At 61.6% G+C, this 54,240-nt stretch carries 60 protein-coding genes and 4 pseudogenes (2 of these 64 cut by a window edge); 27 read left to right on the forward strand and 37 right to left on the reverse strand.

The window, feature by feature from the left end; all coding sequences use genetic code 11:
• A protein-coding gene (locus FHX09_RS12155; protein WP_183721336.1) for a DUF2336 domain-containing protein crosses the window boundary here: on the forward strand, positions 1 to 354 show its final stretch. 663 nt of this gene lie to the left of the window's left edge; the window shows 354 of its 1,017 coding nt (coding positions 664-1,017); its start codon lies beyond the left edge, outside the window; it ends in the stop codon at positions 352 to 354.
• Positions 355 to 360: 6 nt separating this feature from the next.
• On the opposite strand, the gene FHX09_RS12160 is transcribed toward FHX09_RS12155, so the two are convergent.
• The 4 genes from FHX09_RS12160 to FHX09_RS12175 all read right to left on the reverse strand — a co-directional run bounded on the left by FHX09_RS12160 (position 361) and on the right by FHX09_RS12175 (position 3,691).
• Positions 361 to 717 (reverse strand): DUF1491 family protein, encoded by a 357-nt coding sequence (locus tag FHX09_RS12160; RefSeq protein ID WP_007801167.1) that lies wholly within the window; start codon positions 715 to 717, stop codon positions 361 to 363.
• The gene (locus FHX09_RS12165) at positions 714 to 1,178 is read right to left on the reverse strand and encodes a hypothetical protein (RefSeq protein WP_184450028.1); all 465 of its coding nucleotides are present in this window, start codon (positions 1,176 to 1,178) and stop codon (positions 714 to 716) included. Before FHX09_RS12165 ends, FHX09_RS12160 begins: the two co-directional genes overlap by 4 nt.
• A 76-nt stretch (positions 1,179 to 1,254) precedes the next feature.
• Complete coding sequence (locus FHX09_RS12170; protein WP_132592078.1) at positions 1,255 to 2,187, reverse strand: peptidoglycan-binding domain-containing protein; 933 nt, start codon at positions 2,185 to 2,187, stop codon at positions 1,255 to 1,257.
• The gene (locus tag FHX09_RS12175; RefSeq protein WP_132592080.1) at positions 2,159 to 3,691 is read right to left on the reverse strand and encodes a HAMP domain-containing sensor histidine kinase; all 1,533 of its coding nucleotides are present in this window, start codon (positions 3,689 to 3,691) and stop codon (positions 2,159 to 2,161) included. Before FHX09_RS12175 ends, FHX09_RS12170 begins: the two co-directional genes overlap by 29 nt.
• A gap of 462 nt (positions 3,692 to 4,153) precedes the next feature.
• Between FHX09_RS12175 and FHX09_RS12180 the strand changes: the two genes are divergently transcribed.
• The gene (locus FHX09_RS12180) at positions 4,154 to 4,642 is read left to right on the forward strand and encodes a DUF5330 domain-containing protein (RefSeq protein WP_132592082.1); all 489 of its coding nucleotides are present in this window, start codon (positions 4,154 to 4,156) and stop codon (positions 4,640 to 4,642) included.
• Positions 4,643 to 4,845: 203 nt separating this feature from the next.
• Complete coding sequence (locus FHX09_RS12185; protein WP_132592084.1) at positions 4,846 to 5,268, forward strand: SufE family protein; 423 nt, start codon at positions 4,846 to 4,848, stop codon at positions 5,266 to 5,268.
• A 16-nt stretch (positions 5,269 to 5,284) separates the two neighbouring features.
• Here the strand turns inward: FHX09_RS12185 and FHX09_RS12190 are convergent, their stop codons facing one another.
• From FHX09_RS12190 to FHX09_RS12230, 9 genes are all read right to left on the reverse strand, one after another.
• Positions 5,285 to 5,797, reverse strand: a complete 513-nt coding sequence (locus FHX09_RS12190) for a DUF6456 domain-containing protein (RefSeq protein WP_132592086.1) — start codon at positions 5,795 to 5,797, stop codon at positions 5,285 to 5,287.
• Positions 5,798 to 6,199: 402 nt separating this feature from the next.
• Positions 6,200 to 6,631: a MucR family transcriptional regulator gene (locus FHX09_RS12195; protein WP_007801148.1), complete on the reverse strand. Its 432-nt coding sequence runs from the start codon at positions 6,629 to 6,631 to the stop codon at positions 6,200 to 6,202.
• A 440-nt stretch (positions 6,632 to 7,071) separates the two neighbouring features.
• Entirely contained in the window at positions 7,072 to 7,404 is a 333-nt protein-coding gene (mnhG, locus tag FHX09_RS12200; protein WP_183721327.1) for a monovalent cation/H(+) antiporter subunit G, read from the reverse strand.
• The gene (locus tag FHX09_RS12205) at positions 7,401 to 7,778 is read right to left on the reverse strand and encodes a cation:proton antiporter (protein WP_007801144.1); all 378 of its coding nucleotides are present in this window, start codon (positions 7,776 to 7,778) and stop codon (positions 7,401 to 7,403) included. The genes mnhG and FHX09_RS12205 overlap by 4 nt, the downstream gene beginning before the upstream one ends.
• Positions 7,775 to 8,248, reverse strand: coding sequence for a Na+/H+ antiporter subunit E (locus FHX09_RS12210; protein WP_132592090.1), 474 nt, complete (start codon positions 8,246 to 8,248; stop codon positions 7,775 to 7,777). The genes FHX09_RS12205 and FHX09_RS12210 overlap by 4 nt, the downstream gene beginning before the upstream one ends.
• Positions 8,245 to 9,801: a Na+/H+ antiporter subunit D gene (locus FHX09_RS12215; protein ID WP_132592092.1), complete on the reverse strand. Its 1,557-nt coding sequence runs from the start codon at positions 9,799 to 9,801 to the stop codon at positions 8,245 to 8,247. Before FHX09_RS12215 ends, FHX09_RS12210 begins: the two co-directional genes overlap by 4 nt.
• Positions 9,802 to 10,179: a Na+/H+ antiporter subunit C gene (locus FHX09_RS12220; RefSeq protein ID WP_007791881.1), complete on the reverse strand. Its 378-nt coding sequence runs from the start codon at positions 10,177 to 10,179 to the stop codon at positions 9,802 to 9,804.
• Complete coding sequence (locus FHX09_RS12225) at positions 10,179 to 10,598, reverse strand: Na+/H+ antiporter subunit B (RefSeq protein WP_007791885.1); 420 nt, start codon at positions 10,596 to 10,598, stop codon at positions 10,179 to 10,181. Before FHX09_RS12225 ends, FHX09_RS12220 begins: the two co-directional genes overlap by 1 nt.
• Positions 10,595 to 12,973, reverse strand: a complete 2,379-nt coding sequence (locus tag FHX09_RS12230; protein ID WP_132592094.1) for a putative monovalent cation/H+ antiporter subunit A — start codon at positions 12,971 to 12,973, stop codon at positions 10,595 to 10,597. The genes FHX09_RS12225 and FHX09_RS12230 overlap by 4 nt, the downstream gene beginning before the upstream one ends.
• 351 nt (positions 12,974 to 13,324) lie before the next feature.
• On the opposite strand from FHX09_RS12230, the gene msrB reads away from it, so the two are divergent.
• Positions 13,325 to 13,735 (forward strand): peptide-methionine (R)-S-oxide reductase MsrB, encoded by a 411-nt coding sequence (gene msrB / locus FHX09_RS12235; protein ID WP_132592096.1) that lies wholly within the window; start codon positions 13,325 to 13,327, stop codon positions 13,733 to 13,735.
• A gap of 20 nt (positions 13,736 to 13,755) precedes the next feature.
• Here msrB and FHX09_RS12240 read toward each other — a convergent pair whose 3' ends face one another.
• The 5 genes from FHX09_RS12240 to FHX09_RS12260 all read right to left on the reverse strand — a co-directional run bounded on the left by FHX09_RS12240 (position 13,756) and on the right by FHX09_RS12260 (position 16,541).
• Complete coding sequence (locus FHX09_RS12240; RefSeq protein WP_007791895.1) at positions 13,756 to 14,256, reverse strand: hypothetical protein; 501 nt, start codon at positions 14,254 to 14,256, stop codon at positions 13,756 to 13,758.
• Positions 14,253 to 14,759, reverse strand: coding sequence for a GNAT family N-acetyltransferase (locus FHX09_RS12245; protein WP_007791898.1), 507 nt, complete (start codon positions 14,757 to 14,759; stop codon positions 14,253 to 14,255). Before FHX09_RS12245 ends, FHX09_RS12240 begins: the two co-directional genes overlap by 4 nt.
• 157 nt (positions 14,760 to 14,916) lie before the next feature.
• Entirely contained in the window at positions 14,917 to 15,585 is a 669-nt protein-coding gene (locus tag FHX09_RS12250) for a hemolysin III family protein (protein WP_132592100.1), read from the reverse strand.
• A gap of 185 nt (positions 15,586 to 15,770) precedes the next feature.
• Positions 15,771 to 16,088 carry a TraR/DksA family transcriptional regulator gene (locus FHX09_RS12255; RefSeq protein ID WP_007791904.1) on the reverse strand — a complete coding sequence of 106 codons (318 nt, stop codon included), beginning with the start codon at positions 16,086 to 16,088 and terminating at the stop codon, positions 15,771 to 15,773.
• A gap of 36 nt (positions 16,089 to 16,124) precedes the next feature.
• Positions 16,125 to 16,541 carry a universal stress protein gene (locus FHX09_RS12260; RefSeq protein ID WP_132592102.1) on the reverse strand — a complete coding sequence of 139 codons (417 nt, stop codon included), beginning with the start codon at positions 16,539 to 16,541 and terminating at the stop codon, positions 16,125 to 16,127.
• A 292-nt stretch (positions 16,542 to 16,833) separates the two neighbouring features.
• Here FHX09_RS12260 and FHX09_RS12265 point away from each other — a divergent pair, with 292 nt between their 5' ends.
• The 3 genes from FHX09_RS12265 to FHX09_RS12275 all read left to right on the forward strand — a co-directional run bounded on the left by FHX09_RS12265 (position 16,834) and on the right by FHX09_RS12275 (position 20,246).
• The gene (locus FHX09_RS12265; protein ID WP_132592104.1) at positions 16,834 to 17,694 is read left to right on the forward strand and encodes a VOC family protein; all 861 of its coding nucleotides are present in this window, start codon (positions 16,834 to 16,836) and stop codon (positions 17,692 to 17,694) included.
• Between the two features lie 73 nt (positions 17,695 to 17,767).
• Entirely contained in the window at positions 17,768 to 18,934 is a 1,167-nt protein-coding gene (locus FHX09_RS12270; protein WP_183721318.1) for an AI-2E family transporter, read from the forward strand.
• A 19-nt stretch (positions 18,935 to 18,953) separates the two neighbouring features.
• Positions 18,954 to 20,246 (forward strand): FAD-dependent oxidoreductase, encoded by a 1,293-nt coding sequence (locus FHX09_RS12275; protein ID WP_132592108.1) that lies wholly within the window; start codon positions 18,954 to 18,956, stop codon positions 20,244 to 20,246.
• 1 nt (position 20,247) lies between these two features.
• Here the strand turns inward: FHX09_RS12275 and FHX09_RS12280 are convergent, their stop codons facing one another.
• Together FHX09_RS12280 and FHX09_RS12285 are read right to left on the reverse strand one after the other, a co-directional pair.
• Positions 20,248 to 21,054: a polysaccharide deacetylase family protein gene (locus tag FHX09_RS12280; RefSeq protein WP_132592110.1), complete on the reverse strand. Its 807-nt coding sequence runs from the start codon at positions 21,052 to 21,054 to the stop codon at positions 20,248 to 20,250.
• A 185-nt stretch (positions 21,055 to 21,239) separates the two neighbouring features.
• A complete protein-coding gene (locus FHX09_RS12285; protein WP_007791921.1) occupies positions 21,240 to 21,629 on the reverse strand; it encodes a DUF930 domain-containing protein in 390 nt (129 codons plus the stop codon).
• 236 nt (positions 21,630 to 21,865) lie between these two features.
• Here FHX09_RS12285 and FHX09_RS12290 point away from each other — a divergent pair, with 236 nt between their 5' ends.
• From FHX09_RS12290 to FHX09_RS12300, 3 genes are all read left to right on the forward strand, one after another.
• Positions 21,866 to 23,974 (forward strand): S9 family peptidase, encoded by a 2,109-nt coding sequence (locus FHX09_RS12290; protein ID WP_184450031.1) that lies wholly within the window; start codon positions 21,866 to 21,868, stop codon positions 23,972 to 23,974.
• Between the two features lie 218 nt (positions 23,975 to 24,192).
• Positions 24,193 to 24,714, forward strand: coding sequence for a DUF1697 domain-containing protein (locus FHX09_RS12295; protein ID WP_132592114.1), 522 nt, complete (start codon positions 24,193 to 24,195; stop codon positions 24,712 to 24,714).
• 97 nt (positions 24,715 to 24,811) lie between these two features.
• Positions 24,812 to 25,765: a homocysteine S-methyltransferase family protein gene (locus FHX09_RS12300; RefSeq protein ID WP_184450033.1), complete on the forward strand. Its 954-nt coding sequence runs from the start codon at positions 24,812 to 24,814 to the stop codon at positions 25,763 to 25,765.
• A gap of 3 nt (positions 25,766 to 25,768) precedes the next feature.
• Here FHX09_RS12300 and FHX09_RS12305 read toward each other — a convergent pair whose 3' ends face one another.
• The gene (locus tag FHX09_RS12305) at positions 25,769 to 27,220 is read right to left on the reverse strand and encodes a DHA2 family efflux MFS transporter permease subunit (protein WP_132592118.1); all 1,452 of its coding nucleotides are present in this window, start codon (positions 27,218 to 27,220) and stop codon (positions 25,769 to 25,771) included.
• 165 nt (positions 27,221 to 27,385) lie between these two features.
• The gene (locus tag FHX09_RS12310) at positions 27,386 to 27,532 is read right to left on the reverse strand and encodes a hypothetical protein (protein ID WP_184450035.1); all 147 of its coding nucleotides are present in this window, start codon (positions 27,530 to 27,532) and stop codon (positions 27,386 to 27,388) included.
• Positions 27,533 to 27,622: 90 nt separating this feature from the next.
• Between FHX09_RS12310 and FHX09_RS12315 the strand changes: the two genes are divergently transcribed.
• The 3 genes from FHX09_RS12315 to FHX09_RS12325 all read left to right on the forward strand — a co-directional run bounded on the left by FHX09_RS12315 (position 27,623) and on the right by FHX09_RS12325 (position 32,180).
• Positions 27,623 to 29,131, forward strand: a complete 1,509-nt coding sequence (locus FHX09_RS12315) for a protein adenylyltransferase SelO (RefSeq protein ID WP_184450049.1) — start codon at positions 27,623 to 27,625, stop codon at positions 29,129 to 29,131.
• 133 nt (positions 29,132 to 29,264) lie between these two features.
• Positions 29,265 to 31,604 carry a glucose/quinate/shikimate family membrane-bound PQQ-dependent dehydrogenase gene (locus tag FHX09_RS12320; protein ID WP_184450037.1) on the forward strand — a complete coding sequence of 780 codons (2,340 nt, stop codon included), beginning with the start codon at positions 29,265 to 29,267 and terminating at the stop codon, positions 31,602 to 31,604.
• Between the two features lie 117 nt (positions 31,605 to 31,721).
• On the forward strand, positions 31,722 to 32,180 hold the full coding sequence (locus tag FHX09_RS12325) for a hypothetical protein (protein WP_132592124.1): 459 nt from the start codon (positions 31,722 to 31,724) through the stop codon (positions 32,178 to 32,180).
• Between the two features lie 72 nt (positions 32,181 to 32,252).
• Here the strand turns inward: FHX09_RS12325 and bla are convergent, their stop codons facing one another.
• The 3 genes from bla to dmeR all read right to left on the reverse strand — a co-directional run bounded on the left by bla (position 32,253) and on the right by dmeR (position 34,499).
• Positions 32,253 to 33,143, reverse strand: coding sequence for a class A beta-lactamase (gene bla / locus FHX09_RS12330; RefSeq protein ID WP_184450038.1), 891 nt, complete (start codon positions 33,141 to 33,143; stop codon positions 32,253 to 32,255).
• A 66-nt stretch (positions 33,144 to 33,209) separates the two neighbouring features.
• Positions 33,210 to 34,202, reverse strand: a complete 993-nt coding sequence (gene dmeF / locus FHX09_RS12335; RefSeq protein ID WP_132592128.1) for a CDF family Co(II)/Ni(II) efflux transporter DmeF — start codon at positions 34,200 to 34,202, stop codon at positions 33,210 to 33,212.
• Positions 34,203 to 34,226: 24 nt separating this feature from the next.
• A complete protein-coding gene (dmeR, locus tag FHX09_RS12340) occupies positions 34,227 to 34,499 on the reverse strand; it encodes a Ni(II)/Co(II)-sensing transcriptional repressor DmeR (RefSeq protein WP_184450041.1) in 273 nt (90 codons plus the stop codon).
• Positions 34,500 to 34,851: 352 nt separating this feature from the next.
• Between dmeR and FHX09_RS12345 the strand changes: the two genes are divergently transcribed.
• Entirely contained in the window at positions 34,852 to 35,346 is a 495-nt protein-coding gene (locus tag FHX09_RS12345; RefSeq protein WP_132592130.1) for a GNAT family N-acetyltransferase, read from the forward strand.
• 40 nt (positions 35,347 to 35,386) lie between these two features.
• Positions 35,387 to 35,965, forward strand: a complete 579-nt coding sequence (locus FHX09_RS12350; protein ID WP_007791956.1) for a type 1 glutamine amidotransferase family protein — start codon at positions 35,387 to 35,389, stop codon at positions 35,963 to 35,965.
• A gap of 19 nt (positions 35,966 to 35,984) precedes the next feature.
• Here FHX09_RS12350 and FHX09_RS12355 read toward each other — a convergent pair whose 3' ends face one another.
• The 4 genes from FHX09_RS12355 to FHX09_RS12370 form a co-directional block, all read right to left on the reverse strand.
• The gene (locus FHX09_RS12355; protein ID WP_007791959.1) at positions 35,985 to 36,950 is read right to left on the reverse strand and encodes a hypothetical protein; all 966 of its coding nucleotides are present in this window, start codon (positions 36,948 to 36,950) and stop codon (positions 35,985 to 35,987) included.
• A gap of 132 nt (positions 36,951 to 37,082) precedes the next feature.
• Positions 37,083 to 38,000 (reverse strand): cytochrome c, encoded by a 918-nt coding sequence (locus FHX09_RS12360; protein ID WP_184450043.1) that lies wholly within the window; start codon positions 37,998 to 38,000, stop codon positions 37,083 to 37,085.
• 97 nt (positions 38,001 to 38,097) lie between these two features.
• Positions 38,098 to 38,547 carry a cytochrome c gene (locus FHX09_RS12365; RefSeq protein ID WP_132592136.1) on the reverse strand — a complete coding sequence of 150 codons (450 nt, stop codon included), beginning with the start codon at positions 38,545 to 38,547 and terminating at the stop codon, positions 38,098 to 38,100.
• 147 nt (positions 38,548 to 38,694) lie between these two features.
• A complete protein-coding gene (locus FHX09_RS12370) occupies positions 38,695 to 39,333 on the reverse strand; it encodes a LysE family translocator (protein WP_132592138.1) in 639 nt (212 codons plus the stop codon).
• Positions 39,334 to 39,460: 127 nt separating this feature from the next.
• On the opposite strand from FHX09_RS12370, the gene FHX09_RS12375 reads away from it, so the two are divergent.
• Positions 39,461 to 40,162 (forward strand): YafY family protein, encoded by a 702-nt coding sequence (locus FHX09_RS12375; RefSeq protein ID WP_132592140.1) that lies wholly within the window; start codon positions 39,461 to 39,463, stop codon positions 40,160 to 40,162.
• Positions 40,163 to 40,222: 60 nt separating this feature from the next.
• Here the strand turns inward: FHX09_RS12375 and FHX09_RS12380 are convergent, their stop codons facing one another.
• A complete protein-coding gene (locus tag FHX09_RS12380) occupies positions 40,223 to 41,002 on the reverse strand; it encodes an SDR family oxidoreductase (RefSeq protein WP_132592142.1) in 780 nt (259 codons plus the stop codon).
• A 169-nt stretch (positions 41,003 to 41,171) separates the two neighbouring features.
• Here FHX09_RS12380 and FHX09_RS12385 point away from each other — a divergent pair, with 169 nt between their 5' ends.
• Positions 41,172 to 42,080, forward strand: coding sequence for an AraC family transcriptional regulator (locus FHX09_RS12385; protein WP_132592144.1), 909 nt, complete (start codon positions 41,172 to 41,174; stop codon positions 42,078 to 42,080).
• Positions 42,081 to 42,109: 29 nt separating this feature from the next.
• Here FHX09_RS12385 and FHX09_RS29795 read toward each other — a convergent pair.
• The 4 genes and pseudogenes from FHX09_RS29795 to FHX09_RS12400 all read right to left on the reverse strand — a co-directional run bounded on the left by FHX09_RS29795 (position 42,110) and on the right by FHX09_RS12400 (position 44,880).
• A pseudogene (locus FHX09_RS29795) lies at positions 42,110 to 42,422 on the reverse strand (hypothetical protein).
• A 31-nt stretch (positions 42,423 to 42,453) separates the two neighbouring features.
• Positions 42,454 to 43,248, reverse strand: a complete 795-nt coding sequence (gene xth / locus FHX09_RS12390) for an exodeoxyribonuclease III (RefSeq protein ID WP_132592186.1) — start codon at positions 43,246 to 43,248, stop codon at positions 42,454 to 42,456.
• 329 nt (positions 43,249 to 43,577) lie between these two features.
• Positions 43,578 to 44,171: pseudogene (locus FHX09_RS12395) on the reverse strand (metallophosphoesterase); the annotation flags it as partial.
• A 106-nt stretch (positions 44,172 to 44,277) separates the two neighbouring features.
• Positions 44,278 to 44,880, reverse strand: coding sequence for a superoxide dismutase (locus FHX09_RS12400; RefSeq protein WP_132592146.1), 603 nt, complete (start codon positions 44,878 to 44,880; stop codon positions 44,278 to 44,280).
• A gap of 200 nt (positions 44,881 to 45,080) precedes the next feature.
• On the opposite strand from FHX09_RS12400, the gene FHX09_RS12405 reads away from it, so the two are divergent.
• From FHX09_RS12405 to FHX09_RS12420, 6 genes are all read left to right on the forward strand, one after another.
• Positions 45,081 to 45,410: a hypothetical protein gene (locus tag FHX09_RS12405; protein WP_007791840.1), complete on the forward strand. Its 330-nt coding sequence runs from the start codon at positions 45,081 to 45,083 to the stop codon at positions 45,408 to 45,410.
• A gap of 110 nt (positions 45,411 to 45,520) precedes the next feature.
• On the forward strand, positions 45,521 to 46,141 hold the full coding sequence (locus FHX09_RS29800) for a hypothetical protein (RefSeq protein WP_245505507.1): 621 nt from the start codon (positions 45,521 to 45,523) through the stop codon (positions 46,139 to 46,141).
• A 30-nt stretch (positions 46,142 to 46,171) separates the two neighbouring features.
• Entirely contained in the window at positions 46,172 to 46,300 is a 129-nt protein-coding gene (locus FHX09_RS30325) for a hypothetical protein (RefSeq protein ID WP_281040979.1), read from the forward strand.
• Between the two features lie 77 nt (positions 46,301 to 46,377).
• Positions 46,378 to 46,926 (forward strand): hypothetical protein, encoded by a 549-nt coding sequence (locus FHX09_RS29805; protein WP_246699422.1) that lies wholly within the window; start codon positions 46,378 to 46,380, stop codon positions 46,924 to 46,926.
• 104 nt (positions 46,927 to 47,030) lie between these two features.
• Complete coding sequence (locus tag FHX09_RS12415; RefSeq protein WP_132592148.1) at positions 47,031 to 48,332, forward strand: hypothetical protein; 1,302 nt, start codon at positions 47,031 to 47,033, stop codon at positions 48,330 to 48,332.
• Positions 48,329 to 49,129 (forward strand): ATP-dependent Clp protease proteolytic subunit, encoded by an 801-nt coding sequence (locus FHX09_RS12420; protein ID WP_132592150.1) that lies wholly within the window; start codon positions 48,329 to 48,331, stop codon positions 49,127 to 49,129. The genes FHX09_RS12415 and FHX09_RS12420 overlap by 4 nt, the downstream gene beginning before the upstream one ends.
• A 10-nt stretch (positions 49,130 to 49,139) precedes the next feature.
• On the opposite strand, the pseudogene FHX09_RS12425 reads toward FHX09_RS12420, so the two are convergent.
• Positions 49,140 to 49,442: pseudogene (locus tag FHX09_RS12425) on the reverse strand (HIT family protein); the annotation flags it as partial.
• Positions 49,443 to 49,598: 156 nt separating this feature from the next.
• Here FHX09_RS12425 and FHX09_RS12430 point away from each other — a divergent pair.
• A complete protein-coding gene (locus tag FHX09_RS12430; protein ID WP_184450045.1) occupies positions 49,599 to 50,042 on the forward strand; it encodes an SRPBCC family protein in 444 nt (147 codons plus the stop codon).
• Positions 50,043 to 50,229: 187 nt separating this feature from the next.
• Here the strand turns inward: FHX09_RS12430 and FHX09_RS12435 are convergent, their stop codons facing one another.
• Complete coding sequence (locus FHX09_RS12435) at positions 50,230 to 50,574, reverse strand: nuclear transport factor 2 family protein (RefSeq protein WP_132592154.1); 345 nt, start codon at positions 50,572 to 50,574, stop codon at positions 50,230 to 50,232.
• 96 nt (positions 50,575 to 50,670) lie between these two features.
• On the opposite strand from FHX09_RS12435, the pseudogene FHX09_RS12440 reads away from it, so the two are divergent.
• Positions 50,671 to 50,980: pseudogene (locus FHX09_RS12440) on the forward strand (YbhB/YbcL family Raf kinase inhibitor-like protein); the annotation flags it as partial.
• Positions 50,977 to 52,206, forward strand: a complete 1,230-nt coding sequence (locus FHX09_RS12445) for a multidrug efflux MFS transporter (RefSeq protein ID WP_132592156.1) — start codon at positions 50,977 to 50,979, stop codon at positions 52,204 to 52,206. The pseudogene FHX09_RS12440 and the gene FHX09_RS12445, both read left to right, overlap by 4 nt.
• 179 nt (positions 52,207 to 52,385) lie before the next feature.
• On the opposite strand, the gene FHX09_RS12450 is transcribed toward FHX09_RS12445, so the two are convergent.
• The gene (locus FHX09_RS12450; protein ID WP_132592158.1) at positions 52,386 to 53,273 is read right to left on the reverse strand and encodes a branched-chain amino acid aminotransferase; all 888 of its coding nucleotides are present in this window, start codon (positions 53,271 to 53,273) and stop codon (positions 52,386 to 52,388) included.
• Between the two features lie 249 nt (positions 53,274 to 53,522).
• Here FHX09_RS12450 and FHX09_RS12455 point away from each other — a divergent pair, with 249 nt between their 5' ends.
• A protein-coding gene (locus FHX09_RS12455; RefSeq protein WP_132592160.1) for a zinc-dependent alcohol dehydrogenase family protein crosses the window boundary here: on the forward strand, positions 53,523 to 54,240 show its 5' portion. Its footprint extends 323 nt past the window's final position; the window shows 718 of its 1,041 coding nt (coding positions 1-718); it begins with the start codon at positions 53,523 to 53,525; its stop codon lies beyond the right edge, outside the window.

A 54,240-nucleotide genomic window follows, 5' to 3' on the forward strand; every position in this document is an offset into this window, starting at 1 on the left:
TTTGCGAAGGCACTTGCCGACGGGCTTTCCGCAAGCCGCTGGCTTGCCGAGCGGATCATGCTCGATATCTCCGGGCAGCAGCTGGCAACCACTCTGATCAGTGTAGGCATGGATTTCCTCGACGCCGTCTTCGTGCTCGAAAAGCTCTATCCTCACCTCGCGGAACCGCAGCACGGCGTTACGCGCGCATGGATGGTCCTGGACGGGCTCGATCCGGAAGAGTGCAATGCCCGCGTCGAAGCCTGGCGCCGCGCGGACAATTACACCTATCTGCCCGAGGAAACCGAGACAGTTCACTCTGCCCACGAGGTGCCGCCCGCGCGAGACCGGCGCATCATCGGCCGCACGCGCTGATCCTGCCTACAGCGGGTTTTCGCGCTCATTGGCAAGCGGAACGATACCGCCGAGATCATCGGCTTCCAGCTCGACAATCCAGAGGTCAGGGTCAAACTTCCGTTCACGCTCAAGCAGTTCCCTGACCTTGACAGGCTCTTCCCGCGTCAGACGCCGCTCGAACAGGCGCTCGCCGCTCGTCTCCCCGTCGAACAGGCTTTGCGGCGCAGGGCCGTAGAGCGTCTCCAGACCATCGCGGAAATGCTGGCGGATGAAAACGGCGCCCGCCTCGTCGGCGCCTTTCGCCTCAACGGCGGCAAAGTCACCCTTGGCGAAAACCCGACGCAGCAGGGCGGAAACGAAGATGTCGGTGCGCAATCTCATCGGCGAGCTATAGCAGACAAACCGGCGGCGGCAATATTGCGGCTGCCCGGTGAATCGACGGGAAGACCCGCCCCATCGCCCTTCTTGGGAGAAGGACTGCCAAATTCCCTGGGTCGCGACCTTCCGACAACTCGAACCTCAACAGTCTGTCGCCCCGTCTCAAATTGATCTTCGGCTTCTCCGGGGAGCACGCAATCGCGTGGAGAACAGTACGCCTTGAGCCGGCTATCCCCACCGCGATGCGCGCGAAAAATCGCCACCTTGATACCGGGATGCCATTTGTCGACCAGGTCGCACTCGCGATCCGTTTGGCAGGTGACTTCGGCGGAGAACGGTTCGGCACCGTCGAGGACCACAGCGTAACGCACTTTGATCTCAACAGCTCTCATATCTTCCGTTGAAACGGAGTCCTGTGAACAAAGGGCGACGACAAGCGCTTGAAGATAAACAGCAATATGCACCTGAACCGCTCCAGGCGACTGACGTTGTTCACCGCCTGATATTCGCGTTATAATTGTGTCGCCATTGCGGCAACCTTCAGAGCGCGCCGATTTCCTTGAGCTTCTTCAGAACGGCCTCGCTGGGCTCGCCGTTCTCGGGAAGGTTGTAGTGCTTCTGGAAATGACGGATGGCGGTGCGGGTCTGTTCGCCCGGCACGCCGTCGACCCCGACGTTGGCGTAGGCCATGTTGCTGAGACCCTTCTGGATCTTCAGGACGAGATCAACGGTCGACAACTCCGCGGACGGTGCGGCTTTCTTTACCGGTGTCGGCGCGGTCTTGACGGTCTTTTCGGCGCTGCGGATGGCGGCCGCGACCGGATCCTCGGCGGATGCCTTCGAGGTCACATCCTCGGGCGGTTTTTCCAGCGGTACGGCCGAGGGGCCGATTGAGTCCGTCCTGAGCGCTGCCAGCACATCGGGCGTCGCCTCGCCTGTTTGCGGCATGCCCACCGTCTCTTCGAAGAAGAGGATCGCCGCACTGGTGCGCGGACCGATCACTCCATCCGGCGTGCCGTTATAGAGGCCGCGCCGCACCAGCTCGGTCTGGATGTCCATGACAATCTGGCTCGGCCGCTGACCACCGGGTGCGGCCGGTGGCGTCGCATTCGTTTGCGTGGCGTCGGCCTCGTCCTGCCGTTCGATTTTGAAGGTCGTGACGTTGCCGCTGTGCTCCTCGGTGGCCGGGCGGCCGCCAAGTACGTTCGGGAAAAGCGCGTCGCGCGTGCGCAAGAACGGGTGCGGATGCGCGCCCGGCTGATACCAGAGCGCGTTGGCGGCAACGAAGCTGAAGATGACAAGGAAGGCCGCGGTGCCGCCGGCGACCGACGGGTTGCGGCCGATCACGCCGCCGAGCGCGCTTGCGCCCTGCAGCCCCAATCCGCCGACGACGGTTGCGCCGGTGAGAAGCAGGCTCGGCCTCTTCTGCCGACCCCTTCTTCCCTTAGGCGATTTTCGCTTGCTCGCGGCCATCGAAAAGCCCCTCTTCCAAAACGCCGACGAACGCCGGCGCTGCCTTCAGTCGCGGCGGGAACTCGACAAGATCGTTGCGGGCAGTACCCGCAGCCGGAATGCCAGAGCCATCCGCTGCAATGGAAATCGTAATGATTGTGCCGGTGCCCGGCGTGCTGGCGATTGCGAAGTCGCCGCCATGCAGCGCCACCAGGCCCTTCACCAAAGACAGACCAAGACCCGTGCCTTCGAATCGGCGGCTATAGTCGTTCTGGATCTGGACAAAAGGTTGACCGAGCATTTCCAGCTTGTCGGCCGGAATGCCGATGCCGGTATCGCTGACGCACAGGTTCAGAACGCCGTCGCGCATCGAAGCATCGATCGAGATCGCGCCGCCCGCATCCGTGAACTTCACGGCATTGCCGACCAGATTGATAAGGATCTGCTGGATTGCGCGCTGATCCGCAACGACCTCGTCGAGACCGCGCTGAATGCGGCTCGTCAGCGTTACACCCTTGGTTTTCGCCTGCAGCGCCAACATCGCCTCGCAGGAGCGGACGACGGCGGCGATGTCGAAGGGTTCGAGGCAGAGCTCGTAGCGCCCGGCTTCTATCTTGCTCATGTCGAGCATGGTGTTGACGACCGAGAGCAGGTGCGCGCCGGACTCCCTGACAAGGCCGACATATTCCCGCTGACGTTCATTCTCGAACTTACCGAAATACTCACCGAGCAGGATGTCGGAGAAGCCGAGGATGGCATTGAGTGGCGTGCGCAGTTCGTGGCTGACGGCAGCGAGGAACCGCGACTTTGCGTCGTTGGCCGAGCGGGCGTCGGCGGCACGGCTCTGCGCTTCCTGCCGCAACTGCTGCTCCAGCGAGACATCGCGTAGCTGGGCGATCACATTGAAGAGGACGCCGTCGCTGTCCTGCCGCGCTGTCATGTCCATGCGCAGGTAGGCAAACTGCCTGTTGTCGCGGGAGACCGAAGGGCGTTCCAGCCGCAGGTCGACGGCGGCAGTCGCCTCACCCTGGCGAAGCTGGTCGAGTGCCTGCAGGAAGAGAATCCGGTCGGAGACGTGTATCTGATCGACAAAGCCCTTGCCGGTCGGATCACGCATCCAGGCGAGATACTCCCGCTTGTCGCGGCCGCCAACGGCGGTGACGTTGCCCAGCGGGTCGAGAAAGAAGGCGAGACCGGCAGTAGCCTCCATGAAGAAGTCTTCGGCAACAGGCGTGGCAACCGCAGCCGTTGCCGTGCTCTGGCGCGAAAGGGCAATGCTACCCACAGCAGAGAACAGGAAGGCCGCGCAAACAGTCGCGACACCCACAGGCAGCGCGATGGCGGGACTGGTGACCAAGGAGAGCCCAATGGGGGCTGCAACGAGAGCCGCCGACGACAGCAGCGCCAGCCGGCGCAGGATCATCAGTTCGCGCTGGCGCACGGCTGTACCCCCTCCAGTCCCGGAGAGCCAGCATTCCACTGCCCGGTCCACGAAGGCTGCCGCCCGCTCTGCGATCTTACTCATTACACGCACGCAATACCCGCCCGAAAAAGGCTCTTTACCAAGGCGGACAATAGGCCTTCGGCGCTTAAGGAAAGGATAAGGGAAAAGCCGCCTCCACACCCAAAAAGAGCGAAATGTCCCGTTTTTGGGCATCTGGAAGCGGCTTTGATTTTTACGGTTAACGGGCGGTAAGCGACGGATTTCGCTTACATTTCGGGCGGCTGTTAACCTTTGTGGCAGCTTCGCCGCAAGGTTTGCCTGCAATTACAGGAGGTGGCCCGTCACATGCTTAACGACGGTCACTACAATTTGACTGAAATGTGGTGCGAATTCCGTTCATTAAAATTCGAGCTAAATTTGCCGCAAATGCCGACGAGTTTCGAAAACTGGTATTCGCAACTCTGCTCTAAGGTCGAAGCACACCGGAAGACCGGACCGATTCGGCAGCAAGACCGCACGGGAAAAACAGGATGGGCAACGACGATGTGGTTTCTGATCAAAGGATCATTCTGGTTCGGGCTTGTGCTCGTGCTCTTGTCGTTCTTCAGCGGCGAAGGCCCGACCAGTTCGCAACCGAAATTGCAGTTTTCCGACGCCTTTGTCGCGGCGACAGGCGCCTATGACTATGTGACCGGCATGTGCGGCGAAAAGCCGGAGGTCTGCGTCAAGGGTGCCGAGACCATGGCGGCGCTCGGCCACCGGGCCCGCGAAGGCGCCCGTGTCGCCTACGAACTCCTGGACAGCCGCTTTGGCGACGTCAACGCCGCCAAGCCCGTTGGCGCAACGAATGCGCCGATCGCTCCTGTCGCAGCCCTTGCGCCGTCCCATACGGAAGCGCAGGTGCAGGAACGGACGGCAGCGCTGAACCAGCCGATGCCCTATCGCCCACCGGTTGACGACGGCGACGAAGCCATCGCCGACACCGTGACGACGGGCACCATTCCCCTGCCAACGCCGCGCCCCGCCACCTGAGAATTCCGCGGGATTTCCCGCAACCAAGCTTGCACCGGCGTCCGCATGACGCGGAAAGTCCCGTGCCTGACGTGCCTGCCCTGTTTATTTTCAGCTTCTGCTGCGCCGCGGGGATGCCCATCCTTCGCGGCATTTCTTTTTAATGGTTCAAATCTGGCCGCGTTTCACCTATATGAAATCATGAGAACGAAAGGCCACAATACATGACGTCCCTGACGCAGATCCTCGATGACTTTTCCTTCCTCGACGATTGGGAAGATCGCTATCGCTATGTGATCGAGCTCGGAAAGGCGCTTCCGGACCTTCCCGACGACAAGAAGACGTCGGCCAACAAAGTGATGGGCTGCGCCAGCCAGGTCTGGCTCGTGACGCATACCGAGGGGGATCCGGACAATCCCGTCATGACCTTCCAAGGCGATTCCGACGCGCATATCGTCCGCGGACTGGTGGCGATCGTGCTCGCAACCTATTCCGGCAAGACGGCATCCGAGATCGCCGTGCTCGACGCCTTCGACATATTTTCGAAGATCGGCCTCGTCGAACACCTGTCGTCGCAGCGCGCCAACGGTCTGCGCTCGATGGTCAACCGCATCCGCGAGGAAGCGCGCGTGCGCGCGGTGGCCTGAGCGGCCACCCTGCCCATCACGAATACAGTTCGGGCCGATAGCCCTCCGCACCCCAATGTTCGACGCGCCGCCGGCGCGCGGGCATGGGTGGATTGTAACGCCGCGATAGCGCCATCAGCGCCGTCCGCAACATCAGCTTGGCGGAACGCACCGGCCACTGGCGCTCACGCTCCACGGTCTCCAGCCCCTTCATGAAGCAGCAGACATCAAGCGCCACGCCGGCAAGCTCGGGGCCCATTACGTCCAGCGCGCGATTGACCGCGACCCGCGCAGCGATGGCGCTGTCGGTGAGATCAGGCATGCCACCGCGCGCTCCTCTAGCACGGCTTGCATGACGCGGCTCCCAAGAGGCGGTGATCCGCAGCTGTAGCTGGCCGCGCGTGAAATCGGCAAACAGCCTTTCCCCAGCGGCAAGCGCATCCTCCGGGAGAAACGGCCCGACACTCTCCTTCAGTCGCGCAAGGCTTGAAAGTGGCGATTCCTCCCGGTTGATCCGCAGCGACTGCCGTCCGCCGTCCAGCCCAGCCACGACATGGCCGATTGCGCCGTGCTGTTCGATGAAGGCTTCCTCCCGGAGTGACGCGGCGCGCCTGAGATAGGAGCGCGCGGGGGGGTAAAGGCAAACCCGCCCGCCCGGCTGACCAGCCCGGCAGAGGCAGCCTCGACCAGCAGAGTTTCAGAAAAGATGTGAGGCGAGCCATCGCCGAGGTGCAGCGACCGGGCCGAACCCTCGGCTGCCTGTTCCCGCGCCTCGCCGCGCCAGGAACCTCAGAAGTTTCACCATGGCCTTGTTCACATCACTCATTCCCGAGCACTCCGTTCGATCGAAACACAGAATTGACCGTCCGCTCGACGCCACATGCGTTCACCCCCCAAAAACACAAAAGCCGGGCTTCCGCCCGGCTCTACAGGATTAAATCCTTGGCAACAATCAGACGCGTCCGCGCTTGCGACGCTGGCCAAGCCCCATTTCTTTTGCGAGGCGCGAACGCGCTTCAGCATAGGCCGGCGCTACCATCGGGTAGTCGACAGGGAGTTCCCATTTCTCGCGGTATTCTTCGGGCGAAAGGCTGTGATGGGTCATCAAATGACGCTTCAGCGACTTGAAGTTGCCACCGCATTCCAGGCAGGTAATCTGCTCATCCTGGACGGATTTGCGCACCGACACAGCCGGCTTCTGCTTCTCGACGACCGCTGTTGCAGTCTGCGGCGTCGACGTGTTGCTGAGTGCCGAATGCACGTCCGAGATCAGGTTGGCGAGATCACCAACTGGCACAACGTGGTTGCTGACATAGGCGGCGACAATATCTGCGGTAAGCTCCACCAGCAATTCCGGCCCGCTACCGGCTGCAGTATCCGTCATATTACGTTTCTCCTGTTTCAATGCTCCAAAGGTCTCGACCCCTTAAGACAAGACCGTTATCGTAGAGCAACAGCAAAAAACTCAGGCTACGGCTACCTGTTTCGAAAAACTGAAATCCACCCCTAGATTCCTGAGGCCGAAACCCGTTCTTATACTGCCTGATTTCAAACTAGTACGCTATCACGCAGTCGACTTCCTCAATTAAACACTGAAATGCAAAGCCAACGAGGAAATAAGCAACGTGATTCTAATTCAATATCAGAACTCTACTTAGATCATCAAATATCACCGTTTTGCGAAAACGCCAATTATTATTTCGTATATATCTACCGAAAAATGCCTCTTCGCAAGAATTGTTCATCGTGAACCCATACACTAACCATTAAGAAATCTGCAAATGGGTGCAAAAATCAACTTAAAATACTGAATCGGAAGCGCTCTCATCTTTTGGCGAGGTCGTCGCGCACGGATTGAGAGCCGAGGCGGTATCCTGTCTGATGCGCGGCCTTGGCAAGGAGGTGCGCCGCTACCGGTGCCGTCAACAGGAAAAAGACGAAGCCAGCAACTGCGCGCGCAAAGACTGCGACCTCGCCCGATGCGATTCCGGCAGCAAAGAGCAGCATGCCCGAACCCACCGTCCCCGCCTTGGAAGCGGCGTGCATCCGCGTGTAGAGATCCGGCAACCGCACCACGCCGACAGCGGCGACGAGCGCAAACAGCGAGCCGGCCAATAAAAGGAAAGCGACGACGAGCGCTGCCGCGTAGTCCATCATTTCTTGCCCTTCCTGCCGTTCTTACCGCTGCGTTTGGCCGCCACTTTGGGCTTTTTCGAGGCACCCCCCGGTTTTTCGCTGTGCCGTTCCGCAACAGTGGCTCGTGACATCACGAAACGCGCGAAGGCGACAGTCGCCAGGAAGCCGACCAGGCCCAGCGCAATGGCAATGTCGATGTAGAGACTGAAGCCTGTTTTAACCGCCAGCACGGCAATGAAGCCGATCGCCGTGCCTGACAGCGTATCGAGCGCCAGTATCCTGTCGGGCAGCGTCGGCCCTGCGGCGACCCGCCAGCCTGCTAGAAGAAAGGCAACGCCGAGGATCACGAGAGCAACCGCGGCGGCCGTGGAAATGATGGCAAGCGGCGCGATCATCGAAATGCCTCTATGATCCGGCGCTCGAAACCGTCGGTGATATCGCGTTTGGTCGCCTCGGGATCGGCGCAATCCAGCGCGTGCACGTAAAGCGTCTTGCGGTCATCGGAAACATCGACCGACAGCGTACCCGGGGTCAGGGTGATCATGTTGGCGAGAAGGGCGATCTCGAAATCGCGGTCGACAGTCAAGGGAAAGGCGAATATGCCGGGTTGCAGCCGCATGTTGGGCGTCAGCACCGTGACGGCGACCCGCCAGGCGGAAATCGCCAATTCCTTCAGAAATAGCAGGGCGAGATGCAGGATTGCCCATGACCGGCGAAGATATCCCCTGCTGCCATAGGGTTCGCGCACAATGGACAAGCACAGGGCGCCGATCGCAAAGCCGAAGGCGAGGTTGTGCGCCGACGCGTTGCCGGTAACGGTGGCCCAGGCGACGGCGAGCAGGACGTTCAGCAGCAAGGCGATCATGGCATCCCTCCATCCGGGAAGACCGACTGCAGATAAGATGTCGGATCGATGAGGCCGGTCGCTGCCGCTTGCGCCATCTCCAGTAATTGTTCTGGGAGAATGCCGAAACCGACGACAAGAGCTGTCAGGATGAACAGCGGCAATCCCGCCTGCCAGCCAATGGAGGCTGCCGTCTGTGGTGCCGCCGCCGGCCGCCAATAGGCAAGCAGGAAGACGCGCCCGAAGACGACGGTCAGCAGGAAGCCGCCGATTAGGATCGCGGCGGCCAGCCACCAGGCGCCGACGTCGATCGATGCCCGGACCAGGATCACCTTCGGCCAGAAGCCGGAAAAGGGCGGCAATCCGCAGGCGGCGATGAGGAGAACGAAGGAGATCGCCGCAAAGCCGCTGTTCCTACGATAGAGGCCGCCGAGCCCGGCTAGCGAGAAACTGCCGGCAACGGCAGCCGCCTGTCCGGCCAGGAGATAGAGCGCCGTCATCAGCACCATGGAATGCAGGGCATAGACGATCGCGCCCGAGAGGCCACCTGGCGTGCCGAGTGCAATGCCGACCAGCATGTTGCCGATGCCCGATATCACGACGTAGCCGAGCAGTTTGCGGATATCGTCCTGCGCCAGCGCGCCGAGCGCGCCGACGATGATGGTCGCAGCCCCCGCCGCGGCGATCACCAGGCTCAATTGCTCGCGCTCGACCGGCAGTAGCATCACCATGATGCGGATCAGAGCGTAGACGCCGACCTTGGTCAGCAGACCGGCAAACAGCGCCGACACGACGATGCGCGGCGTATGATAGGAGGCCGGCAGCCAGAAATTGACGGGAAAGGCAGCCGCCTTCATGGCGAAGGCGAGCAGCACAAGGGCCGACAGGGTCATCAGCGGCGCCGTGTCGCGGACAGTTTCCACCTTGCCTGCGATATCAGCCATGTTGAGCGTACCGAAGACGGCGTAGACGATGCCGACCGAGATCAGGAACAGGGTCGTGCCGATCAGATTCAGCACCGCATATTTCATCGCTCCATCGATCTGCCCGCGCTCCGAGCCGAGGATCAGCATGCCAAAGGACGAAATGAGAAGCACCTCGAACCAGACATAGAGGTTGAAGACGTCGCCCGTCAGGAACGCCCCCGAAACGCCTGCCATTAGAAGCAGCAGGAAGGGAAAGAAACCGTATCGCCGGCCGCTTTCGGTTACGTCCTTCAGTGCATAGAGGCCGCCGGCAAGCGCCGCGATGGCTGCCGTCAAAGCCATCAGCGCGCCGAAGAGATCGACGGTGAAGGCGATGCCGAAGGGCGGAAGCCAGCGCCCCATGACCATGGTCAACGGGCCATGCGCGACCACCTTTAGCAACAGCGCGGCATCCAGCAAGACCAGAACGGCAAGGCCGGGAACGGTGACCTGCGCCTGCAGCCGCATCGAACTGCGCATCATAAGCAGCGCGGCGCCGAGCGTAATGCAGAGCGCGACAGGTGCGATGACGAGCCAGTTTGCCAGCGGCACGGGCGCCGTCACCATCGCAGCGGAAAGATCGGTGATCGTATTTGCCGGAGCCGCCATCTAGTACCCCATCGGCGGCAGTGGCGGATCGACGGGCTCGGCGACACGCATCTCGTCGGTGTTGTCGGTACCGATATCCTGATAGGCGCGATAGGTCAGCACCAGCAGGAAGGCGAAGAAGGAAAATGAGATAACAATTGCCGTCAGGATCAGCGCCTGCGGCAGCGGATTGGCGGCGCCGGCGGGGAGCGCTGCGAGATCTGACGGGATGATCGGCGGCACTTCGCGCGTCAACCGTCCGGCCGCAAACAGCAACAGGTTCACCGCGTTGCCGAGGACGGCGATGCCGAGCATAATGCGGATCGAGAACTTCGACAGCATCAGATAGACCGCGGCGGCGAAGAACAGGCCGACGAGGATCGCAAACAGCGGTTCCATCACTCGACCTCCCTTTCTTCCAGCGCCAGCGCGATCGACGTGATGGCGCCGACGACCACCAGGTAGACCCCGACATCGAAGAGCATGACGGTCGAGAGCGGCACCTCGACACCTGCTATCTCAGGATAGACCCACAGCCCGGTCATGAATGGCACGCCAAAAATGATCGACAGCAGTCCGGCGCAGCACGACATCAACAGTCCGGCGCCTGATATCGACATCGGATGGAAGACGATGGCACGACGCACAGCGCCGACGCCGCGGGCAATACCAAAGATCGCCAGCGCCGAGGCCGCAATCAGCCCGCCGATGAAACCGCCACCCGGCTCGTTGTGGCCGCGCAGCAGGACGAAGATGGAAAAGAGCAGCATCAGTGCCGTCAGCACGGGGGCGATCGTGCGGAAGATCAGCGTGTTCATGGGCGCTCGACTCCGAGATCCTCAGGTGCATCCGGATCGTTTTCCGCAAGCTTTCGCTCGGTCTGCGCGCGGATGCGAATGAGGGCGAGGATCGCAAGGCCGGTGATGGCGACGACCGCGATCTCGCCCAGCGTATCGGTACCGCGGAAATCGACGATGATGACGTTCACAACGTTGGCGCCGTGCGCGATCGTCTTCGAGTAGGCGTTGAAGAACTCCGTCAGTGCGTTGTTGAACGGCGCCTGCATAGCTTTCATCAGAAGCAGCGCGACGCCGCAGCCGCAAGCGATCGCGATGCTGCCGTCGAATATCTTCTGGCCGAGTGGCCGCCGGTCGGTCGGCGACAGTTGAAGGCGGGTCATGACCAGCGCCAGGATGACGACCGACAGGGTCTCCACCATGAACTGCGTGAAAGAAAGGTCGGGCGCACCGAAGAGCAGGAATATAATGGCGACGGAGAAGCCCTGGATGCCGAGCGAGACGATCGCCGTCAGCCGGTCGCGCGCAACGACAACGCTCAACAGGCCGAGAGCGGCGAGTAGGAAAATGGCCCATTCGTGGATCTGGACCTGCTGCGGCCAGACAGGGAGCGCCGGCATTTCGCCGTAGAGCCAGAGCGGAACGAGCAGGATCGCGGCGACGCAGAGGAAGGTGCAGGTGATGTAGAGTTCAAGCCGTCCCGGTTGGATGAGACGCGTCACGCGGACTGACAACCGGATGAGACCGGCGATAAGGTAGTCGAAACCACAATCCGGTCCCGGACCAAGCTTACGCAGTACCACTGCCATGCTCAGACGCGCTTGATCTATCCGCCAATAGACAAGAATGCCGAGTACGATCGTAAGCGCAGACAGAAGCAGCGGCACGCCGACGTGCGGGATCAATGTAATCTCGATCACGCTGGATGATCCACGGATAGCGGACGCCGCCGGAGACGAGATGTAGTGGTGAGCAACTGCAGAGAACACCGCACCGATCAGGCCCAATAGCGCCAGCACGACGGGACCGGCCCATAGCAATGGTGGTGCCTCATGCGGGTGCTTGGGCGTTGCGAGGACTTGCCCGAGAAACGGCTTCAACGCCACCGCGAAGCCGACCGCGAACATCAGCGCATTGCCTGCTACTGCAACCAGTGTAAAGGCGATCGATCGTCGGTCCCCATGCGCCAGCGCGGCATAGATTTCCTCCTTGGCGAGAAAGCCAAAGAATGGTGGCAGACCGCCCATGGAAATCGCCGCGGCAAGGGCGGCAGCAAAGGTCAGCGGCATCGCCTTCCTCAGGCCGCCCAGCCGGGTGATGTCGCGCATGCCGGTCTCATGGTCGATGATGCCAGCGACCATGAACAGCGCTCCCTTAAAGAGCGAATGGGCCACGAGGTAGAGCGCCGCGGCCTCGATCGCATAGGGCGAACCGAAGCCGGTCAGCAACACGAGAAGGCCAAGCGAAGAAACGGTGGTATAGGCGAGTTGCAGCTTGAGGTCGGTCTGGCGGATCGCAAGCAGCGTACCGACGATCAACGTCACGCCACCAAAGAGCGGCAGCAAGGTCTCCCATGCCGATGTCCCGCCCATGACAGGATTGAGCCTCATCAGGAGATAGACGCCCGCCTTCACCATCGTCGCCGAGTGCAGGTAAGCAGAAACCGGCGTCGGCGCCTCCATCGCGTTCGGCAGCCAGAAGTGAAACGGAAACTGCGCCGACTTGGTGAACGCGCCACCGAGAACGAGAATCAGGATCGCCAGATAATATGGATTGGCGCGCAGCAGATCGCCTGACTGCAGCAGCGTCGACAGCTGCGTGGCGTTTGTCGTGCTCCAGATCAGCAATAGGCCCGCCAACAGCAGAAGGCCGCCGCCGCCGGTGACGACGAGCGCCTGCAAGGCGGCGCGACGGGCAGCCGAGCGCTCATGATCAAATCCGATCAGCAGGAAGGACGTGATCGACGTCAGTTCCCAGAAAACGAAGAGCATCAGCAGACTGTCTGACACGACGAGGCCGAGCATCGCCCCCATGAACAGGAAGATGAACGAGAAGAAACGCCCCTGATCCAGGTGACCCTTCAGGTATCCGCCGGAATAAAGCACGATCAGCGTGCCGATCCCGGTAATCAGCAGCGCGAAAGTCAGCGAAAGACCGTCGAGCAGCCAGGCGAAGCGGAGGTCAAAGCTCGGCACCCAGGCATATCCGCCGGCAATCACCTCGCCGCCGGATATTGCCGGCAGCAGGCTGGCGAAGTGCGCAAAGGCCAGCAGCGGCGCAAGCGCCAGTAGCCAGGCGGCCTTTGCGCCAAGGGCGCGAACGAGAAAGGGAGCAACAACGGCACCGAGCAGTGGCAGACACAAGGCCGCAAATGTCAAAGCCGTGACACCGGCCATGTCCTCTCCTCTGCTCGCAACGCTGCATAAGGCCGGCGAACGCCGGAAGCATCGTCAGGTGTAAGAGAAGAGAAGCCTCGCCTCAAGCCTTCTCCGTTCGCAATCGGCGGTTGGGTGCAGGATACTCACAGGGAACGGGACACGTCTAGGCCGGCGTCCATTGAACATCGGCAACCAGGTGCTCCGTGCGTGCCGACCTTCGCCGTCCCCATAAAAATGCGATCGGCACTGCAGTTTCCGCCATCCCAGAGCTCGGTCGCCGTGACAAACATCTCTTGATCCAACCAGCTTCCCGCACCACATTGCTGTCAAAAATCAAAGCCGTACCCCCCGGCGCGAAAGGAACAGGCCATGGCCGATACGACAATCGCCAAATTTCACAAGACCGATGCGGAATGGAAGGAACAGCTGACGCCCGAGCAATACCGGATCACCCGGCAGCACGGTACCGAGCGTGCCTTCACCGGCCCCTATTGGGATTCTTTCGAGACCGGGCTCTATCGCTGCGTCGGCTGCAATTCGCCGCTATTCCGCTCGGATACGAAGTTCGATGCAGGCTGCGGCTGGCCGAGCTATTTCGAAGCGGTCTCGCCCGACGCGGTGACCGAACACCGCGATACGACCTACGGCATGGTCCGCACGGAAATCCGCTGCGGCGCCTGCGATGCACATCTGGGCCACGTCTTTCCCGACGGCCCGCCGCCGACCGGCCTGCGCTACTGCATCAACGGCCACGCGATGGTGTTCGAGCCCGGGAACTAACGTTCCGGCGCGAAGGCCGGTTAGAAGCGTTCGACGACCGCACGGACGCTTTCATCCAGTGACAAGCGGGACGTGTCCAGTATCGCGCATTTCTTCGCCACGGCCTCGCGGCGGAGGAAGGATGCCCAGATCATCATTTCGGCGTTGGCAAGCTCTGGCTGCCGACGCTCGATCGCCAGGCGATGCGTTCGTGTTTCGTCGTCGCAATCGGCCAGCAGCGGCAAATACGCAATGCCTGCTGCGGCTGCCGCCTCCTCCAGAAATGCAAGGCGCATCTGGCCTTCGAGCAGTTGATTGCGGCCGGCGCGCTGAGCCTCTGCAAGACTCTCCAGCCATTTGAAGGTCATGGCTCGCTGCCAACCGGCCGGCGAGCCGTACTCCGCCGTCATCTGGAAGAGCGGGGGAACGCCGATATCGTCGAAATGGTGGACATCGATCTCACCCGCAAACCGGGCGGCAATCGCCTTGGCGATCGCCGTCTTGCCCGATCCCGAAGCGCCGGTGAGAACGATAAGGCTCACTTCGTAACCCTAAGCTCCATGCAGATCAGGTCGAGCCAGCGGCCGAACTTGGTGCCGACTTCCGAAAAGGTTCCGGCAACGCGGAAGCCGAGCTTTTCGTGCAGCTTGATGGAGGCTGCGTTCGCCGCCTCGATGCCGGCGATCATCACGTGGATATTGGCGTTGGCGGCGCGCGCGATCAGCGCCCGCATCAGCAACTCGCCGATGCCCGCGCCGCGGCAATCCTTGTCGACGTAGACCGAGTGTTCGACCGTGTAGCGGTAGCCATCGAAAGCCCGCCAATCGCCATAGGAGGCATAGCCTGCGACCTTGCCGTCCTTTTCCGCAACGATGACGGGGAAGCCCTTCGCCTTGCGCGCCTTGAACCATTCGATGCGGTTGTCGAGATCAACCAGCGTCTCGTTCCAGATCGCGGTCGTATGCTCGACAGCGTGATTGTAAATATCGCGGATCGCCGGGAGGTCGGCTTCGATGGCATCGCGCACGAGAACGGCGTCGGTCATATCAAGTCCAGTTTCAGTTCGGTTCTGGCAAGCGGCATACGCCCCGCATTCGGCGTTGTAAACCAAATCGAGCGAAGGAACGACGGTCCGCGCCCAGGTCGGCGCATCACGCCGCACCGGACCACAGACATTGGCTTGTCGCGCCTGGGCGCAACAATCAGAGGCCCGTGTTTGCCATGCTGAAGCAGGTGAGGACCGCCGAATAGTGAACGGCCGCCGCGGCCACGACGAAGCCGTGCCAGATGGCGTTCTGGAAGCGCAGCTTTTCCCACACGTGAAAGACGACGCCGAGAGAATAGATGAGACCGCCGACGAGGATCAGGAGCATAGATACATAGGGGATACGCTCCGCCACCGGCCCGGCTACGAGGATGCCGCTCCACCCCATTCCGAGATAGAGAAGGATGGCGAGCTTGTCGAAGCGCCCAGGAAAGGCGCATTTCAGGAAGATGCCGAGCGCTGCGATCACCCAGATTCCGATCAGCATCCCGAACAGAAGCGGACTATCGGCACCGCGCTCCAGGAAGGGGGTGTAGGTGGCGGCGATCAGGATGAAGATCGAGGAATGATCGAGACGGCGAAGGTACCACTTCGCCCGCGAAACCGGCCAGGCGTTATAGGAGAAGGAGATGCCGATCGTCAGCACCAGGCCGACACTGTAAATCCAGGCCGCGGCGAGTTCGCCGTGGGAGCTCCAGAGCGTGGCGTAAAAGATCAGGACGGTCGCGCCGATGAGCGCAAACGCCAAGCCCACGCCGTGGACGACGCCGTCGGCGATTAGCTCGTACTTGTCGTAAGCCCAGCGGATGCCGTTGAACTCTGTCATGCTGGAAACCCCTCACCTTTCCACCCGATCGTCGCACCGAAACGGTGTGCAGGCAACACAACAGAGATGGCGAACCATTAAATCTTCGTGAGCTTTGGACACCGATTTTTGCGCTTGGAGATATAAGGGCGAAAAGCAAAAGGGTAGCCGCGAAAAGCGGCCACCCTGATAGCACGACAGACAAATCAGCCCATGCAATCCTCGCAAAGGGGCGCATAAGGAACGGCCCCGAGGCGCTCCTTGGAGATCGGCTCCCCGCAGCGAACGCAGGTGCCATAAGTGCCCTTCGCGACCCGGTCGAGGGCGGCGTTGATGGCCCGCAGCTCTTCCTGGCCGGCCTGGCCGAGCCCCTCGAGCACTTCGTCGTTCTCGCTCTCGGTCGCGCGATCGTCGCTGTCCTGCTCCTTGGTGCGCCCGAGATCGACGTCGATGCGGCTCAACCGCGATTCAAGCTCGCGCTGGCGATCGCGCAGGATCTTCTCATAGGTCTGCATGTCGGTCATGGATGTTCCTCCATCGGTCCTTTGCCGTTTTTCTTCTTAGCGCTGCCTATCGACCAGCACCGAGCATTTGGCATGCCTGACGACACGGTCGGCGGTGGCGCCGATGAAGTAGTTGCTGAAGTCGGGGGTATGAGAAGCGATAATGATGAGATCCGCACCATGCGCTTCCGCGGCAGCGAGGATGCTATGGGCCGGGCGGCCGTGACCAATCTCGATCATTGCCGGAATGCCGCTGGTGCGGATCAGCATGCCGAGCCTCTCCTGGGCATCATCGATTGCATTCTGGATCAGTTCGGCGGGCAGATCGATCGCGACATAGGTGGGTACGTCCTCGACGACGTTGAGCAAGATGATCTCACCTCCCGTATCCAGGAGCGTCGATGCTTTGCGGAACGCCTTCTCGCCGCGGTCCAACGCGCCTATTTCGATCGGAACGATGATTTTCTTATACATTCAGGCCCTCCAGCGGTGCCGTTTCCAACTGCCCACATCCTCTCAGGAGATAAATAAGGCGCTTTGATCAAGATCAAGATCGGCGCAGATCGTCGTCAACGATCGTCGAACGCTGAATCGCCAAAAACTGGCCTTCTGTGAACAATCGGAATCCGCCATATAGGGATCAAGTACAGCAGCCAAGGGACCTCTGAGGCACATGGACCGGCGCAAATTCCTTGGTATCGCTACAGGCGGCGCTTTCGCCGCCACCGCCGGTTCGCCTCTCTCATCCACGGCAGGAGAAAGACGCATGACCACCGAAACATCCTACGCTCTCACCCGCCCTGCCTATGTCGACCAGTCGCATCTCGTCGTCACCGACCTGCCGCTGGTTTCCAGTTTCTACCAATCCATGCTTGGCCTGAAGGTCATCGACAAAAGCGCCAGCGGCGAAGTGCTCGGCGTCGACAGCACGCCGCTTCTGACGCTGACGACGGGCAGGAATGTCCGTATCGCGCCGCGCAATGCCGCCGGGCTGTTCCATACAGCCTTCCTGATGCCCAACCGCACCGAATTGGCCCGCTGGCTGCGCCACGCCGCACACAACAACGTTGTTCTGGACGGCGCTTCCGATCACCTCGTCAGCGAAGCCATCTATCTCTCCGATCCCGAAGGCAACGGCATCGAGATCTATGCCGACCGTCCGCATGAGCAATGGAAGTTCCATCAGGACGGCCAGGTGGAAATGGCGACGCTTCGCCTCGACCTTCAGTCGCTCTACAACAGCGCACCTCACGATGCCTGGAACGGCATGGCAGACGGCACCGCCATCGGCCATATCCACCTGCAGGTCGGCAATATTCCGGAGGCAGACACCTTCTACCGCGATGTGCTCGGCCTGAAGCTCATGGCGCAGCGTCCCGGCGCCAGCTTCTTCGCGACCGGCGACTACCATCACCACATCGCCGCCAACGTCTGGAACAGCCGCGGCGCAGGAACCCGCGCGGACGGCATGAGCGGCCTCTCGGACTACACGCTTCGCTTCAATGAGAAGGCCTCGCTCGACAGGGCCATCGCCAAGCTCGACGAACTCGAGATCAAGAGCAAAAAGCACAATGGCGGCGTATTCCTGCGCGACCCGTGGGGTATCGGCCTGACGCTCTCTGCGTGACCCTCAGGAACTTGAAGGGGTTCCTGGGCGTTTCCGTGGCGAAGCATCTGGGCTTCCAGGGGACTTTGTAACGATGGGAATTGCCAACGGCATCCGCAAGCAGGCCGGCAAGATCACAATGGGCGAGCGCCCTATCAGCGCCTGGGCTGAAAAACTGCGCCAAGACGCGGAGGAGATGCCGCAGGCGCAGACACACCGCGCCGAAAAGGACGGGCTTGATATCACCATGGCCTGGGCGGTCATCGGCATCTTTGCGGTGCTTGCTCTTTCGGCCATCTACATGATGTCGCTCATTCTCGTCCCGGTGACGCTTGCCGTCGTCGTCGGAATGATTCTCGGGCTACTGGCGGAAAAGCTCAGCAGACTCGGCGTGCCGCGCATTACCAACGCCGTCATCCTGTCGACCGGCGTCGCGCTGGTGATCATCCTCGTCGCCAATTCGCTTGCCGGACCGCTGACAACCCTTGCCAATGAGGGCCCGGCCTTCGTCGAGAAGACGTTCAACCGGTTGATGCCCTATCTCGAACGGATCCGGTGGCTGCACATCACGCCGGAGACCTTCCAGGGCGGGCCGATGTCGAGCGAAAAGCTCCTGGAAAATACCGGCAACGTGCTGCATCTCATCAGCGCCAACCTGACCCCTGCCCTCATCCAGGCGTTGATCTTCTTCGCCGCGCTGCTGCTCTTCCTTGCCGGACGTGTCAGCCTGCGCAGATCGATCATCATGGTCTTCCGGACGCGCTCACAGCGGCTTGCCGCCATCCGGGTGATCAACGGCGTCGAACAGGTCCTCGGCTTCTACTTTGCCACGGCTTCGTTGGTCTATGCGTGCCTCGGCGTCATGATGATGGTGATCGCCTATCTTGGTGGTCTTTCGGCGCCGGTGCTCTGGGGCTTCTTTGCCTTTCTTTCGAGCTTCATTCCCTATCTCGGCATTGCCTCCATGACGCTGGCCGTCGCCATCGCAGGCATCCTCACACATGACGGCCTCTTAGTCGGCCTCATGCCAGCCGCGGCATTCTTCATCGTCCACCTCGTCATGGAAAATCTGGTCTTTCCGGCGGTGATGGGGAAGCGCCTGGAAATCAATCCTTTTGTGGTGTTTCTGGCAATTCTGTTCTGGACTTGGATGTGGGGCGCAGTTGGTGCTATGCTCGCGCTACCACTATCGCTGATTGTCATGACCATCGTCGATGAACTTTTCATCGAAGAGAGACTGCAACCGCAATTGCCGAAATAATTGAGGTAAGACGCGTCAGATGGCAGAAATCGATCTTGCAGAGTCCAGCCAGAACCGGCTGAAGAGCGGCATTCCCCCTTGGAGCCGCGCCGGAACAAAACCCACCTACCAGCCACTTCAGGATAATCTCAAGGTCGACGCGATGGTCATCGGCGGTGGGATTACCGGTGCGCTGATGGGCCAACATCTCTCAGAACGCGGACTTTCCGTGGTCATCGTCGATCGCGAGACGCCCGGTCTTGGCAGCACGGTGGCGAGCACAGCCATGCTGCAGTGGGAGATCGACCGAACGCTCGGCGAACTCGAGCATTTCTACGGGTTCGAGCGCGCCGTCGGCATCTATCGGCGAAGTGCCGCCTCGGTCGCTGGTCTCTCGAAGCTAATCGTCGCTAATCGCATCGCGTGCAACCTGCTGCCGCGGCAATCGCTGTTCCTGACCAGCAATCAGGAGGGCGCGGGTGATCTTCTGAGAGAGGTCGAGCTTCGTCGCCGAGCCGGTCTGCCCAGCCGCTACCTGGAGCATTGCGATCTCTTCACCGAGTTCGAACTTGATCGCGATGCGGGCATCCTGTCCCGCGGCTCGGCGGAGGCCGATCCGCTGCTCCTGACCTGGGCTCTGCTGGACATTGCGGTGAAGCAAGGCGTGCGTCTCATCGGCGCCTCGGTCACCAAACTCCATAGCGAGGGCGGGCGCGTGAGCGCCGAGACAGACGGCTCGTTCGTTATCGAAGCAGAAACAGCGGTACTCGCCACCGGCTACGCCATGCCGGGCATCGATATGCCGAAGCTGCATCGGACGACGTCGAGCTGGGCGCTGGCAACGATGCCGCAGGATCCGGCAATGCTGTGGCGCGATCAGGTGCTGATCTGGGAAGACAGCCACCCCTATCTCTACATGCGCACGACACCGGACGGGCGGATCATCGCCGGCGGCGAGGATGACGACACCGTCGATCCCGCGATCCGCGACGCCAAGCTTGCCGAAAAGATCATGACGATCCGGGAAAAGATGAAACGGCTCTGGTCAAGGGCCGATACCCGTGTCGCGACGGCATGGTGCGGAACGTTCGGGGAGACTGCGGACGGGCTGCCGCTGATTGGTCCCGTTCCCTTGATGCCGCAGGTCTATGCCGCCTATGGCTACGGCGGCAACGGCATCACTTTCTCCTATCTCGCGACGCAGGTCATCGGCGCAATGATCGGCGGAGGATACCGCGACTGGTTTGATGATTTCGCGCTCGATCGCGACGCACCGGCGTTCGTTGAGCGTCCGAGCATCAGTGAGGATCGCCGGGAGACCGCTCTCAACTAACTCACTGCGTCGTCTGGTCGTCGCCGGTGTCATCGACGTCCTGCAGGCGGACGAATTCGACGCCCTTGGCCTTCAGATCGAGGACCGCCTTGGCGACGCCCTCACCCGCGGCGTGGGTCGGCTGGTTGATGTGGGAAATCACCACGTCGCCGTCTTTGGCGGCCGCAATCCGCTTTTCCGTGACCGCAGCGCCGAGCAGCGAGCCGCCGTCTCCGTTCACGGAATAGCCGGCGATGCGGTATCCCATCTCGCGGATCTCGGCGATCGCGGACAGGTCATATTTGGCGGTCGAGCCGCGGAACCAGTGCGGCGAGGCAATGCCGGCCGCGACCATCGCATCGGCGCCGCCCTGCACTTCCTGGCGGACTGCTTCGGGCGAGCCGGCGGACGCAATGCCGTAAATCGAGACCGGCGTGTCCACGGCCGGAATATGGTTCTGCCCGTGGTTCTCGAGTTCGAACAGATCGGGGTTCTGCAGGAAGACCTGCAACGCCTGCGGATTGTGCTTCAGCCAGCGTGCGGTAACGAAGATCGTCGCGGGGATCCGCTCGCGGACCAGCACCGAGAGGATGCGGTCGTCGGCTTTGCCCATGCAGGCGTCGAATGTCAGTGCCACGCGCGCGTGACCCTTGACGCCAGAACGTGCAATGCGCAGATGCGGTTCCACGAGCTTTGGCCCGGGAGCCATCGTGGGCGCTTGCCTGAGGGGTGCGGTGACAATGGGCGCATCTTGCGGCGGCAGAGCGGCAGCGGCGGCAATCGAGACTGAGGCTATCAGCAGCGCCGGAGCGAGAAAAATACGATTCATATCAAAGAGAAGCCGTTCATTGTTCAAGCGCTGCATAACGCACGCAACGCGCCGGCGCCATGTGGTCTGATGCCGCTTGCCATCGCTCCTGCGATTCGCCGCCGGCTTCAGCGAAGGAGCTGATGCCTGAGGACTAAGGCTTCAGAAAGGCAGCGCCTGCAAATGCAGCCTGCGTGGCACTCGTGTCAATCATAGAGGTAGTATTTTTCCCACTTCTCCTTCGGCACCTTCTCGCCGATCTTATAGTCGAGCTCGCGAACATTCATGTGCTGCGGACCGGTGATGCAGGTGTAGGACAGGTGATACCAGTCTCCCTTGCTGCGGAAGACGGCGCCGGGCGCCTCCAGCCTATCGTCGCCGGGAACGGGATCCTTGAAGGTATAGGCAATGACTTTATCGGGTTTGTAGCCGGTATCGTCCTTGTTGATTCGGCTCATCGCCTCGGTGTCGCAGCTCTGTTCGAGACGGGTCGCGGGATCGAGCTTTTCGAGTTGCTTCTTGATTGCGGGATCAACGGCGAAGGCTGGAAAAGCAAGGCTAAATGCGGACAGAAGCAACACGAGACGTTTTGGCATTACGGTGGGATTCCTTTGCATTCTCATTCCAGAATCGCCTGTGGACGACCGGGGCTTTCACGGTCGAACAGGGGGCGAATTCCGGGCGACGTAGCGGACTTTCTTAAACAATGTGGTGACATCAAGGCAACGTGAGCATTCCTTCGGTTTTGACGCAGCCCTGTCTTCGGCGCTTGATCCGCGGCATCCGCGCCTCTATCTCTTGCCCACCTGACACCCCGTATCCGGAGCCTTCCTTGACCGTCTTCAAGAACCTGCCGAACCCGCCCGCTGCCGCCAAGAAGCCGATCTCCGATACGCGCCACGGCATCACCCGCACCGACGACTACGCCTGGCTGCGCGCCGACAACTGGCAGGCGATGTTCAAGGATCCATCGATCCTCGATCCCGCGATCCGCCGGCACCTGGAAGCCGAAAACGTCTACATGAACGCGGCGATGGAAGACACCAAGGCGCTGCAGAAGACGCTGTTCTCAGAGATGCGCGGCCGCATCAAGGAAGACGACAGTTCCGTGCCGATGAAGGACGGCGACTATGCCTACGGCACGTTCTTCGTCACCGGTGGCGAACAGCCGCGCTATTTCCGCATCCCCCGCAACGGCGACGTCAAGGACGAGACGATCCGCGCCGTCCTGCTCGACGGCGACAAGGAAGCCGCCGGCAAAGCCTATTTCCGGCTGGCGGGCCTCGACCATTCGACCGACCACAGCCGCGGCATCTGGGGCTATGACGACAAGGGTTCGGAATTCTACACACTGAAGGTGCGCGATCTGGCGACCGGCGAGGACATGGCCGATGTCATCGAGAACACCGGCGGCGGCGGTGCGTGGGCACCTGACGGCAAGAGCTTCTTCTACTCCGCGCTCGACGAGAACCACCGTCCGTCGAAGGTCTTCCACCACATCATCGGGACACCGCAAGCGGAAGACCGGCTGGTCTACGAGGAGAAGGATGCCGGCTTCTTCATGGGCGTCGGCGGCTCGCTTCTCGACGATTTCATCTACATCGACATCCACGACCACGAAACGTCGGAATACCGCCTGCTCTCCACCAAGGATCTGACGGCGGAGCCGAAGCTGGTGGCCGAGCGCGAGGAAGGCATCGAATATTCGATGACGGAAGGCGGCGACGTCTTCTACATCCTCACCAACGACGGCGACGCCAAGGATTTCAAGATCATGGAAGCGCCGGTTGAAGACCCGGGCAAGGCGAACTGGCGCGAGGTCGTGCCGCACAAGCCGGGAACCTTGATCATCAGCCACATGGCCTATGCCCGCCACCTGCTCTGGCTGGAGCGTAAGGACGGGCTGCCGCAGATCATCATCCGCGACCGTCGCACCGGCGAGGAGCATGCCATCGCCTTTGCCGAAGAGGCCTATTCGCTCGGGCTGCAGGGGGCCGCGGAATACGACGCCGACGTCATCCGCTTCTCCTATTCCTCGATGACGACGCCGTCGCAGCTTTACGACTACAACATGGTGACGCGCGAGCGCACGCTGCTGAAGACGCAGGAAGTGCCCTCCGGCCACAATCCCGACGACTATGTCACCCGCCGCGTCTTCGCCCCGGCCTGGGACGGCGTTGAGGTGCCGGTCACCCTGCTCTATCGCAAGGATACGCCGCTCGACGGCTCCGCGCCCTGCCTGCTCTATGGCTACGGCGCCTACGGCATCACCATTCCGGCCGGCTTCAACACCAACTGCCTATCTCTTGCCGATCGCGGCTTCGTCTATGCCATCGCCCATATCCGCGGCGGCAAGGACAAGGGCTTTGCCTGGTACGAAGACGGCAAGATGGAGAAGAAGACCAACACCTTCAAGGACTTCATCGCCGCCGCTGACTATCTGAATCAGGAGAAGTTCACCTCCTACGCCAACATCATCGCCGAGGGCGGCTCGGCCGGCGGCATGCTGATGGGCGCAGTTGCCAACATGGCACCGGAAAAGTTCGCCGGCCTGATCGCCGCGGTTCCCTTCGTCGATGTGCTGAACACCATGCTCGACGACACGCTGCCGCTGACCCCGCCGGAATGGCCGGAATGGGGCAACCCGATCGAAAGCAAGGAAGAATACGAACATATCGCCGCCTATTCGCCCTACGACAACGTCGGCGCGAAAGCCTATCCACCGATCCTGGCGCTCGGTGGCCTGACGGACCCGCGCGTCACCTACTGGGAGCCGGCAAAGTGGGTGGCAAGGCTGCGCGAGAAGACGACCGGCTCGGCGCCGATCCTCTTGAAGACCAATATGGATGCCGGCCATGGCGGCGCATCGGGACGCTTCCAGCGCCTCGAGGAGATCGCCTTCGAATACGCCTTCGCGATCAAGGTCGCGGGGAAGGTTTAGCGGGGATGTCACGTGCCGTAGGCGCCTGACACTAAAGTTACCCGCCCTCGCTTCCCTCATTCCTGTCCTTGTGACAGGAATCCGGCGCACGCAGGTCCTTGCGCGCCGAAGTCTCTATTCACGGCGCGGACGCGCCGTGGCTGGATTCCTGTCACAAGGACGGGAATGAGGCGGAGAGGTTGTGCGGCCGCTCTCCGGCTGATCACAGGAGGAAGCCCATGCCTGTCTACGTCGCTTTGCTTCGAGCTGTGAATGTCGGCGGCACGGGCAAGCTGCCGATGACGACGCTGAAGGCGGTCTGCGAAGAGCTCGGCTTCAGCGACGTGAAGACCTACATCCAGAGCGGCAACGTGCTGTTTCGCGCCGACGAGCCGGAAGCTGAGGTCGAGCAAAAGTTGGACGAGGCGCTCGGGAAGCTGCTCGGCAAGAAGCCCGGCGTGATGCTGCGCAGCCGCAAGGAGCTGGACGCGATTGCCGCCAACGCGCCCTTTCCCGACGCCAAGCCCAACTATTTGCTGGTGAGCTTCCTGCCCGAGGAAGCACCAAGCGATGCGCTGGACAAAATGGTCGCGCCCAATGGCGAAGAGGCAGTTCTCGCCGGGCGCGAAATCTATGTCCACTTCCCGATCGGCTCCGGCAAATCGAAGCTCAAGCTGCCGGCCTTGAAACCGGGAACGGCGCGCAACCTGAATACGGTACGCAAGCTCGCCGAGATGGCGGCTGCTATGGAAGACCGCTGAGATTTCGCTGTACCACCGCGGGGGCATATTTTAGAACATACTAAATAATCAGTATTGCGTCGCAGCATTCTCTTTCATCCGGCAAAGGAGAGATACGATGGCGACCTACCGACACAGCTTGCCGCAGCTCGAGGGCGGCTTCTTCGTGACCGATGGCGGCATGGAGACGACCTTCATCTTTCTCGACGGATTGCAGCTGCCGCACTTCGCATCGTTTGTGATGCTGGCCTCGGAGGAAGGGCGCGACCGGCTACAAGCCTACTATCGCCGCTATCTTGATATCGCCCGCAAGCATGGCGCCGGCTTCATTCTCGACACGCCGACATGGCGGGCTAATCCGGATTGGGGCGGGAAGCTCGGCTACACGCGCCAAGCGCTGCACGCGGCCAATGTCGGCAGCGTCGCGCTACTGGCAGGATTGCGCGGAAGGTACGAGCAACCGGGACGGCCGATCGTGATCAGCGGTGCCATCGGGCCGCGCGGCGACGGCTACAAGGCCGGCAACATGGATGCGTCCGAAGCCGAGGATTACCACAGCGTCCAGATCGGCAGCTTCGCCGAAAGCGATGCCGACATGGTGACCGCCTTCACGCTGACCAACATCGACGAGGCGATCGGCGTAGCGCGAGCGGCCGCTGCCAGAGGCATGCCCTGTGCGATCTCCTTCACCGTCGAGACGGACGGCAGGCTGGTGACCGGGCGCAGCATGCAGGAAGCGATCGAGACGACGGATGCGGCGACCGGCGGTTCACCCGCCTACTACATGATCAACTGCGCCCATCCGACGCATTTCGCCAAGGCGCTCGATCATCGCGCCAGCTGGACGAAACGCATCCGCGGGCTGCGCGCCAATGCCTCGCGCATGAGCCATGCGGAGCTCGACGAGAGCGAGACGCTCGATGCGGGCGATCCTGTTGATCTCGGGCAGCGCTACAGACAATTGATGCGCAAGATGCCACAGGTCAGGATCGTTGGCGGCTGCTGCGGCACCGATCACCGGCATGTGGCCGCCATCTGCGAGGCCTGTCTGCCGGAGCTCGCCCGCGCCTGAGGGTCAGTGCTCGGTGGCGTGCGCTGCCTTTTCAGCGCCATGGCCGCTTATGTCGGCGCCGGCGCTGCGCGAAAAGCGCAGGTTCCAGAACGTCGCAGTGATCGAGATCGCGGTCACGAAGAGGAAGGCTGCGGAGAAATCGTGGAGTTGCGGCGTCTCGCTGCCGTTGACCGTCATCGACGTGTGCAGCGCCAGCGCACCAACGCAGATGCCGAGCGACAGCATTAGCTGCTGGAACGTCGTGTAGAAGCTGGTGGCCGAACTCATGCGGTCGCGGTCGATCTCATCGTAGGCAACCGTGTTGTACGCCGTGAACTGGAACGACATGAAGAAGCCGCATATGACAAGGATCGCGAAGATCAAGCCCAACGGCCAATCGGGCCGGAAGGCAGCGCAAAGCGCATAGCCGCAAGTAGCGATGACGCCGTTTGCGACAAGGCTGTTTCGGAAGCCGAAGCGGCGTAGCACGCGCGGCGCAACGGCTTTCATCGCCATGGAGCCGATCGCTGCGGCTGTCACCAGTTGACCGGCCTTGGCTGCCGAGAGGCCGAAACCGAGCTGGAAATAGAGCGGCAGTAGGAAAGGCTGCGCGCCTTGCGTGATGCGGGTCAGCGAGCCCGCGATGACCGAGGTGCCGAAGCTTGGCACCTTCATCAGCGAGAAATCCATGATCGGCGACGGATAGCGGCGGGCGTGCTTGAGATAGGCTATGCCGAAGAGCAAGCCGACGGCGATCAGAAACACCGAGAAAGCGCCCTCGCCCGGCCGGCTCGAGCTTTCGAAGCCAAACAGTAGAGAGCCGAGCGCGATGCCGGAGAGGATGAAGCCAACCGTGTCGAACGGGCGCTTCGCTTCGCCCTTGAAGTCCTCGATGAAGATCGAGACCAGCGTGAAGCCGATGATGCCGATCGGCACATTGATGTAGAAGATCCAGCGCCAGTCGAGATAGGTGACGATCAGGCCACCGACCGGCGGACCAAGGATCGGGCCGATCAGCGCCGGCACCAGCAGCCACGACATGGCGTTGACCATGTCTTTGCGGTCGACGCTGCGCAGCAGCACGAGGCGGCCGACCGGCAGCATCATGGCGCCGCCAAGACCCTGCAGCAGTCGCGCCAGCACGAGACAGAGAAGATTGGGCGAAAGCGCGCAGAAGATGGAGCCGGTGACGAAGACGGCGATCGCCGAGCGGAAAACGGTGCGCGAACCGAAGCGATCGGCAATCAAACCGCTGGCCGGGATGAAGATCGCAAGACTGAGGAGGTAGGAGGTGAGCGCGATGCTCATCGACGGGGCGCTGACGCCGAAATCGCGTGCCATGGTCGGCAGCGCCGTCGCCAGTACGGTCGCGTCGAGCTGCTCCATGAACATGGCGCTCGCAACGATCATCGCTATCACGCGGAAATTGGGCTTGGCGCGCCCGATGGTGGCCGCCCGGTAGATCTGATCCGACATCGTCAGGGATCACTCGCAATGGCGTGGCCGGCGCGGAAGCGATGGCCGCGGTATGGTATGGCGTGATGCCAAAAGGGGAGATTGATGTATACGCGCGCAAATGTGGCGGCGTTATGCTTAAATGGAAAGGCAGCCGTGTCGTTTGGGAATGGCTGGGAAACCTGCTCAATTGCCGCGCAGCAGTGCTTCGTAATCCTGTCCGCCGGAGAAGATGTTGGTGATTTTGACCACGTCATCTTCGACGACGTGTATCACGATGCCTCTCTCAAAAACCGCCATGCGCAGGTTGGCGCCGAGGTCCGGTCTTGCCACACCATCGAATGCGCTCCATTCAGAAGCAGGATAAAATCCCACCACCGCATGTTGCTTGCAGCAACCGCCGCCGGGCACTACCTATGGAGCATGACCCAAGCCCTGCAGAATGTTGCGCGCACCGGCGCGCCCTTCGCCTTCGACAACAGCTATGCGCGGTTGCCGCAGCAGTTCTTTACGCGCCAGGCTCCCTCGCAAGCCGCCGAGCCGTGGCTGATCAAGCTGAACGAGCCGCTTGCGGAAGAACTCGGTCTTGATGTCGAGGCGCTGAAGCTTGATGGTGCTGCGATCTTTTCCGGCAACCTCGTGCCTGAAGGTGCAGATCCGTTAGCGATGGCCTATGCCGGGCACCAGTTCGGTGCTTTCGTGCCGCTGCTTGGCGACGGGCGGGCAATCCTGCTCGGCGAGGTGATCGACCGCAATGGTCAGCGCCGCGATATCCAGCTGAAGGGTGCCGGCCAGACGGCCTACTCTCGCCGCGGCGACGGCCGCGCCGCGCTCGGGCCGGTGCTGCGCGAATACATCGTCAGCGAGGCGATGTATGCACTCGGCGTGCCGGCGACCAGAGCGCTTGCAGCTGTTTCGACAGGGCAACCCGTCTATCGCGAAAGCATTCTGCCGGGCGCGGTCTTCACCCGCGTAGCCGCAAGCCACATCCGCGTCGGCACTTTCCAGTTCTTCACCGCGCGCGGCGATACGGACGGCGTGCGGGCGCTTGCCGACTATGTGATCGACCGGCACTATCCGGAACTCAAAGACAGGGACAATCCCTACCTCGCGCTCTACGAGGCCGTTTGCGAGCGGCAGGCTGCTTTGATCGCAAGGTGGCTGCATATCGGCTTCATCCACGGCGTCATGAACAGCGACAACATGGCCATTTCGGGTGAGACGATTGATTTCGGCCCCTGCGCCTTCATGGATGCCTACGATCCCCGCACCGTCTTCTCTTCGATCGACCAGGGCGGGCGCTATGCCTATGCCAACCAGCCCGGCATTGGCCAATGGAACCTGGCGCGCCTCGGCGAAACGCTATTGCCGCTCTTCGATGCCGATGCGGAAAGGGCCGTCGAGCTCGCCAACGTCGTGATCCAGCAATATGGCGAGCGCTTCCAGATCCACTGGCTTCGCGGCATGCGCGAGAAGATCGGCCTGACGACGGTCGAGGATGGCGATCTGGACCTTATCCAGTCACTGCTTGCCAGGATGCAGACGCAGCAGGCTGATTTTACCCTCGCCTTCCGCCGCCTTTCCGACGCTGGCGGCTCTGGAGATGGCGAGGCGCTTTTCCTCTCCACCTTCCGCGAACCGGATGGGGTAGGCGAATGGCTTGGCCGCTGGCGCGATCGCCTGACGCGCGACGAGGGCCGGACCGAGGACGGCCGCAGGACGGCAATGCGCGCCGTCAATCCCGCCTTCATTCCGCGCAACCATCGTATCGAGCAGGCGATCAATGCGGCCGTCGAAGATGGGGACTTCTCGCTCTTCGAGGCGTTGCTTGCAGTGCTCGCCAAGCCCTATGACGACCAGCCTGGCTTTGCGGCATACATGGAGCCGCCGAAGCCGGAAGAACGCGTGTTGCAGACCTTCTGCGGCACGTGATCGGGCGAGAACCTTCTCCCTCTGACACCTATGGTCGCAGTTGACGCTCGTTGCGACAGCACTATCTCGCTGATTCGCGGACTTTTTTCGCGCTCTGATCGCACCCGGCTAACATCAGCGGGAGTCTTCCCAGATGGCAATCATCATTACTTCCATATTTTTCATCCTGATTGGCCTTGCGCTCGGCGGCGGCGGTCTTTGGCTCGTCATGCTCGGCGGCAGCTTCTTTTATCTCTTCGCAGGCGCCATCTTCCTGCTGACCGCTATCCTGCTTCTATTGCGCAGGGCAGCCGCGTTGTGGGTCTATGCGGCGCTGATCGCCGTGGCCTTGGTATGGGCGATCTGGGAAGTCGGCCTCGACTGGTGGCAGCTTGGGCCGCGCGGCGGGTTGATCATTCTTCTCGGCCTCTGGTTGTTAACACCCTGGATCCGCCGCCCGCTCGGCTTTCTCAGCCCGACCGGGATCTCCTATGGGGCAAACCCCTGGCCGCTCGCCATACCGGTTGTGATTGCGTTCGCGATCGCCGGCTATTCGATGACCACGGATCCACACCGGATCACGGGCAATCTGCCGACCGAGGCCGTAACTAGCCCCGCGGCTTTCGGCGGTGTTGTGCCCAATGAAGAGTGGCATCAATACGGCCGCACACCCTTCGGCCAACGTTACTCGCCGCTCGACCAGATCAACGTCAGCAACGTCAAGGATCTCAAGGAGGTCTGGCGCTACCAGACCGGTGATGTGAAGCGACCCGAGGATGTCGGCGAAACGACCTATCAGGTGACGCCGCTGAAAGTCGGCGACACGCTGTACCTCTGCACGCCGCACAACTGGGCAATCGCGCTCGACGCCAAGACTGGCAAGGAGAAATGGCAGTACGATTCCAACTCCGGCATGAACCCGAACCGCCAACACCAGACCTGCCGCGGCGTCACCTATTATCGCGACACGGCCGCAGCCCCCGGCGCTGCCTGCGCCGAGCGCGTGTTTCTGCCGACCTCCGATGCCAGGCTGATTGCGCTCGATGCCGCAAATGGCCAGATCTGCGCGAGCTTTGCTGAAGATGGCGTGCTGCATCTTGAAAAAGGCATGCAGTACAATCCGGCCGGCTACTACTACGCGACGTCGCCGCCGGTCGCGGTCGCCGGCAAGCTGATCGTCGGCGGCGCCGTCAACGACAACTATTCCACAAAGGAGCAGTCCGGCGTTATCCGCGCATACGACATCAATACCGGCGCACTCATCTGGAACTGGGATTCCGGCAATCCCGATGTCACCACGCCGATCGCCGAAGGCCAGACCTATACCACCAACTCTCCGAACAGTTGGTCCGTCTTCAGTGTCGATAACGGTCTCGGCATGGTCTACATACCGCTCGGCAACCAAGTGCCCGACCAGCTCGGCATGAATCGCAGCGCCCATGTCGAGAAATACTCCTCCTCGATCGTCGCACTCGACATCGCCACCGGGCAAGTGAAATGGGTGCAGCAGTTCGTGCACCACGACCTGTGGGACATGGACGTCCCCGCCCAGCCCGTGCTCTTCGACATGACAAAATCCGATGGAACGTCCGTACCGGCGCTCGTTGCCCCGACCAAGCAGGGCGACATCTACGTGCTCGACAGGCGCACTGGCGGGGCGATCATCCCGTTCAAGGAGATACCCGCCCCGGGCGGCGCGATCCCTGAAGACCATACGGCGCCGACGCAGCCGATCTCGGACCTCACCTTCTCGCCGCCGCCGCTTCAGGAGAGGGATATGTGGGGGATTTCGCTGTTCGATCAGCTCGCCTGCCGTATCCAGTTCCATCGCTATAAATACGAAGGCCGCTATACGCCGCCGTCACTACAGGGATCGATCATCTATCCCGGCAATTTCGGCACCTTCAACTGGGGTAGTGTTGCGGTGGATCCCGAGCGGCAGATCATGTTCGGCATGCCGACCTATCTTGCCTTTACCTCGCGGCTGGTTCCCGCCGCTGATATCCCGCCGAAGGGGCAGGATGAAAAAGGCAGTGAACAGGGCCTCAACCGCAACGAGGGCGCGCCCTATGGCGTCTTCATGGGACCGTTCCTCGGACCGCTGAAGATCCCTTGCCAGGCACCACCATGGGGCTATGTCGCAGGTGTGGATCTGCGTACAGGAAAGATTGCCTACAAGCGCAGGAACGGCACCGTCTACGATATGACGCCGCTGCCGTTGCCCTTCAAGGTTGGCGTACCGGGCATCGGCGGCCCGATCCTGACGAGAGGCGGCGTTGCCTTCCTCGGGGCCGCCGTCGACAACTTTCTGCGCGCCTATGATGTGACCAATGGCGACCAGCTCTGGCAAGCCCGCCTGCCGGCCGGCGGCCAGGCGACACCGATGACCTATACCACCAGTGACAACAAGCAGTTCGTCGTCATGGTCGCCGGCGGACACGGCTCGATCGGCACCAAGCCCGGCGACTATGTGATCGGCTACGCCCTACCCTGAAGCTTCCGAAACCTGCCGGATGGCCGCCGCTGACGACGCCAACCCAAGCCAGCCGACACAAGCTCCGGGCATGTCTGGCGCACCATTCTCCCACCCATTGTTTCAGGGAGAATTTTCATGAAGATCGGCAGCAACATTTCCAGTACCTATGGATTGACCAACCTCTTCGGCCAATCCGGCCAGCGCAGCAAGCAACAGTCCGGCGATACCGAGGTGAGCGTTCGCCAGAGCGGCACAGCACTTCAGCCAAGCAGCACGCCGACGTCGATTTCCAGTACGATGTGGGCTTTGCAGAGCAGCGGCACCACTAGCATGGATGGCACCGAGGATCCCGCGAAAGCGCGCCATGAGGCTGTTGCCTCGGAGTTCACGGACCTCGCCAACATGACGCCGGCGGAGCGCATCCGCGCGCAGATCCTCGAGCGGCTCGGGCTCACCGAAGACGACCTGAAGGCCATGCCACCAGAAGAGCGCGAGGCGATCGAAAAGCAGATCTCGGACGAGCTGAAGCGGCAGTTGACCGGCGACGACGACAGCAAGGAAAAGTCGAGCGTCGACGAAATTGTCAGCGTCTGAGACCTCAGAAATTGATTCAGATCGATGCGACGGAGATTCACGTTTCCATCGCATCTCTTTGACACGACAGTCTTATCCGACCATGTCGGCCACGATCTTTCCGACCTCGGCGAAGATGGGGTTGATCTCTGACGCCGGCACCTTGGCCTGCGTCACGTAAGCGGCAACCAGGATCGCGCCATGACCGGGCGGCCAGGCAATCGCGATATCGGCAGCACTGCCGTTGTTGCCGGTGCCGGTCTTGTCCCCGATCTTCCATGCATCCGGCAGGCCCGCGCGCAGACGTGCGCCGCCTGTCGTATTCGCCACCATCCATTCGACCAGCTTGTCACGCGACGGTTCCGACAGGGCCGAGCCCAGCGTCAGGTTGCCGAGCGTGTCGACCATCGAATCGGGGGTGGTCGTATCCTGCGGATCGCCGTCCTTGGCTTCGTTGAGCGCCGTTTCCCATCGGTCGAGTCGCGTCGACCGATCGCCCAGCGTGCGCAGCCATTTGGTGAGCTCAGCGGGGCCGCCGAAGCTTTCCAGCAGCAGGTTGCCGGCCGTATTGTCGGAGAGCGTGATCGCCGCCTCGCAGAGTTCACTGAGGCTCATGCCCTCGCCGCCGACGTGCTTTTCCGTCTCCGGCGAGTAGGTGACGAGCTTGTCCTGGTCGTAGACGACGCGTCGCTCGAGAGTCTCCTGCCCCTTGTCGACGCGCGCCAGCACCAGCCCTGCGGCCAGCACCTTGAACGTACTGCAGAGCGGAAAGCGCTCGGTCTCGCGATAGCCGAATGAAATGTTGGTCTCGGTGTCGATGGCGGAGACACCGATGCGACCGCCGATCGCTTTTTCGAGCGCTTCCATCCGCCGGTTGATTTCATCATCGCTGTCTTCCGACCGCGCAATGCGCGGCAGGAACAGGGCGGATGAAAGCAGTGCCGAGCCAAGTAGCGTCCGGCGGCGGATCGAAAAGCCACGCATGAAAATTCCTCTGCCTGAACAAACGGACACAGCGCTAGAGACTGATTGTGGCCCGGATGAGTCGCGTCAAGCGGCCGCCGACTGCGTTACCTCGACGGTAACGTGCGAGAGGCCGGCAACGGGTTCGAGCTTTGCCTTGTAGAAGGCAGGGCTTTCCGGCTGCGGCGTCACGAGAGCAACGATCGCGGCGTGATGGCCGGGTCCGACCTGCCAGACATGAAGATCGGTGATCCGCTCGCCGCCCGTTTCCAGCGCCGAACGAATCTCGCGCTGCAGAGCCGCCTCCCGCGGTACGACATCGAGCAGCACGCGGCCTGAAGACTTCATCAGGCCCCAGGACCATTGGGCAATGATCAGGCCGCCGACGATACCCATCAGCGGGTCGAGCCAGAGCCAGCCATAAAGACTGCCGAGCAGCAGTGCGGCAATGGCGAGCACCGATGTCAGCGCATCGGCAATGACATGGACATAGGCAGCGCGCATATTGTTGTCGGAGGCATGCGCGGAACGAGCATGATCGCCAGGATGGGTATGATCAGCGTGGTCATGGTGATGGTGATGCTGGTGCTCGTGATGGTGGGAATGGCCGTGGCTGTGGCCATGATGGTCGTCCTTCAGGAGCCAGGCGCTCGCCAGATTGACCAGTAGGCCGACGACGGCGACGCCGATCGCCTGCGAAAAGCTGATCGGCACGGGATGCGTGATGCGCAGGAAGCTTTCCCAAGCCATCAGCAAGGCGATCAGCGCCAGGATGATGGCGCTGGCAAAGCCCGCGAGGTCGCCGAGCTTGCCGGTACCGAAGGTGAAGCGGGGATTGCGCGCCTGCCGGCGCGCATAGAGGTAGGCAACGGCGGAGATCAGCAGGGCGCTAGCGTGGGTCGACATGTGCCAGCCATCAGCGACGAGAGCCATCGAGCCGTAGTAGGTTCCGGCGCCGATCTCGACCACCATCATGACGGCGGTGAGCGCAATGACGAACCAGACACGACGGGCGTTGCGGTCGTGATCGGCGCCCAGGAAAACGTGGTCGTGCTCGAGTCTTTCGGTCTGTGCGTTCATCGCACGCTCCTCATGTCGGTTGTGTCAGCGAATGTAGGTCCGCAGGACTTCGGATAATTCTTCGACGGCTTCCATGCGGGCCTTCTCATCGGCGGCGTGCAGCACATGCTCATGCAGATGATCGTCCAGCACCTCGCCGGTCAGGCCGTTCAGGGCGCCGCGGATCGAGGCAAGCAGTTGCAAGATCTCTCCGCAGGGCCGCTCGGCCCCCAGCGCGCGCTCGACAGCCTCCAGCTGGCCCTTCAGACGGCTGACGCGGGCCATCAGCTTTTTCTTCTGATGCGTGGTGTGGGACATGAGGTTTTCCATTTAGTATAGGGGGTTACCCTATATTAATATGAAGCTGATGAAAAGTAGCAATGGCGCTGGCGCTACCGGTTTCCGATGCCGCCGGCGAAGCGATCGATGGCGGCTGCGCCGAAGGCCGCTGCGCGCTTGCCGGCGCCCGCGCGTAAATCCCATTGACAAACGGCGCGTTCTGGACAATCTATCGACGCATGATCAAGAACGCGCACATCACCAGCACGTATTTTTGGCTGTACCTGTAAGGGCGGCCGGACAGATCATATTGTCAACAAGCCGCCGTCAGGCGGCTTTGTTGTATCGGCAGCGTCCTGACGGCAGAACACCACACAAGGACGCGAAGACCATGGTTGAAATCGAAGACAGCGAAATCTCAATGATCCGCCCGCCGGTGATCAATATCCGTGCGGCTAAGCCGCGCGACCTCCCCGAACTCAGCGAAATGATTACCCTGCTCGCCCAACATCATGGGGATGCTTCCGCCTCGAGCCCAGAGCAACTCGAACGTGACCTTTTCGGCCCGGTGCCGTGGATCAACGCGCTCGTTGCCGAGACCGACGAAGGCCTGATCGGCTACGCCATTCTCGTCCCGCTCTACAGGGCGCAGGATGGTGCGCGCGGCATGGATTTGCATCATCTCTTTGTGCGTGACGGTCATCGCGGCCACGGCGTCGGGCAGCACCTCGTCAACCGCGCCCGCGACACAGCACGCAGCGCCGGCTGCGGCTACCTCTCGGTCAGCGCCGCCACGGGCAACGTGCAGGCGCATCGCTTCTACGAGAATATGGACTTCGTGCCTCGCCCGGTCACCGGCATGCGCTATATGCAGGCTTTGGCATGAGCGGCGGTGGCCGCCGCGGACATTCGGCAGGGAGAAACCGATGACCCGACTTGCAATCGTGCTCACCAACGGATTCGCCGACTGGGAGGTCGGGCAACTGACGGCCTCCGCACGTTCCTACTTCGGCTTCGACGTAGTGATCGCAACGCCCGATGGCTCGGAAGTGCGCTCGATGGGGGGCATGCGCGTCGCGGCCGATACCGTCGCGGAAAACCTGCATGCCAGTGCCTTCGACGGCCTCGTGCTCTGCGGCGGGACGATCTGGGAAACGGAAAAGGCGCCCGACCTGAGAACCGTCATCTACGACTTCCTTGCCCACGGCAAACTCGTCGCCGGGATATGTGGCGCAACTCTGGCGCTTGCTCGTGCCGGAGCTCTGAATGCCACCGACCACACCAGCAATGCCGCCGATTTCATCGCCGGTGTGCCCGGGTACACCGGACACGCCCGTTACAAGGACAGCCCGCAGGCCGTGCGCGCTGGAAAACTGGTGACGGCGCCGGGATCGGCGCCGATGACCTTTGCCGCCGAAATCTACCGCGCGCTCGGACATGCCGGCGACGAACTGGACCAATACGTCCTGATGTTCGGCGCCGAGCATCAGCCGAAAGCCGCGTGAACGACGCTACTGCCTTAGCTCATCGAAGCACCGGCTCGCCGTGGAAACGGCGGCGCGACGGCTTGGAAACGCCGAAGCCCACCTCCATCATCAGGCGCGGCTTGGTCTTGGCGACCGTTCCCATATGAAAGCCGAAGGGATCCTCCACGAAGCCGAAGCCTGCTGCGCCGGTCAGCGTCGTCACGCTCTCCTTTCCATAGAAATCCAGGATTTCATTCGCGGGGTGGCCGACCAGGAGGGTCAATTGGTGCTTGATACGCCGCTTGTTGTGGCTGCCCCTGACATAGACATGCGGGCCGGCGCCTTCGTCGACGTCGACGAGATAGAAGAAGAACTTCAGCATTCGCCAGTCGTCGAGATCGAAGTGATACTTGTCCAGCGACGCCAGGCTGCGATCGGCCTCGCTGGCCCTCGTCGGAAAACTCCACCAGATGCGGGTGGTAATGAGGCGGGCTTGGGCGCCGAGATAGCAGCGCGCGATCTCCGACAGTACAGGATCACGCTGGACGGTACGAACCGCCGGGCAATCAAGCGCCCGTTCGAAGTGGTGGCCGCTCAGGATCGATCGTCCCCATTGCTGCTCTGCGTCGCGATGATCCGACGCCAGGAACTCGATCTTCCGATCGAAATTGCCGAAGCACGGTGTGGCGCTTGCAAAGCTTGCGATTTCACTGGTGATCGCCTGAGGTAGCGTCAGGTCGGGAAATATCCCGTCGCGCCTGAGCGCCGCGACGGCATCTGCATGATCCACGCCCTTGAAGAGCGTCGGCAGATTCTCGATCGCGCCATTGCTGCGTCGTGCAGTCAGCCAATGCGCCTTGCGCGCCGGTATGGTGCGCGCCAGCAGGAACATCGGCAGCCAGGCAGGATTTTCACGGATGTCGGCCATGTAGGTCGGTATCCGCACCGCCATGCGCCGCAATTTGCCGCCCTTGCGGGCGACAGACTCGAGATCATCTGCAGGGTTGGCCGACGTGCTGTGCATGCAGCTGTCCTTTCGGAAGACGTGGATGGGCGTCGTTCGGAAAGCGAACCTCGGAAGGGTTCGCCACAGGGCGTTCAGTGTGCACGACCCAGTGGAGTGCTGCAATGCGGCATTTTTGAGATATTGCTAATATTAGCGGTTCGGGACTGCCTTCAAGTAGGCTGCGATCGCCTCGAGCTCCGGTTTCGGCAGATGGGCGAGGTTGCGCTGCACCTCGGCCATCGAACCGCCGGCCGTATCGAAGTCGGGCGTGAAGCCGGTTTCCAGATAGTTGGCGATATCCTCCTGGCTCCATGAGCCGACGGTCTTCGAGCCCGGCGTGATATCAGGGATCCTGCCCTGACCTTCCGGGTTTGGCGCACCCGCCAGCCATCTGTCTGCCTCGAACCCGCCGAATTGATCGCGCGGCGTGTGGCACTCGCCGCAATGGCCGGCGCCTTCGACCAGATATTGCCCGCGCTTGACCTTGTCGTCGACCTTGGCCGCAAGTGCGACACGCGGCTCATTGCTGAAGTACAGGAACTTCCAGCCACCCAGCGCCAGACGCATATTGTAAGGAAACGGCAATTCGTGCGGTGGGGAAACGTTGCCGCTCTTCGGCAGCGTCTTCAGATAGCCGAAGAGATCGTTGACGTCATTGTCGCTCATCCTGGCATAGGAATTGTACGGAAAGGACGGGTAGAGATGCCCGCCGTTTTTAGCAACGCCGCGCCTCATGGCATTGCCGAACTCGGCCAGCGTCCATGTCCCGATACCAGCCTTCTCGTCAGGCGAGATGTTGGGCACGTGGAAGATGCCGAAAGGGCTCTTCAGCGCCAGACCGCCTGACAGCGTGAGCTTGGCGTCCCCCTCCGATCCCGGCGCAGCGTGGCAACTGACGCAACCGCCCGTCCAGAAGACCATTTCACCGTTCTTCAAATCGGGTTCACCAAGGTTGGCCCAGTGACTTTCAGGAAGCGCGTTCGGCGCGGTGATGAAATAGAAAACCGCTCCGCCAATGACGAACACTCCGACGAGACAGAGTAAAAACCGGACGAACCTGCGGACCATTCACCGCTCCTGTTGCCAATAATCTTGTCGAAAACATAAAACGATCCGCACCAGCGGCAAGGCTGCTGCGGATCGTTTGACTGAAATGCCAGGATCGTTAGTCGGTCTTTATGCGGAATTTCTCGTGACAGCCGCCGCAATTGGCGCCAAGCGTCTTCATTGCGGCGCCGACAGCGGCTGGGTCGGGCGGAAGCTGCGCGAGGACCTTGCTGGCATCCGCCGAAAGCTTCGCCGCACGGGCCTTGAAGTCCGCAGGATCTTCCCAGATCTTCGGGCTTGCCGCCTTGTCCCCCTGTTCGGTGCCAGGCTTGAACTGATCCGGGAATACCTTCGCGGTCTCCGAGATCGTCGTCAGGGAAGCCTTGACCACCTCTGCGTCGTAGGGCTTTTCGCCCTTGGCGATCGCCACCATGGCGCCCGCCGCGCCGCCAACTTTCTTCATCAGCGCGGAGCGCGCGTCGTGCGTGCCTTCCTCCGCTGCAATGGCAACGCCTACGACCCCCAGACCGGCGACGAGCACTGCCGCGGCTATAGCTTTCAGTCTCATGTCTCCACTCCTCTTTGATAGCAACGTCCGCGAAGCCCGGCGCTTCGGCAGACGGGCGGCATCATGGCAAATTTTTTCGCCTCAAAAAGTAACAAGTGGGTGAGATTTCAGGAAAATCGGAGTTCTAAATCGTTTCGTATTCGCGCTTCATGCCGCGGCGCGCCAGCCGTGCCACGCCGTGAGGATCGAAACGGCGATCAGGAGCGCACCGGCGATCCGCCCGACGAGGATTGTCGTCTTCGGATTGGACACCAGTATCGTGCGGCTTCGCGCCGCCGTCAGCGCCAGGGTGCCATAGACAGCGGCCTGGGTCGCCATGGTCATGAAGCCCATGACGAGACCCTGTGCCCAGATTGGCCCGTAGACCGGCTTCAGAAACTGCGGATAGACCGCGATCATGAACAGATACGCCTTGGGGTTCATCAAGCAGGTTGCGGCACCCTGGCGAAAAGCCCGCCAGCCCGAGCGCAGGCCGCCGGGCCCGACGCTATCGACGGTGATCGAGCTGCGCATCAGCGTGTAGCCGATCCAGGCCATGTAGGCTGCACCGGCAAAAAGCAGCGGGTTGAACAGCATCGGCAAGAGGACGGCGAGCACGCCGACCCCGATCGCGCCATAGAGCGAGTGCACCGCCCCGCCTGCCATGATGCCGGCGGTCGCAGCGATGCCCGTGCGCCTGCCGCCGGTCAGCGAATTGGCCAGCACGAACAGCATATCCATGCCCGGGACGATGATGATGCCGAAGAGAAGCGTGAAGTAGAGCCAGAGATTTTCGCTGTAAGTCATGTCAGTTGCCCGCTATCCAATTCAAGGTCGATTTCCGGGACCTTGTTGATTTTCAATTCGATAGGAGTGCTATACGACGGCCCAACTGACAGTGTATTGTCAGGAGCCTAGGCCGAAGGAGGCGAAAATGCGCAAGGCCTCACGGCTTTTCGAGATCATCCAGATCCTGCGATTGGCGAGCAGGCCGATGACGGCGGCGGCCATGGCGGAAACGCTCGAGGTGACGGTGCGCTCGATCTATCGCGATATCGCCGCCCTGCAGGCGATGCGCGTCCCGATCGAGGGCGGCCGCGGTATCGGCTACATCATGCGGCCGGGCTTCGACCTGCCGCCGCTAATGTTCTCGGTCGAGGAAATGGAGGCGATCGTGTTGTCGCTGGCGCTGCTCGAGCGCACCGGCGACGAGGAGCTGAAACGGGCGGCCAAGAGCGTCAACCAGAAGATCGCTGGGGCCGTGCCGGCGCTGCTGCGTCAGGCGATGGAACGAAAAGCGCTCTATGCCTGGGGATCGGTTGCCCAATCTCCGGCCGGACTCGATCTTGGTCTGGTTCGCCGCGCCATACGCGACGAGCAGAAGCTGATGCTCGACTACCGCGACGAACTCGGCCGCGCGACGGAACGTAGGATCCAGCCGATTGCGCTCATCTACTACTCGCAAACCGCAAACATTGTCGCCTGGTGCGAGCTGCGCCAGGCGATCCGCAATTTCCGCAGCGACCGTGTCGAGCATTGCGAGACGGCCGACGCCTATTTCCGAGGCGACGGCGACCGGTTGCGGCAACTGTGGACGAGCGGATGGACGAACCCGCCGGCAGCCGCGACCGCCTAGAGCGGGATGCCGAAAAGTGTAAGCGGTTTTCGGCATCCCGCTCTAGCTCCTTGATGTAGATCAGAGGTATGTGCCACCGGAAACTTCGATGCGCTGCCCGTTAACCCAGCGGTTGTCGTCGGAAAGCAGCGAGGCAATCATCGGGCCGACATCGTCGGGCACGCCGGCACGTCCGAGCGCCGTCGCATCGGCGACCATCTTGTTATAGGTCGGATTGTCGCGCACCATGCCACCGCTGAAGTCGGTGGCAATCGCGCCGGGAGCAACGGTATTGGCCGTGATGCCGCGCGGGCCGAGTTCTTTGGCGAGGTAACGGGTGAAGACCTCAACCGCCCCCTTCATCGACGCATAGGCGGAGATACCAGGCACAGCGAAGCGAGCAAGGCCGCTCGAGACGTTGATGATGCGGCCGCCATCCGCCATCAGCGGCAAGAGCTTCTGTGTCAGGAAGTAGACGCCCTTCAGGTGCACATTGACGAGCTCGTCGAAGGCCTCTTCCGTCGTTTCGGCAATCGCTGCGTGATAGCTGTTGCCGGCATTATTGACGAGGTAGTCGAACTGAGACCGTCCAAGACCTTGCAAGGCATCCTTCGCCTTGCCCACGAAGGCCTCGAAGTCTGGGACGCGACCGGTGTCCAATTGCAGAGCGATGACCTCGGTACCGAGCGCCTTGATTTCCAGAACAGCGGCCTCCGCTTCTGCCCGATTTGCTCGGTAGGTAAAGATGACGTTGACACCACGACGGGCGAGGTTGATCGCCGTGTTGCGGCCAAGCCCACGGCTGCCGCCAGTGACGACGGCAACCTTGGATACTGAATTTGCTTGCGTTTCGTTCGGCATGATCTCTTCCTTTGCTGGAGTTGATGCCCTTACGGTACGCCTGCCAGGGGCTGTTGTTGAATGCCGAAACTCTCGAATTTCTTGCCTAATCCTCCAAGCTTCTTGCGGACTAGGCGGCACGGCGCATATCTTCAGTTGCCGCCGAGGAATGACCGAGGAGACCCTGGCAATGTTGGATACTCTGAAGCTAGCAATCCAGACCTACATCGACAGAACTGCCGGTGACGCCGATGGGCGCTTCGAGACCCCGCTCCCGGCGCTTTCTGTGTCGCGCGTCACCCATCCTGTCATGCCGAACCACATGATCTACCGGCCGACGATCTGCGTCGTCGTCCAGGGTGCGAAGGAGATCATGGTCGGCGACCGGGTCTTCGAATACGGCGAGATGCAGTCGCTCATCGTCACCTTCGAGGTGCCCGCCCTCGGACAGATCACCAAGGCCAGCAAGGAAGCACCGTATATCGGCCTGAACATCGATTTCGATGTGACGATCATGCGCGAGGTGATGGCGGCGATGGAGCAGCCGCCGCGCCCGGTTGGCGACGGCGCAGCCGGTGTTTTCGTGCAGAATTTCGACGGGGTGCTGGCCGACTGCGTACTGAGGCTCGTGCGCCTTGCCGAAACGCCGAAGGCAATTCCTGTGCTCTATCCGGCGATCATGCGGGAGATCTGCTACTGGTTGCTGACGGGGCCGAATGCGGGCCAGGTCAGCAAGCTTGCGCTGCCCGGCAGCCATATCAGGCGCATGACCGATGCCATCCACCTGCTGCGCGAAAACTTCGCCGCGCCGGTGCGCATCGAGCAGCTTGCATCCGTCGCACACATGAGCCCCTCCTCCTTCCACCAGCATTTCAAGCAGATGACGGCAATGACGCCGCTGCAGTACCAGAAGAACATGCGACTGCTGGAAGCACGGCGGCTGATGGTGTCGGACGGCGCCAGCGTTGCAACTGCTGCCTATCAGGTCGGCTATGAAAGCGCCTCGCAGTTCAGCCGCGAATATTCGCGAATGTTCGGCACGCCGCCGAAGCGCGACGCGATGGAGCGGAAGGAGTTGCCGATGGTCACGGCGGCCTAGACGGGCGAACCTACAGCAACTCCTTGCCTCTAGCGGAGAACGAGAATCCTATCGGCGTGTGCTTCGTCGCACTCAGGCTTCAAACTCTTCGTCCAGACCGGCGCGTCGGGCCTCTGCCGATCCAAACTTTCGCGATAGCGGACGCAACCTCGCAGCAACTTCGGCCAAGGCGGGACAGCAATGTCAGGATTGAGCTTTTCCGGCAGCATGTCCCAGAGTTGCGAATGGTGCCAGCAAAGGTTGTGACCTGTGGCATCCCGGTGTTCTCTGATTCGCGCCGCGAAAGCGCTTCACTTCCGCGATCAATACATTGCGCGACATAGCATCGAGGTCGGCATCCAGCTTCCGCTCCTTCCGGATTCATCGCTCGTATTCATTCGTTATTCTCTGATAGAGGGATCTCGAGTTCGATCATCACGGGAGCGTGGTCGCTTGTGTGTTCCCAACTCCTCGGCTTTCTGCGCACGCTCGCCGACCTCAGCCACGGGGCAACCGTCGGGCTGAGCAGTAAGTGATCGATCCGAAGACCGGCGTCGCGCTCGAACGAGTTTCGCCAGTACTTCCAGAAGGTATAGATGCGCTCGTTCGGATGCAGATGTCTTATGGCGTCGGTCCAGCCCTGTGCGACGAGGTCGGCATAGGCTTTGCGGACTTCCGGCCGGAAGAGGGCGTCATCCAGCCATCGCTCCGGCTTGTAGACGTCCATATCCGTCGGCATCACGTTGAAATCGCCGGCGAGGAGAGCAGGAATGTCGAGCTCGTGCAGTTCGGCGGCATATTCATGGAGCCGTCGGAACCAGCGGAGCTTGTAGTCGAATCTCGGCCCGGGTGCAGGATTTCCGTTCGGAAGATAGAGGCATCCAATGAGGATACCGTCGATGGCCGCCTCGATGTAGCGGCTGTGCGTGTCATCGGGATCGCCGGGAAGACCGCGCCGCGTCAGGATCGGCGTCGAGCCCTTCGAAAGGATCGCGACGCCGTTCCAGCTCTTCTGTCCGTGCCAGATCGCGCCGTAGCCGGCCCGCTCGAGTGCGCCGCGTGGAAACCGGGCATCCTCGGTTTTCAGCTCCTGCAGGCAAACGACGTCAGGCTTATCCTCCTTCAGCCAGCGAAGAAGGAGTTCCAGGCGTCCGTTCACGCCGTTGACGTTGTAGGTCGCGATCTTCAAGAGCCGAAACACGCTTCGATGAGTTTCGATCGAAGGGAAATGGACGTCACCTGATAAAGTTCAAGGAACTTCCGAGACGTTAGGGGCTTGAAAGAGCGATTGGATTCTCCCGTTGTGGGCCGGTTGGCCATTTACAGCCAATGTTACTGTAACGTTCTTCCGGCTAGCCGACTTTTGCTCAAGGCTGCCCCGCGGATTTGTAGATCAACGGGTCTTAGATCGAGGCAATGGGAGCAGCAGCCATGCAACTCACGAAACGCTGAGGCACGCGCGATTGCCAAGGAAGCCTATATCTACGGCTTCCCGATGGTCGACAGCTACCGCGTCCAATAGACCGGGTAATGGTTCATGACGATGACGCGCTCGCCTGCGGCGCCGGCGTCCTTGATCTGCTCGGAAAGCCAGGCGAACTGCTCGTCGCTCGGCATGGCATTCCAGTCCTGCGCGTTGATGGCGCCGGCACCCCTGAGCGCTGCGAGCCGCTGGGCGGCTATCTCCCGATACGGATGCCCAAGCGGCGGCGCAAAGGTGCTCACCTCGTTGCCGTTCAGAACAATGAACCGCCAGCCCTGCCTGATGAAGCTGTAATAGGGCGACGCCAGGCCGACCCGGCTGGCGACATCGGCCAACCGATCGGCTACGACGGAAAAATCGTGATTGCCGAGCAGGAAGAAATTCTGGTGCTTCAGGCTATCGTAGATCGGGAGGATGTCGTCGAAGCTCTTGAAATCGCGGTCGATGATGTCGCCGAGCGTGATAACGAAACTCAGATCCTCCCCATTGAAAACCTCGATCGCCTCCGACAGCCTGGCGAGGCTCCTGGCATAGTGGCGGTTCATCCCAAGATGCGGCGCCCTCGCTGCGTATTGCGGATCTGCGACGACGCCGAAGCGGAGAATGGGGAGATCGGAAAAGGATGTCATGGCAGCGCTTTAGGCATGCGGCATGACAGGTTTGTGACGGTCGTCGGAACGAAAACACCCGGCGTTTCGAGACGCCGGGTGCCGACATCTTGTTCTTGCGAACTGCTTACTTGGCGGCGGCTTCGTAGCGCTCCAGGACGTAATCCCAGTTGATCAGGCTGTCGACGAAGGCTTCGAGGTACTTCGGACGCGCGTTGCGGTAGTCGATGTAATAGGAGTGTTCCCATACGTCGACGCCGAGGATCGGGGTTGCGCCGTGCACGAGCGGGTTTTCACCGTTCGGGGTCTTGGAGATTTCGAGCTTGCCGTTCTTGATGGAAACCCATGCCCAGCCGGAGCCGAACTGCGTCGTGCCGGCAGCGATGAAATCAGCCTTGAACTTGTCGTAGCCGCCGAGATCGGAATTGATCGCAGCTTCGAGCTTGCTCGGCAGCTTGTTGCCGCCGCCGCCCTTCTTCATCCACTTCCAGAAGTGGACGTGGTTGTAATGCTGGGCAGCATTGTTGAAGAGGCCGGCATTGGTGCCGAACGACTTCTTCACGACCTCTTCGAGGGAGAGATCGGAAAGACCTGCCTCAGCCGCGAGCTTGTTGCCGTTGTCGACATAGGCCTTGTGGTGCTTGTCATGATGGAATTCCAGGGTTTCCTTCGACATGAAGGGCTGAAGCGCTTCGTAGTCATAGGGAAGTTCGGGCAATTCAAAAGCCATTGCGGGTCTCCTTTGGCAATAGTTTGCGTAATCGGCAGGTGAGGCGGAACATAGGAGCGCAAGCATGGAGAGGCAACCGGCGAAATATCAAAAAAGACGGCCGGAGAGGAAAAATTGCCTCCACCAAGGACTTGGCTTTCCAGCCCTAAATCGCTGATCATGGGCGTCTTTCACAACAGCAGGAAGACGAGGCTTTTCATATGCAGAGGAATAAAATCCGCTTTTGCACACTTGCCATCGTGATCGCTGCAGCGGGAGCGGCTCGCGCCTCCTCGGGCGATGCCTGGCAGGAGTTCGCGACCGAGGTCGAAGGCAAGTGCAAGCAGGCGGCGCGCGCCTCGATCGAGTTTCCGCATGCCGTCGTTGATCCGTTCGGCAGCGAACACTTTGGCATCGCTCTGGTGACCGGCAAGCCGAAGGGTGCGAACGGCTTCGTCAGCTATTTCTGCGTCTACGACAAACAGACGAAAGAGGTAGAGCTGGGCAGCGAACTGGAAGCTGATGACATCCGGATTCTGCCCGAGGAATAAGGTGGTCAGTCGCTGTTGCGCAAACGACACAGGTTCGCCCGTCAAACCTGTTGCCCGCGGGATACCGACCCGCATCGATAACCGATCAGTGTCCAGCGACCGAAGAGCCGTTGCGCTACGCCATCCCTGACGTCAACGACTTCGCCGCCTTCGGCTCGGCGCTGGAGGAAAACCAGCGGACGTCGGAAGACCTGCTGTCAAGCCTCTCATCGCTGCAGGAGCGCGTTTCCTCGCTGCTCGGTACGCACAGCCAGTCGCTGAATGAGGCCGGTGCGCTCCGCGCCGAATGCGCGCGCATCAGCTCGCTTCTCGATTGTGAAAGCAACGCGCGCCGGAAGGCGGACCAGGACAACGTTCGCCTGACCGCCGAAAACAAGGATTTTCGCGCCGACAACACGCAGCTTCGCTCCGAAATCGAAGCATTCCGCGATGAGCTGACGAAACGTCAAGGCATTCATCAGGTCACCCGCGAGGAATTCACGATCATCGAAAACCGGCTGCTCGACGCCGAACGTGAGCTGACGGATCGTGCCATCCAGTTCGACGAGGCCTCGACGCTGCTGAAACGCGCCCAGACGGAGCTCGACCAGCGCAGCCGCGAACTCTCGGCCACGCGTGAGAAACTCGACAACGAGGCGACGGCGCACCAGCTGCTGATCGAAACTCGCGTCGCGAGAACGGCATCCAGACACGCCAGATGGCCCGCCTCAACGAGGAACGCAGCCATCTGAAGTCCCAGCCTCACCGAGCAGGAAGCGCAGGTGCGCAACCTGCAGATGGCCGTTGCCAACCTGAAACAGGACCTCTCCTTCTTCGAGGAACGGCACAAGCGGCTCGAGGTCGAGCATGAGCCCTGCAGGCATCCTCGGCGCTGGAGATCGCGCGCCTGACGACGAAGCACGAAGCGATCGGCTCCAAGGCCGAACTCGTCGAGAAGCTCCTCATCACCGCGAATGGCCGCAACAAGATGACGGACGAGGACCTGCAGGCGGCACGCGCTGATCTCAAGCGCATCAAATCGGAACTCGCCACCTCCCTCTCCCGCTCGGAGCGCCTTGCCGTGGAACTGCAGCGGGCGCGCACGAGCGGCGCCGAGAGCGAAGCAGCCCGCCGCGAACTCGCCACGCAGACCAACGAGCTGACGCGGAAGCTGCGTGAAGCCGAGAGCCTGCGCGTGCGCCGCGACCGGGATGCCGATGCGCTGCGTCGCGATATCGACACGCGCATGGATTCCGATCGCTACGAAATCGGTCAGCTACGCACCAGCCTGGAGATCGCCAAGTCCGAAATCCGGCAGCTTCGCGCCGAGCGCGCCATCCTGACCGGCCAGCTTGACGTCGCACGCAGCGAACGGGTGGGCGGCGCGTCACGGGCGGCTGACCCCGATGAACGCGACGAGGCCCGCATGCCGGCCGCCAGCTTCTCGCCGATGATAGACATCTCCGAAAAGTCGCTGCGCGTGACCGGTGGGGCGGCTTTCGAAGCCGAAGCGACCCACAGTGCGCCGGCCGAATAAGCGGCCGAACGAGATCAGGTTTGGCGCCGTCGGCCTGCCCGGTGCCAAGCCTTGCTTTTGCCTGTATTGTAGTGGTTTCTTAAGGGACTAGCCCGGAGGGGACCATGGCGCTCGGCACATCGCATCGCTTGCAGGACGGCGTCGAAGCTGTCGAGACCATGACCCGTTTCGCGTTCGCGATCCTGGCGCTCGCCTCCGGCGTCTACACATATCTCGGCGTGCGAAGCATCCTCGACGGATCGGCAACCGCTGTATTCTTCGCAGCCCTCATCTATTCCAGCGCCGTTTCGGTGGCGATCTACGCCTTCTGGACCTACATGGCCCGCTTCTATCCGCATGTGACCGGGACAGCCGGACGCGCGGCAATGCTTGGGGTCATGGCGCTCGGCTGCGCGATGATCATCGCCATGTCGAGCTGGCTGAACGCGGCGGCGCTCGCCGGTTCGGCCGCACTCGAGCAGCATCTCGCGGAAACGCTCGAGGACTACACGGCTGACCTCGATCAGGCACACCAGAATGCGCTCGCCGCACAGAGCCTGCTTCCCGACATCCAGCGCACGCAGGAACGTTTCCAGCGCCTTGCCGACCAGGAGCGGGAGACGGGCGCGCTGACCGGAACGACCGGGGCCGGCAGCGTCGTCCAGCTTCTGTCGCAGATGGCCTCGCAGCTGACCGAGCTGGAAAACGGCATCAACGCCTCGCGCGAGCGCGTGACGACGCTGTTCGACGAGGGTAGAAAGCATCTCGAGACCATGCGCACGCTGGTTTCCGCGCCGGGTGCGATCAACCCGCGCGCCGATCAATTCTCGGCCGAGGTCGTTGGGCTCTCCGGTGTGATCACCTCGCTAGAGCAGACCTCGATCGCGCCCTCGGTCAAGCGCGCGGCGGAAGACCTGTCGCTCGGCTTCATCGCGCCGGTGGCGGATGGACGCCAGGCGGATCTAGCCACAAGGCAGGACCAGGTCATGGAGACGATCCGATCCTCGGTCGCAGCGCAATCCAAGGTCCTGTCGCAGGCGGCCGACCAGATCCTCGAGCGCAAGCCGGTGGCCGAGCGGCGGTTCGTGCCGCTCTCCTCTGCCGAAGCCGTGCTGCGCTATGCCGGTGATTTCATCCCGAGCTGGGCCGGCGCCATCTCGATCGACATCCTGCCGGCGGTGCTGATCTTCATGCTGTCGATCGTTCATTCGACGCTCCGCCGTCAGGAACAGCGCCTGCCCTTCGCCGAACGCATCACTGCGGCCGAACTCCTGCAAGCGCTGGAGGTACAACGCGAGGTCCGGCGGCACGGCGTTGACATCGAAGCCGCCATGGATGCAGCGGAGCGCACCGAAGCGGCCGATCAGTCGAACATTGCGAGCTTCGATCTTTCCGGCAAGGGACCCCGCAAAGGGCCGCCGGCATGAGACTGGAAACGGCGGGGCAAAGGCTGAAGGATTATCTGCTCTCCGCCGATGACGGCACGCTGATGCGACATGCGTTCCACACCCTGCTCGCGACGGCCGCAATCTTCGTTGTCGTCGACTGGCATGAAATCGGCTCCACCAACGCCAACATGCCTGCCTACGACCCTATGATACCGGGCGCCTTGCCCATACTTCCACCGGCGCTCACCGAAGGCAAGCCACAGGCCGCCCCGGTTGAGATGACGACCGACCCTGAGTTACTGAAAAAGCCGATCCGCTTCGAGTTGCAGGCGGGCGGCGTACTGCTCGCACAAGGCACGATCGAACCGGGCGCGGCCACACGTTTCGACGCCGAGATCAAGGCCCGTGGCGAGTATGTCAAAACAGTCTCGCTCGACTCGCCGGGCGGATCGATCGGCGACGCGATCGCCATCTCCACGCTCATCCGCGAACGCAAGATCGCGACTACCGTCGCCGAGGGGGCGCTTTGTGTCTCCTCCTGTCCGATCGTTATGGCGGGCGGTGTCGTGCGCACGGCGGAGAAGGATGCCATTATCGGCGTGCATCAGGTCTTCAATGGCACCGGAGAAAGGCTTTCGGCCGAACGCGCCATGTCGGAGGTGCAGCGCACCACGGCTGATGTCACCCACCATCTCGACCATATGGGAATCAAGCCCGACCTCTGGATCCACGCCATGGAGACGCCGCCCGACAGGCTCTATTATCTTTCGCCCGATGAAATGAAGGAATTCGCACTCGTTGCGCCCCCTACCGCGGTAGTCAAGAAGGCGAAATAGGCGATCAGTCTTAGGCCCAAGGCGCGTCGCGATCTGTCGGATCGCTGGTCGCGGACATCCAACCTTGCGAAAGTTGGATAGCACGGCTTAAGAGATTGATGGCCTCATCCACCGAAGGGCCTTTGATTGGCGGCGGCTCTCTTCGTTCACAAAACTCGCGCCAGACGAACAGCGTCATTTCCGCCCCATCGGTGGGCGTCTCGCCCGGTCCGTCCGCAAAGGTTTCGAGCAGCCGGTAGCGATCGTCGCTCCAGAAAAGCTCCTCAACCCACGCATATATCGGGATGACATGGAAATGGATCGGATAGCCCGGCTTGGGCAAGGATGGGGAACACATTGCGTGGTCCAGCTGGAAACAGCAGAATGATCGACATAGGCTGAGACCGGATATTTCAATCTCATTGTCGGATTGACAAAACCTGGTTCGTCCTAGGAGCACTCTCAGTGTTCTATCCAAAGGAGGATCATCATGCCGAACACGATACACCTTCACCGGGTCCTGGCTGCCAGTCCCGAGAAAGTCTATCGCGCATTCCTGGAGGCGGATGCGCTGGCCAAATGGCTTCCGCCAAATGGGTTTGTCTGCACGGTACATCATTTGGAGCCATCGCTCGGCGGAACGCATAGAATGTCCTTCCGGAACTTCACGACCGGAGGAAGCCATTCTTTTGGCGGCAACTATCTCGAACTGGTGCCGGGCGAGAAGCTTCGTTACACGGACAAATTCGACGACCCCAACTTGCCTGGTGAAATGGAGGTCACCGTGACATTGAAGAAAGTCTCGGTGGGAACTGAACTCAATGTCGTCCAAGCGGGCGTCCCGGACGAGATACCCCCAGAGGCTTGCTATCTCGGTTGGCAGGAATCGCTCCGTAATCTGGCAAGGCTCGTTGAGCCGGAAATCAACGAATAAGTCTCAGAACCTGCGCGGATTAGAGAACGGCCGCTCGATCGTTATGAGAGCAAAGGCGGGAACTTCGGCCTGACGAGGCGCGTCGGCCCGCGGTCGTAGCTGACGCCGCCGGTCCGCGGCCAAATGACCGCTTTGCGTCACCTTCCGGACATCAGAGGTATTTGGAAGAACTGGTTGCAGAAATGTTCTAGACATTGCGGCCGAAATAGACGTCCACCGAGGCGATCCGGTCGCCCCTGAAGCGCAGGACTTCCATGTTGCGGAACGCTCCGCCGTCATGCTTTTCGGCCCTGTATCGGACGACCACCTCGTCATCCACGATCTTGAGATACTCGATCTCCATGGCGCGAAACGGCGGTGGTTCGGGCCAGCAACGGTTGAAATACGCGATGCGATCGATGTGATCGTCACGCGGGCTGCAGAAGGTGAAGTCCTCCGTCAGCATCGTGCCCGCGTCATCCTTGCGCCCGTCGATATAGGCTTCGTAGAGGCTGCGAACGACCCGCTCGCGTCGTGAGCCATCACCTGCCATTGCACCGGTCCCTTTTCTTTAATTCCGATTGCAATATGCAATCAGTTTATATCAGGTGAAGCCGTTTTGCGCAACCCTTGCTCGGAAAGCAGCTGCGAAGGAGCCGATGGCAGCGGATTGCCACAGGGCGGATTGCCGCTGACAATGACCGAGCACGGCTGACGCGGACAGAACGGCTTCGCAGCCTTCTTGAAGGACGGTCCTTACGGAGGCTATATGGGCGCGTGCCCACCCTGGAACGATCTGCGCATCCACCGCGGGGTAACGGTCTATGCGCTCGATACCGACCGGCTAATGCTTCCCGCGCCTTCACCCGCGCCGATTTTCTTGCCGCCGCAAAGGGCATGTCCTTGCCTCCGGCGCGGCTGAACTGACCTATACGATCAATGCAAAGGCTACGAAATGACAGATACAAAATGGGACGCAGCCGTCGTCAAGAGCGGCTCGATCTACTGGAAGCGCAATCTGCTCATTTCGCTGCTCGGCTCCTTCACGACGATCGTCGCGATGACGCTGCTGCTGCCGTTCCTACCGCTCTACGTCGAAGAGCTTGGGGTTAGCGATCACGCGGCGATCGTGCAATGGTCGGGCATCGCCTATGGCGCGACCTTCCTGGCGGCGGCCTTCGTGGCACCTCTCTGGGGCCGGCTCGGCGATATCTACGGACGCAAGCTGATGCTGGTGCGCGCCAGCGCCGGGATGACGGTTGCGATCTCGCTGATGGGAATGGCCGACAACGTCTGGCAGCTGGTGGCGCTGCGCCTGTTCGTTGGGCTCGCTGGCGGCTACTCGTCCGGCTCGATGGTGCTAGTCGCCACGCAGACGCCGAAGGATCGCTCCGCCTGGGCGCTCGGCATGCTCGCCTCCGGCATCATGGCGGGCAACCTCGTCGGTCCGCTGATCGGCGGCGCGCTGCCGCCGCTGATCGGCATTCGCGGCACGTTCCTGGCCGCGGGTGGAATGATCTTCCTGGCGTTCCTCGCAACCACCTTCCTGATCAAGGAAGAGAAGTCCCCTGCCCGCAAGCAGGCCGCGAAGGCGAGCGGCGGCTGGGCCTCGATATCAGACAAGCGCCCCGTGGTCGCGATGCTCGCAACGGGCCTGCTGCTGATGCTCGCCAACATGTCGATCGAGCCGATCATCACCGTCTATGTTGCACAGCTGGCGGACGATCCGGGCAAGGTGACGATGATCGCAGGCATCGTCATGTCGGCGGCCGCACTCGGCAGCATCCTGTCGGCCTCGCGCCTCGGCAAGCTTGCGGACCGGATCGGCCATTGGCCTGTCATTGCGGGTGCTCTTGCAGTCGCCGGGCTGCTGCTGATCCCGCAGGCATTCGTGACGAACTCCTGGCAGCTGATCATTCTGCGCTTCCTCATGGGGATAGCGCTCGGAGGGCTGCTGCCCTGCATTTCTGCGGTCATCCGGCATAGCGTGCCGGACAGTGCGGCGGGCAGCATTCTCGGCCTGTCTGTCTCCTCGCAATATGTGGGCCAGGTCGCCGGCCCCGTGCTCGGCGGCTTCGTCGGTGGCCATATCGGCATGCGGGCCGTGTTTTTGGGAACCTGCGTGCTACTGATCGCCGGGGCCGCCTGCGCGTGGATGGTGCGGCCGAGAAGCATGGCCGGATAGCCACTACATCAGCAGGTAATTCACCGGAACTGGGAGCGGCGACAGATCCGTCTCTACCAGCGCTTCGCGCAAATTGATCTCATCGTGTCAGCAAGGCCGCCGATCGGCAGCGGCGGCCTTTCCTCCCAATGGCCGACCGAATGGCCGCAGCCATTATACTCAGGTGAGAAGCGCTGGGCTTAGCTGTCGCTTTCGCTGCGGCCGAAGGCCCAGTTCATGTAGAGCTCGAGCGCCTTGCGGGTCACCGGACCTTCCTGGAAATCACGGCCATCGAGGCGGTTGATGCCGACGACCTTGGAATAGTTGCCCGTCGTGAAGATCTCGTCGGCATTCATGAAATCCTCGACCGAGAGCGTCACTTCGCGCACCTCGAAGCCCGCCTTGCGCAAGAGGCCGATAACACGGGCTCGGGTGATGCCGGCAAGGAAGGTGCGGTTGGCGATCGGCGTCGAGACGATGCCGTCCTTGACCATGAAGACGTTGGAGGACGCCGTCTCGGCGACGTTGCCGTTCATGTCGCGCATCAGCGCGTTGTCGAAACCGCGGCTTTTCGCTTCAGCGATGGCGCGGCCGCTGTTCGGATAGAGCGAGCCGGCCTTGGCATCCGTCATCGCCATTTCAGGCGACGGACGGCGATAGGGCGAAACGGTGAGCGAATTCGGCGCATGGTTGCCGAGCGGGGCTTCGAAGAGGCACAGCGCGAAACGGGTGGAATCACCATCGACCGTGACGACGCTGCCGGCCGAGCCGTGCTCGCCCCAATACATCGGCTTGATGTAGATCGGCGTCTTGCCGTCGAACTTCTTGATCCCTTCCCAGGCGAGCGCCTCGATCTCCTCGGCCGTTTTCACCGGCTTCAGGCCCATGTTGACCGCCGAGCGGTTGACGCGCTGGCAGTGCAGGTCGAGGTCCGGCGCGATGCCGTCGAACCAACGGGCGCCATCGAAGACCGTCGAGGCCAGCCACATGGCGTGCGAGGTCGGCCCGATCAGCGGCGGATTGCCGGTAAGCCACTCTCCCTCGGCGTAGGTCCAGGTGTTTGAACGGGGCGATGTATCGACAGCCATGGGCATTCTCCTTGAAAAGTTCGAAGAGCAAAATCCCCGTGCGAAGAGCCGGTCAAGCGGAAATCCGCGCCCGAGAATCCTACGCAAGAAAATGGCGGATGCGTTGGCCTCGGAGTAATATTCGTTCGCGTGACCGTGAGTGCGATCGATGGGTGTATCACGGAAAATCATGGATGGCGCGATTGGAAGCGACATCGGCGCCGTGCCATCATGTGCCGGAATCGTTGCGACTGACAGGGAGTAAAATCGATGAAAGCCATGTTCTACGACGCCTTCGAGAAGGCTCCCGAAATACGCACCCTGCCCGACCCGACACCCAGCGAGGATGGCGTGGTCATCGCCGTCGGCGCGACCGGGCTTTGCCGCAGCGACTGGCACGGCTGGATGGGTCACGATCCGGATATCAAGCTGCCGCATGTGCCGGGCCATGAGCTGGCCGGCAAAGTGGTCGCGACCGGAAAGGGCGTCATGCGCTTCAAGGTCGGCGACCGGGTGACGGTGCCCTTCGTCTCCGGCTGCGGTCATTGCAGCGAATGCCATTCTGGCAACCAGCAGGTGTGCCCGAACCAGTTCCAGCCGGGCTTCACGCATTGGGGGTCGTTCGCCGAATACGTGGCGATCGACTATGCCGATACCAACCTCGTGCATCTGCCTGACAGTATCGACGACGCGACGGCGGCAAGCCTCGGCTGCCGCTTCGCGACATCGTTTCGCGCCGTCGTCGATCACGCGCGCACCGGCCCTGGCGAATGGATCGCCGTGCACGGCTGCGGCGGTGTCGGCCTTTCGGCGATCATGATTGCAACGGCACTCGGAGCCAACGCGATCGGCATCGACCTTTCCGACGAGAAGCTTGCCTTCGCCCGCGAATGCGGCGCGGTGGCGACGATCAACGCAAGCAGCGTCGCCGACGTGGCGGAGGCGGTGCGCGAGATCACCAGGGGTGGCGCTCATGTCTCGATCGACG

The sequence above is a fragment of the Rhizobium sp. BK538 genome, from assembly GCF_014197575.1.
In the GTDB taxonomy this organism is placed as follows: Bacteria; Pseudomonadota; Alphaproteobacteria; order Rhizobiales; family Rhizobiaceae; genus Rhizobium.

Bases quoted from the DNA above. Each gene is read 5' to 3' on its own strand.
- FHX09_RS12280 (WP_132592110.1), bottom strand. From the start codon at position 21,054: ATGAATCGTATTTTTCTCGCTCCGGCGCTGCTGATAGCCTCAGTCTCG.
- dmeF (WP_132592128.1), bottom strand. From the start codon at position 34,202: ATGAACGCACAGACCGAAAGACTCGAGCACGACCACGTTTTCCTGGGC.
- FHX09_RS12400 (WP_132592146.1), bottom strand. From the start codon at position 44,880: ATGGCTTTTGAATTGCCCGAACTTCCCTATGACTACGAAGCGCTTCAG.
- FHX09_RS12325 (WP_132592124.1), top strand. From the start codon at position 31,722: ATGAAGATCGGCAGCAACATTTCCAGTACCTATGGATTGACCAACCTC.
- FHX09_RS12195 (WP_007801148.1), bottom strand. From the start codon at position 6,631: ATGACGGATACTGCAGCCGGTAGCGGGCCGGAATTGCTGGTGGAGCTT.
- FHX09_RS12360 (WP_184450043.1), bottom strand. From the start codon at position 38,000: ATGGTCCGCAGGTTCGTCCGGTTTTTACTCTGTCTCGTCGGAGTGTTC.
- FHX09_RS12285 (WP_007791921.1), bottom strand. From the start codon at position 21,629: ATGCCAAAACGTCTCGTGTTGCTTCTGTCCGCATTTAGCCTTGCTTTT.
- FHX09_RS12210 (WP_132592090.1), bottom strand. From the start codon at position 8,248: ATGATCGCCTTGCTGCTGAACGTCCTGCTCGCCGTCGCCTGGGCCACC.
- FHX09_RS12415 (WP_132592148.1), top strand. From the start codon at position 47,031: ATGGCGCTCGGCACATCGCATCGCTTGCAGGACGGCGTCGAAGCTGTC.
- FHX09_RS12225 (WP_007791885.1), bottom strand. From the start codon at position 10,598: ATGAACACGCTGATCTTCCGCACGATCGCCCCCGTGCTGACGGCACTG.
- bla (WP_184450038.1), bottom strand. From the start codon at position 33,143: ATGCGTGGCTTTTCGATCCGCCGCCGGACGCTACTTGGCTCGGCACTG.
- FHX09_RS12345 (WP_132592130.1), top strand. From the start codon at position 34,852: ATGGTTGAAATCGAAGACAGCGAAATCTCAATGATCCGCCCGCCGGTG.
- FHX09_RS12430 (WP_184450045.1), top strand. From the start codon at position 49,599: ATGCCGAACACGATACACCTTCACCGGGTCCTGGCTGCCAGTCCCGAG.
- msrB (WP_132592096.1), top strand. From the start codon at position 13,325: ATGGCCGATACGACAATCGCCAAATTTCACAAGACCGATGCGGAATGG.
- FHX09_RS12365 (WP_132592136.1), bottom strand. From the start codon at position 38,547: ATGAGACTGAAAGCTATAGCCGCGGCAGTGCTCGTCGCCGGTCTGGGG.
- FHX09_RS12405 (WP_007791840.1), top strand. From the start codon at position 45,081: ATGCAGAGGAATAAAATCCGCTTTTGCACACTTGCCATCGTGATCGCT.
- dmeR (WP_184450041.1), bottom strand. From the start codon at position 34,499: ATGTCCCACACCACGCATCAGAAGAAAAAGCTGATGGCCCGCGTCAGC.
- FHX09_RS12420 (WP_132592150.1), top strand. From the start codon at position 48,329: ATGAGACTGGAAACGGCGGGGCAAAGGCTGAAGGATTATCTGCTCTCC.
- FHX09_RS12380 (WP_132592142.1), bottom strand. From the start codon at position 41,002: ATGCCGAACGAAACGCAAGCAAATTCAGTATCCAAGGTTGCCGTCGTC.
- FHX09_RS12275 (WP_132592108.1), top strand. From the start codon at position 18,954: ATGGCAGAAATCGATCTTGCAGAGTCCAGCCAGAACCGGCTGAAGAGC.
- FHX09_RS12350 (WP_007791956.1), top strand. From the start codon at position 35,387: ATGACCCGACTTGCAATCGTGCTCACCAACGGATTCGCCGACTGGGAG.
- FHX09_RS12375 (WP_132592140.1), top strand. From the start codon at position 39,461: ATGCGCAAGGCCTCACGGCTTTTCGAGATCATCCAGATCCTGCGATTG.
- FHX09_RS12445 (WP_132592156.1), top strand. From the start codon at position 50,977: ATGACAGATACAAAATGGGACGCAGCCGTCGTCAAGAGCGGCTCGATC.
- FHX09_RS12295 (WP_132592114.1), top strand. From the start codon at position 24,193: ATGCCTGTCTACGTCGCTTTGCTTCGAGCTGTGAATGTCGGCGGCACG.
- FHX09_RS12265 (WP_132592104.1), top strand. From the start codon at position 16,834: ATGACCACCGAAACATCCTACGCTCTCACCCGCCCTGCCTATGTCGAC.
- FHX09_RS12170 (WP_132592078.1), bottom strand. From the start codon at position 2,187: ATGGCCGCGAGCAAGCGAAAATCGCCTAAGGGAAGAAGGGGTCGGCAG.
- FHX09_RS12355 (WP_007791959.1), bottom strand. From the start codon at position 36,950: ATGCACAGCACGTCGGCCAACCCTGCAGATGATCTCGAGTCTGTCGCC.
- FHX09_RS12175 (WP_132592080.1), bottom strand. From the start codon at position 3,691: ATGAGTAAGATCGCAGAGCGGGCGGCAGCCTTCGTGGACCGGGCAGTG.
- FHX09_RS29805 (WP_246699422.1), top strand. From the start codon at position 46,378: ATGACGGACGAGGACCTGCAGGCGGCACGCGCTGATCTCAAGCGCATC.
- FHX09_RS12160 (WP_007801167.1), bottom strand. From the start codon at position 717: ATGAGATTGCGCACCGACATCTTCGTTTCCGCCCTGCTGCGTCGGGTT.
- FHX09_RS12215 (WP_132592092.1), bottom strand. From the start codon at position 9,801: ATGGCGGCTCCGGCAAATACGATCACCGATCTTTCCGCTGCGATGGTG.
- FHX09_RS12260 (WP_132592102.1), bottom strand. From the start codon at position 16,541: ATGTATAAGAAAATCATCGTTCCGATCGAAATAGGCGCGTTGGACCGC.
- FHX09_RS12180 (WP_132592082.1), top strand. From the start codon at position 4,154: ATGTGGTTTCTGATCAAAGGATCATTCTGGTTCGGGCTTGTGCTCGTG.
- FHX09_RS12185 (WP_132592084.1), top strand. From the start codon at position 4,846: ATGACGTCCCTGACGCAGATCCTCGATGACTTTTCCTTCCTCGACGAT.
- FHX09_RS12305 (WP_132592118.1), bottom strand. From the start codon at position 27,220: ATGTCGGATCAGATCTACCGGGCGGCCACCATCGGGCGCGCCAAGCCC.
- FHX09_RS12270 (WP_183721318.1), top strand. From the start codon at position 17,768: ATGGGAATTGCCAACGGCATCCGCAAGCAGGCCGGCAAGATCACAATG.
- mnhG (WP_183721327.1), bottom strand. From the start codon at position 7,404: ATGATGGACTACGCGGCAGCGCTCGTCGTCGCTTTCCTTTTATTGGCC.
- FHX09_RS12320 (WP_184450037.1), top strand. From the start codon at position 29,265: ATGGCAATCATCATTACTTCCATATTTTTCATCCTGATTGGCCTTGCG.
- FHX09_RS12205 (WP_007801144.1), bottom strand. From the start codon at position 7,778: ATGATCGCGCCGCTTGCCATCATTTCCACGGCCGCCGCGGTTGCTCTC.
- FHX09_RS12245 (WP_007791898.1), bottom strand. From the start codon at position 14,759: ATGACCGACGCCGTTCTCGTGCGCGATGCCATCGAAGCCGACCTCCCG.
- FHX09_RS12435 (WP_132592154.1), bottom strand. From the start codon at position 50,574: ATGGCAGGTGATGGCTCACGACGCGAGCGGGTCGTTCGCAGCCTCTAC.
- FHX09_RS12230 (WP_132592094.1), bottom strand. From the start codon at position 12,973: ATGGCCGGTGTCACGGCTTTGACATTTGCGGCCTTGTGTCTGCCACTG.
- FHX09_RS12255 (WP_007791904.1), bottom strand. From the start codon at position 16,088: ATGACCGACATGCAGACCTATGAGAAGATCCTGCGCGATCGCCAGCGC.
- FHX09_RS12450 (WP_132592158.1), bottom strand. From the start codon at position 53,273: ATGGCTGTCGATACATCGCCCCGTTCAAACACCTGGACCTACGCCGAG.
- FHX09_RS12385 (WP_132592144.1), top strand. From the start codon at position 41,172: ATGTTGGATACTCTGAAGCTAGCAATCCAGACCTACATCGACAGAACT.
- FHX09_RS12250 (WP_132592100.1), bottom strand. From the start codon at position 15,585: ATGACAGAGTTCAACGGCATCCGCTGGGCTTACGACAAGTACGAGCTA.
- FHX09_RS12220 (WP_007791881.1), bottom strand. From the start codon at position 10,179: ATGGAACCGCTGTTTGCGATCCTCGTCGGCCTGTTCTTCGCCGCCGCG.
- FHX09_RS12315 (WP_184450049.1), top strand. From the start codon at position 27,623: ATGACCCAAGCCCTGCAGAATGTTGCGCGCACCGGCGCGCCCTTCGCC.
- FHX09_RS12300 (WP_184450033.1), top strand. From the start codon at position 24,812: ATGGCGACCTACCGACACAGCTTGCCGCAGCTCGAGGGCGGCTTCTTC.
- FHX09_RS12370 (WP_132592138.1), bottom strand. From the start codon at position 39,333: ATGACTTACAGCGAAAATCTCTGGCTCTACTTCACGCTTCTCTTCGGC.